Origin of the sequence: Pleomorphomonas oryzae DSM 16300, assembly GCF_000422965.1 — a bacterium.
Classification (GTDB): domain Bacteria; phylum Pseudomonadota; class Alphaproteobacteria; order Rhizobiales; family Pleomorphomonadaceae; genus Pleomorphomonas; species Pleomorphomonas oryzae.
Window position 1 is genome coordinate 55,768 of the sequence record NZ_AUHB01000018.1, and the last position, 48,674, is coordinate 104,441.

Consider the following 48,674-nt stretch of genomic DNA (forward strand, 5'->3'; position numbering starts at 1 on the left):
TTTGGAAGGATCGGTCAATGCATACATAGCGCCCGCATGGACCGCCACCAAGCCCGATCAGCGGCAAGCCCGGGCCGGATCGCAACGGAGTTGCCGGCTTACGGTATCTCGCGGTCGCGCAATCGCCCGGTTCTGCCGGCGACACTCGCCAGCCGATCGCCAAGCCGGCGGAGATGCTTCACCGATGCCACGGCGTCCGGATAGTTGGCGTCGCGCCAGATCTGGAAATCCTCATCAGGCATCGGCTTGGCGAAGTGATAGCCTTGCACCAGGTTGCAACCGAGGCGCCGCACCATATCGAGCTGATCGGCCGTCTCCACGCCCTCGGCCACGACCTCACAATTGATCGCCTCGCCGATGCCGATGATGGCCGACACCAGCGACTCCATCTGGCAGTTGTCCGACAGCGAGGCGATGAAGGTCTGGTCGATCTTCAGCCGGTCCGGCTTTAGCTGCGAGAGATAGGCGATGTTGGAGTAGCCTGTTCCGAAGTCGTCGAGGGCGATATGGACGCCCAGCGCCTCGAGCCCCTTAAGGTTGCGCGTCACCTCGGTGTTGTTGCCGAGAATGACGCCCTCGGTGATCTCGAGTTCCAGTCGGTCCGGGCTGAGGTTATGGCGGCGCAGGATGTCGCGCACCTGACCGACGAATTCGCGCCGCTGGAAATGCATGGCCGACACGTTGACGGCGGCAATCGGCGGATACTGCCAGATGGTCGCCCATTTGGCCGCGATACGCACGGCTTCCTCGATGACGAAATTGTCGATTTCGATGATGAGGTCGGAAGCCTCGGCCGCCGGAATGAACTCGCTGGGCGGCACGATCCGGCCCGTCTCGCGATCCGTCCAGCGGATCAACGCCTCTGCCGAGGGAACGTAGCCAAGCTCCACATCGACCTGCGGCTGCCAGTAAAGGCTGAGCTCGCCGTCGCGCAGTGCTGCCCGCAGTCGCTCGCGCAGCGCCAGAACCTTGTGTCGTTCGTTGAGAATGTCGGTATCGTAGAATTGCAGGCGCGATTTGCCGCGCGATTTCGCCTTGTAGAGCGCGAGGTCGGCAAGCTGCAGCACCTCGTGGAAATCCCGGCTGTCGGACGGCCAGACGGCGGCACCACCGGAGCAGCGAATATCGATGTCGGTATCGCCGAACCGCACGACCGATTGCAGACGGGCGAAAGAGGCGCGCAGCAGCGTCACGGCGCCGGCCTCGACGAAGCCTTCGGTGGACACGACAACAACGAACTCATCGCCGCCCCAGCGCACCACCAGGGCATCCTGACCGAAGGAGGCCACCAGATTGCCGACAAAGGCCTTCAGAACGTGATCGCCGGCCATATGGCCAAGCTCGTCGTTGACGTCTTTGAAATTGTCGAGATCGAACACCATCACCGCCTTGGAGGCCTGCGGATCGAAATGGATCCCCTCGATCCACCGCTCGAAGGCCCGGCGGTTCAGCACGCCGGTGGTGACGTCATGGTCGGCACGGTAGTTGGCCTGCCAAGTGGCGCGGCGGTTGAGGACCAACAGCGCCAGCATGGAGACGATGGCGCCGACCAGGGCGATGGAAAGCTTCAGCATCGCCGAATAGCTTGCCGCCAACGTTTCGCCCTGCATGCCGATATAGCGCGTGCCCTGCTCTGCCATGTTCTCCTGGAGCAGGCGGAACTTTTCCGAAAGCCGCCTCAGATCGCCATCCAGCGCGTTGAGCACGGCCGTATCATCGGGACCGACATTCTCGAAGGCAACCTTCAGCCCCGAGGCTTGTTCGGCAATGCTGTCGATCTGGGATATCAACGCCGCGTCGCCAGGCATGATGAAGGACGGGCGGGCGCGTTCGATGGTGCTGAGCAGCCGCTTGATCGAGTCGCGAATGTCGGTGGCGTCTTCGGCCGAAAAACCGAGGATCAACCGATTGCCAAGCTTCCGGCGCGACATCTCGACAAGCTTGGCCTGATCACCGATGTCGCGGCCGGCCCGGATGGCCTCGCTGGCGTTCGATGCCTCGATGCGCTGGAAGGTGCGATAGGCCTCGAGAGCCGAGTTTTCCGCAAAGATCAGCAGGATGGCGGTAAAGAAGATCGGCAGCAGATTTGCCGCCTTCCGAAGAATGTCCGCTTTGCGGAAACGGAGGAAGGCGAGAAGGTTCATACGGCGGCCTCGCGGCAGTGCACCGTCTTCCCTACTGCCTCTCTCCAGCCGAACCGCGACATCTCCGCACGCTCCGCCCCACAAGTACGAAGAGCAACTCTAGGTGCGAACCGTTTCAGAAGTCTTTCTTCGGCAACGTTACCGTCGGATATTGTCGGCCAAAGTCCAAATGGGATGGATCAACCGATCGATTGGGCGACCACAATGAAGAAGGGCAGCAACATCACGCCCGAGCAAAGGCTCCAGGCACCGGCGATCGCCGTCGAGGCTACCAGCCAGCCAAGATTGCGGTGTTCGATCCGTCGGCCGCGGATGGCGTTGCGCATCAAAATGGCCGGTCCCGCGAACATGATCAGGAAAATCTGCGCAATACCGACAATAATCGTCTCGGCCTGCATCTCAAAACGAGCCGGCTTCGACGTCACCAGCTGATAAAGCGACGACAGGAGGCCTGCCAGGACAAAGCCAAGAGCGATCGAAAAACATGTAATCAGAATCTCGATATTCATTGCTGTTAACCCCGCCTTAACCCTGATCCGAAATGAAACAATAAGGATAGTCCCGTCTCAGACGTGGCAAGGCGCGGGCCGCGACGGTGCGGACCGGCTTCAGCCGCTGAATAGGCGGGGTTCGGCGGAGTCTTGGGACGGCCGAGAAACGGCAGTCCGGATTCCTGTCCCAATTCGGGAGGCGGTCGTGACCCACTACGCGGCATATTCGGACGAAAGCCTGCTCCGCCCGGTCCGACGTCCGGCTCGCCGCCGCACCAGTGCGGCAGCATGGTTCCTGCGCGTCGTGCTCACCACCTTCCTTCTGGCCGGCGGCGTGATGCTGGTGAGTATCCTCATCAACCTCTCGGGCAATTTCGACAGCCGCGACGGCCGCTCGACCGACCCCGCTCCGATTGCCCTGTTCATTGGCCAGCAGCGGCTGGTGATCCCCGCCAACATGTTCCGCTTTGCCGACCAGCGGAACGTCGGCCCGCACGACCGTATCGATCTTGCCGTCCACTTTCCGGAGATGGCCGGTTACACCCGCGCCTTCCGCAAAGATTTCCTGGATATCGGCGCCGACGCGCCGGTCGTCTATCTGACGATCCGCACGCGCGACACGCCGACCGACAGCGTCGGCCGGCTGATCAACGTCTACCAGCACTTCTTCGAAGAGGGGACCATACCGGCGCCGGCTGGCCTTGTCGGCCACCGCATGTCCGAGGAGTCGGGCCTCAGCGGTGAGGAAGTGTTCTTCGAGGCAGGCTCGACCACCCCCTTCACCACCCACTGCACTGCGCCTGATGACAGCGAGTACCCTGCCTCCTGTCTGACCGAGATCCATGCCGGCAATGATCTCTCGGTGCAGATCCGCTTCCGCAAAGGCATGCTTGCCAACTGGGACGGCATCAAGAGCGGCGTGCGCGTGCTGCTCCTTTCCTTCGGCGTGACCGCCTGACGCAGTCCTGAGCGCAAGTTGCGGCCCACCGTGCCGGACCCAAAATCCGTCGCGCTGGCGGCGCTGAACGAGCTGCTGCGATATCGCCAGCGCTAAAGCATGTGCTGGAGTCGCGAAAAGGCCGGCTCGCCTCGAGGCGAACCGACCTTTTCAATTTGTCCAACGCGTGGCGCTTGGATCAATGACCTCAGCCAGCCAGATCCTCGCCGAGGATCGCCATCTGGAAATTGAACGACTTGTCGTCGTCCTCATCATCCTCGTAGACGACGCCGATGAACTCCTCGCCAACGTAGACCTCGGCCGAGTCCGTCTTGCGCGGCCGCACCCGCACGCTGATGGTCGGCGACTGCAGCGTCTTGCGCAGGAATTTCTCGATGCGGGCGATATCGTCTTTGGTCAAGTTAGCTCTCCAGTCTGAATGCCGGCTTTCGCTCGCGACGAGAGCGGCAAACCGGACGGCGACGAGTCGCCGACGTTAGCGTGTTCTGGGGCGTGTTCTGGCACGGACGGGCTATCAAGGAAACCCTTGAACGGCGGCCCGGTTGCATGGTGCCCCGGTCTTTCTCAGCCTTCCACACCATCCAGCAGGCGCTGGTCCATGGAATGGGAGGGATCGGCGCAGCCGGCCTCCCCGATCACCCGTGCCGGCACGCCGGCCACCGTCGTGCCACGCGGCACCGGCTTCAGCACCACCGAGCCGGCCGCGACGCGCGAGCAGCAGCCCACTTCGATGTTGCCGAGGATCTTCGATCCGGCGCCAATCATCACGCCGTGGCGGATCTTGGGATGGCGGTCTCCGGTCTCCTTGCCGGTACCGCCCAGCGTGACGTTCTGCAACAGCGATACGTCGTCTTCCACCACAGCGGTTTCGCCGATGACGATGCCCGTGGCATGGTCGAAGAACAGCCCTCGCCCAAGCCGCGCGCCGGGATTGATATCGACCTGGAACACCTCCGACGACCGGCTCTGCAGATAGAGCGCCAAGTCGCGCCGGCCATGGTTCCAGAGCCAGTGCGCGAGCCGATGCGCCTCGATGGCGTGATAGCCCTTGAAGTAGAGCAGCGGCTCGATGAACCGGTCGCAGGCGGGGTCGCGATCCTCGAAGGCGACGATATCCGAACGGAAGGCGGCGGCGATGTCGGCGTCGTCGGCCACCGCCTCACGGAACGCCTGAGCGATCATCGCCGAGAGGACAGTGGTGTTGCCGAGGCGATCGGCCACCCGCTGAATGACCGCGTCCTCGAGCCGGACATGGTCGAGCACGGTGAGGTGCATGAAGCCGCCCAGCGCCGGTTCGTTCTCGACGACGGCTGTGGCTTCTCGCCGCACGCGCGCCCACACCGGGTCGATGGCGTCGAGCGGACGGCTCACGGATTGGGTGCTAACGGACAACGAGGATATCCTTGCGCAAAAGAAACGGCCCACCTCATCGGAACCTGGCCGCACCTCCGTGAGGAAGCATGGCCCATGATAGTCGGACGGCGTTCCGGGGAAAAGTCCGAAGGCGATGCTTTTGTTGCGCGGCAGAGAGAAGAAAGGCAATCCATTTCTTCCCTCACTCCTGCGCGACGATCACGGCTCTGTCCGAGGCGCCGTGCCACCATCAGAAATGTCCCGTCGAGGGGCGTTGTGACAGCCCTTCCACCCTTGCGGCAAGCCGGAAGCGGCCATCAACAACTTGGCGTCGGAATCAGATTCACAAGCTCAAGCACACCTGACTCGAAGTTGGGCAAGCCCTCCACGCCAGCCGCTTGAAATGACTCCCATTTAGGCTTGATTGGCCGCCTCGGTTTTGATTCATTGGCTGAGGCGGCGGCGCATCCGACTCTCGGAAGTTGCGACCGTCCCTGGAAATCAGAGTTCAGCACCACCGGGTATCTTCTCGCAGAAGGAAGCCTCGGCCGTGCAGGGAGAGTTTGAAAAGAAAGCATTTCTGACCACTTTGGGCCCAATTGTCGGCCCGTTTTCTGCTGGATAAAGAACCACTCCGAACCGCACAGCACATCAAAGGATGACCGAACATCCTTTTGGATTTGCTGGCGTTTTCAGGCAGTCCGCAAGTGCGACGGCAATTGCGGAGCGGAAATTTGTGCAGAATCTGAGAATTTGGTTTAACAATGGCCATCAAGCCTTTGTTAACTATAAATATTCACGCACTCTTCAACCGAATTTCGAACAACTTCAACCAGTCTGGAATGGTGACCTTGGGTTGCATGTCCGGTCTGATGGCGCGTATGAAGAGTCTCATGGAAGCGTTACCGATCGGTGAATCGATCGCTTTCGACACAACCTGCCGCCGCCAAGAGCAGAGTCTTGCCAACCACTTCCGGCATTAAGTGGGGAAATAGAGTCAGGAACGGGCCATTTGTTCGATGGCTGCGAGGTCCATTTTGCCGGTACCGAGCACCGGCAGCGCGTAGGTTTTGACCACCTTGCGCGGGACCTGCAATTCCGGCACGCCGTGCTCGCGTGCATAGGCGCCGAGCGCCTCGACGGTGGCATCGCCTGCGTCGGTCACCAGCACCAGCGCCTCCCCCTTGCGCGGATCGGAAATAGCGACGACGGCGTGCGACGCGTGCGGCCAGATGGCGGCGGCAAAAGCCTCGACAGCGGCCAGCGAGATCATCTCTCCGCCGATCTTGGCAAAGCGTTTGGCGCGGCCGAGCAACGTGACGAAGCCATCGTCGTCGATGGAGACGATGTCGCCGGTATCATACCAGCCATTCGGATCGTTATGCTTCAGTTCACCCGGCTCGTCGGCGAGGTAGTAGCCGGCCATGATGTTGGGCGCCCGCACATGCAGACGGCCGCCGATCTCGAGACCCGGCACGGGATCGAGCCGCGCTTCGATGCCCGGCAGCAGGCGCCCTACCGTGCCGTCACGGAAGCTGCCGGGGTAATTGACCGACAGCACCGGCGCACACTCGGTCGCCCCATAGCCTTCGTTGAGCACGACGCCGAAGCGGTCCATCCACAGCGCCCGCGTCTGCTCCTTGACGCGCTCGGCACCGAGAATGGTGAGACGCACCTTGTTGAAGTCGCCATCCTCGGCCGCCCTCGCCCACCCGGCGGCGAAGGTGTCGGTGGACAGGAGCACCGTCGAGCCGCTGTCGCGCACAAGACCGGGGATGATCTTGTAGTGCAGTGGTGACGGATAGAGGAACGACTTGAAGCGGCCGTAGATGGGAAGGAACAAGCCGGCGGTGAGCCCGTAGGAATGGAACACCGGCAGCGCGTTGAACATCGTATCTTCGGGATGGAATTTGTAGAGCGACAGGATCTGCGCGACGTTGGACAGGAAGTTGGTCGCGGTCAGCCCAACCCCCTTGGGCGCCCCTTCGGTCCCCGAGGTGAACAGCACCGTTGCGATGTCGTGCGGCGCTCGGCGATAGGGCCGGTGCAGCATCCGAGCCCAACGTGCATAGGTGGCACCGACGGCCTTGTCGACGAGCGAAAGACCGGCCCGCACATCCTCCAGATAGATGATGCGAACCTTGTCCTTGAGATCGTCGATCACCGGTTCGAGCTTGGCCGTCTTCACGAAGGCACTGGACGTGATCACCGTCCGGATGGTGCCGACCTTGATGGCGCCGCCGAGGCCGTGGCTGCCGGCCGTGAAGTTGAGCAATGCCGGTGTCCGCCCGTAGGCGAGAAGCGCGAAGAAGGCGATGGCCGCGCCATTGACGTTGGGCAGCAGCAGCCCGACCCGATCGCCCTTCCGGGTAACGGAGGCGAGCCGGCGGCCGAGCACGCAGGCGGCGAGCAACAGGTTCCGACGAGTCACCGATTGCCGGGTCTGATCCTCGATGGCCGGAAGATCGGGATCGGTTTCGGCAATGTCGATCAGTGCATCGAACAGCGACCGTTCGATGAACGTCGTGTCGAGCCCCGACTCTGCCATAGGCTGCCCGTACAGGCGATCGTCCGCCACGCCTCCCATGGTTACCTCATTGTTACGCCTTCCTCCCTTCGCACTTGAACTCACAATTGCCATCGGTGCAAGCATCGGAGATCAGACGCTTAGGCAATTCACCGGACTCTTCACGCCAGAACCGGCCCGGAACCAGCGTTGAATCGGATTCTCAACATGAAGAAGCCGCCCCGGCCGGCGATTCCGGCAGCGAGGCGGCTTACATTGAATCAGAACCTCAACAGGCACCCGAAAAGCAATGCCCGTCAGTGGGTTGAGATATATTTCCCAACTTCGTCGATGGCGCAGATGATGTGATAGAAGGTCGATGCCGGCGCTGGTTCGATCACGAACGAACCGTCGGCGTTCATGCGGTCGCGCCAGAGGCCGGGCGTGTCGACCTCGAAATAACGCTGCAACGACCGCGCCGCCGTCACCACCTTGCGCAAATGATCGTCACGGCCCGCCTCGTCGGCAGCAACAGCGGCCAGCGCCAGGTTGCCTTTCATCCGCTCGGTCTGCGACCACATGCGTGCCGTGCCGTCATGGATCGAGAGGTCATCGAGGATGCCCATGATGGCCACTTGCTGCGGCACGTTGATGCCGTGCGTCTCGCCCAACTCACAGAGGCGGCGCGCCGCCGCAACGGCGTCGGGACGCTTGCGCGACGTCCCCCAGCGGGTGAGCAGCCAAGCCCATTCGAACTGATGGCCGGGCTCGCAGATGTGGCCCTCCTTGCCGCTGACCACCGACCAGTCGGCGTTGAAGAACTCCTTCAGCCAGCCTTCCTTGGGATCGATGATCTTGGCGAGACAGAGTTCGGCGATCTCATCGGCAAGCCGGCTCCAGGTCGCATCGCCGCCGACCTCTTCCCAGGCAAGGCAGGCCTCGAACATGTGCATATGCGGGTTGGCCTTGAGCGGCAATGTGCGGGGATTGGATTCCTCGAAGCCGGCAATCGGGTTCTTGTACTCCGTCATCAGCAGCGTCCGGAGCTTGACCGCCGCCGCCTCGACCGCCGAACGATCCTTCACCACCGATGCAGCGGCCGCCAGCGCGAACAGCGCGAAGGCCTGATCATAGAGTGAGAATGTATCGTCCTTGGGCGAACCGTCGGCATTGGTCACCATGCGCACGGCGCCGTTCGGCAGCACGCACTTCTCCAGGAAGTAATCGAGCCCCTCCTCCACGGTTCGCTCCCACGGGCCGGTCCAGCCGAGCCGGCCGGCCAGGGCGAAGGTGAAGATCTGTCGCGCCGTGACGCGCACCCGGCGCGGCGCCGGCGTGATCTCGCATCTGAGGCCCAGCACTTCGTGGAAGCCGCCGTTGACGTGATCGACGCCGAACGCCCACCAGATCGGCAAGGCTTCGGTCATCAGCCACGACTTGAGTTCTTCGGTAACGGCGGCAAGCTCGCGTTGGGCTTCGGAATGGCTCACGACAAATCTCCTCGAAACAATGAATCAGGCCAGATCACGGGTAAACGCGACAAGGCGCCGATCGGATGCGGCAATGAAAGACGGATTTGCAAAATCAGCAAGGCCAGGGCGGTCCCGCTTGCCATAAGGGAAGGGCGTGCCGTCCGACAGCATCACGATGCCGCCGGCAGCCCTCAGCACGGCATCGCCCGCCGCCGTATCCCATTCCATGGTGGGACCGAAGCGCGGATAGACATCCGCTTCGCCGGCAGCGATCAGGCAGAACTTCAACGACGAGCCGATCACCTGCCGGTTGGCCACGGCGACGGCTGGCAGAAAGGCGTCGGTAGCGGCCGTAGCGTGACTGCGCGACAGGAGCAGCGTTACGCCTTCCGACGGCAAGTCGCGCACGTGGATCGGTCGGCGCGTACCGATTGCGTCGCCCTCGACGACCATCTCGAAAGCGCCTTGCGGCCCACCGGCGAACAGCCGCCCTATCGCCGGCGCATAGACGACCCCCATCACCGGCACGCCGTGCTCGATCAGCGCGACATTGACGGTGAATTCGCCGTTGCGATGAATGAACTCCTTGGTGCCATCAAGCGGGTCGACCAGGAAGAAGCTGTCCGCCGCGGGCGGCACGCGCCCAGCCGCGACGCTTTCCTCGGCAACCACCGGCACGCCGGGGGCGAGATGCTCAAGCGCCGCAAGCAGCACCGCTTCGGCCAGCCCGTCGGCTTCGGTCACCGGCGAGGCGTCCGCCTTGAACGCAACGTCGATCGGCCGGGCATAGACGTCCAGAATGACACAACCGGCCTCGATCGAAGCGGCGACCAGACCGTCAAGCAAATCTTGGTTGGCGATGGTCATGGTCGGTTCCCGGTGGCAAGGATGCTGCGGCCTGTGGCAGCGCGGAGGAGCGGTGTCATTCGACAACTGCCTCACTCGGCATTGCGCTTGTCCCACATCGCCTTGAAGCCCGGCCGCGCCTGGCAACGTTCGAGCCAAGTCTTCACCTTGGGGAAGCCTTCGAAGAGCTGCGGATGCCCCTGCCCGTAGCGGACGATTTCGGCAAGCGCCAGATCGACGACAGTGAACCGATTGCCGACAGTATAGTCGGTACCGGCAAGATGCGTCTCGAAGGCGGCGAACGGTCTCTTCAGCCCCTCGCCAATGGAAGCGAGCTTCGCCTTGCCGGCGTCGGTCTGCCAATCGCCGCGCTCATCGCCCTGGGTAACGAGAATGGTGAGCGTCTCCACTGCGGTGGCACCCCAGAACAGCCATTGCAGCATTCGCCCTTCCTCGGCGAGATCCTTGGGCGCCAGCGGACCGCCATGCTTCTTGGCGAGATAGAGAAGAATGGCGAGCGACTCGGTCAGCACCAAGCCGTCGTCATCGATGGTGGGGATCTGCCCCATCGGGTTGACGGCAAGGAAAGACGGCGTCTTGGTGTTGACCGGCGCGTCGGCGGCCAGCGGGTTCGCCACTTTGCGCGCTTGGATCACCGGCTCCTTGCGAAAGGCGAAGCCAAGCTCCTCGGCGAGCCAGTAGAGGCGCGACGCGCGCGATTTGTAGACGCCGTAGATGGTCAGCATGACGAAGCCCTCGATTGCGCCGGCACTCTGGAATCTTCATCGCCATTTGGCAATCACCGGCGTTGTCCGTTCTGAAGGCAACGCCGCCTGGAAGGCTCTGAAAGGAACGCGCCATTATGAAAAGCCTCCTTCACCTCTGGCAGATATGGGCCCTCCTATCGGCCGTCTTCGCGGCGGCTACCGCCATCCTGGCCAAGATTGGTGTCGAGGCGATCGGTTCCGACCTCGCAACGCTCATTCGCACAGCTGTCGTGCTGGCGCTTGCAGCCCTTGTTGTTGCCGCCGGCGATGGCTTTGGACAAATCCCCGCGGTACCCGGCCGCACCTGGCTGTTTCTCGTGCTTTCGGGCTTTGCCACCGGCGCGTCCTGGCTCTGTTATTTCAGGGCGCTCAAGCTCGGCGACGCGGCGCGTGTCGCTCCGGTCGACAAGCTGTCGGTGGTATTCGTCGCAGTGTTTGCCGTACTGTTTCTTGGCGAGCGCCTGTCGCCGCAGGGAACCGCCGGCGTCGTCCTGATCGCCGCCGGCGCCATGCTGGTCGCCTGGCAATGAACCGTTCGCCGGCAACACCTGCCTTTTCGGAGCCAAGCCTTTACACCGACAGGCAATTGTGAGTAACAGGAGACCCGCTTCTCCGCCGGATTCCCCGGCGGTGACACGGCTGATGCCGACCGATCAGCATCCGCCTTTCGGGTGATTTAGTAAAACTTTACTACCCGGAATGGTCGTTTCGCCGTAGACTGGAGCGATCGACCAGTGTTTGGGCAAACCGGCAGAGAGTGCGCGGATGGTCACGATCAAGGAAATCGCCAAGGCGGTCGGAGTTTCCTCGGCTACCGTGTCGCGCGTCTTGAACTACGACACCACGCTGTCGATCACCGAGGCGAAGCGGCAGGCGATCATCGAGACCGCCGAGACCCTCAATTACCAGACGCCGCGTAACCGCCCGCGCCCGCCCCATCGCCTGCCGACACCGTCCGACCATGCTGGCGCCCGCATCGGTATTGTGCACTTCCTTCGCCCGGAAGAAGAGCTGGCCGACCCCTATTACATCGGCGTTCGCATGGGCATCGAGGCACGCGCCCGCGCCAACCGTGTCGAAGTGCAGATCATCTATCGCTCCACCGGACTGCCGGCCGCCGAGGATCTGCAAGGGGCCACTGGCATCATCGCGCTCGGCATGCACACCGATGCCGAGATCGACTGGGTGAGGCAGATCAACGCCAACCTGGTGCTGGCCGATTTCGCCCCCAACATCGACCAGTTCGACATCGTCGCTTGCGATCTTTCCTTCGCCATCACGCGCCTGCTCGATCGCCTCTATGCCGCTGGTTACCGCCGTTTCGGTTTTCTCGGCGACGACCGCCCTTCCGGTAATGTGCTCTATCCGGCCAATGAGGAACGCGCCAAGACCTTCAAGGAGTGGACCGAGAAAAAGGGCCTGTTCAACCCCGCCCACTACCTGCTCGCCGAGAACCTCCGCTTTGAGAGCGGCTACCGCCTCGCCTGCCAGCTGATGGCCGAAGTCGACCTACCCGAAATCGTCGTCGCCTCCAACGACAACGTAGCGATTGGCGCCTATCGCGCCATTCAGGAACGCGGTCTGCGCATCCCCGCCGACATTGCCGTGGCAAGTTTCAACGACATTCCGGCCGCCCAATTCCTGGCACCGCCGCTCACCACCGTACGCATTCCGGCCGAGCGCATCGGCGAGAACGCCTTCGATCTGCTGATGGAACAGCTCAATGGCCGCGACTACACCAAGCGTGTGACGATCGCCACCGAGCTCATCTGGCGCGACAGTTGCCGCCGGCCGGATGAAGTTCTCTAGTGGTTCGACCGAGACATTTGCATCCGCCTGATACAAGCCTCGGAGCAAATGTCCCGGTCACAAGAACCACTAGCAAGTTACTAGTTTTAGTGGAGCTTTTGAATTTGACATTTGATCTGGCGCTCTATGTCAGTCGGGACTCAAATGTCAAATTCGCTCCACTAGGCTCTCCCCACGCCGAAAAGGTTGGGTCAAGCGGGGTCCGCACATATCCTAATTGGTCATCGCGGCGCGATTGGCTTCCGCTTGGTGGACAGGTAAACTATTTACCTCCAGGCCCGAAAACGCAGCAACAAAAAGCTGGTAAAATTTACTAAATAATATATTGCGTCGGGCGGGTGAGTATCAGATAGTTCCTTTGAGAGGCTGAGGACGCCTCGGACACGTGAGTGGAGGAAAACTGCATGAACCGCAAAACCGTTGCGCTCGCCTTCGCGGGCGCCAGCCTCATCGCCATAACGGCCGCCCAGGCCGCCGAGGTCACCGTCTGGTGCTGGGATCCGAACTTCAACGTCGCGATCATGAAGCAAGCCGGCGAGATCTACGCCAAGACCCATCCGGACTTCAAACTCAACGTCGTCGACTTCGCCAAGGCCGACCTTGAGCAGAAGTTGCAGACCGGCCTCGCCTCCGGCGTTGCCGATGGCATGCCCGACATCGTCCTCATCGAGGATTACGGCGCGCAGAAGTATCTGCAGTCCTTCCCCGACGCCTTCACTCCCCTCAGCGACAAGGTCGATTACTCCGGCTTTGCTGACTACAAAGTCAAGCTCGCCACTCTTGACGGCAAGGTCTACTCCATGCCCTTCGACTCGGGCGTGGCCGGCCTGTTCTACCGCAAGGACATGATCACTGCCGCCGGCTACACGCCGGCCGACATGCAGGACCTCACCTGGGACAAGTACGTCGAGATCGGCAAGGCCGTCGAGGCCAAGACCGGCAAGAAGATGATGGGCTTCGACCCCAACGACGGTGGCCTCGTCCGCGTGCTGATGCAGTCCGCCGGTGGCTGGTATTTCGATAAGGACGGTAAGCTGTCTGTCGAAGGCAACGTCGCCCTGAAGGGGGCACTCGACGTCATCCAGAAGATCCAGGTGAACAACATTTTCCGTCCGGCGGCCGGTTGGGCCGATTGGGTCGGCAGCTTCACCTCGGGCGAAGTGGCGACCGTCGTCACCGGCGTCTGGATCACCGGCACCGTCAAGTCGCAGGCCGATCAGGCCGGCAAATGGGGCGTCGCCCCGCTTCCGAAGCTGAGTGTCGAAGGCGCCACCCACTTCTCGAACCTCGGCGGTTCGAGCTGGTACGTGCTGTCGGGTTCCAAGGCCAAGGATGAGTCCATCGACTTCCTCAACGAGATCTACGCCAAGAACATCGACTTCTACCAGAAGATCCTGGTCGACCGCGGCGCGGTCGGTTCGCTGCTCGCCGCCCGCAACGGCGAGGCCTACAAGTCGAACGACGCCTTCTTCGGTGGCGAGCCGATCTGGCAGAACTTCTCGGACTGGCTGGCCAAGGTGCCGTCGGTCAACTACGGCACCTTCACCAACGAAGTCGACTCGGTGGTTTCCGCCCACCAGCCCGACCTCGCCAAGGGCGCCTCGGTCGACGACGTGATCAAGGCGATCGACGACCAGGCCAAAACCCTCGTTCAGTAACAATTAGGGCGGCGGGCGGCCTCAGCCGCCCGCCCACCATCCGCGGGCGCGCGGCCATCGGCGCGGCCGCAGGTCGGCGAGACATGTTCGCCGGGCGCGGACAAACCGCACTATTACGCAAATATCTGAATCATCGGCGCTTCCTTCCAGAAGATGCCCGAGAGCCCCGCTCTGCCGGAACGGTGACCCATGTCAGCAATCTCCACCAGGCCGAAACGGCCGCGCTTCGACGTCAACGGCTGGCTGTTCGTCGGCCCCGCGCTGGCGCTGATCGCCATCTTCATGGTCTTTCCGATCCTGCATTCGCTTTGGATGTCGTTCCAGTCAGGCCTCGGGATGCGCCTGTCGTTTGCCGGGCTCAAGAACATCTACCGGCTGTTCAACGACCCGCTGTTCCTGATGGCGCTGACCAACACGTTCATCTTCTTCCTGGTACAGGTGCCGGTCATGCTGACGCTGGCGCTGATCACCGCCGCGCTGCTCAACAATCCGGATATCAAGTTCCGTGGCGTGTTGCGCACGGCGATCTTCCTGCCCTGCGTCACCTCGCTGGTCGCCTATACCGTTCTGTTCAAGTCGATGTTCGTCGCCAACGGTCTGGTCAACACGGTGCTGATCAACCTCGGCATCGTCAATGTCGGCATTCCCTGGATGACCGATCCCTTCTGGTGCCGCGTCATGATCATCATCGCCATCACCTGGCGCTGGACCGGCTACAACATGATCTTCTATCTGGCGGCCATGCAGAACATCGACCGCTCGGTCTATGAGGCCGCCCGCATCGACGGCGTGCCGACCTGGGCCCGCTTCGTGTCTCTCACCGTGCCCATGCTGAAGCCGGTGATCCTGTTCACCACCGTTACCTCGACGATCGGCACCCTCCAGCTGTTCGACGAAGTGTCGACCATCACCGGCGGCGGTTCGGCTGGCGGCGCGGCCGGCCCCGGCAACTCGGCGCTGACGCTGTCGCTCTACATCTACAATCTGACGTTCAAGTTCGCTCCGAACCTCGGCTACGCCGCCACCGTCTCCTACGTTATCGTCCTCCTGGTGGCGATCCTGTCCTTCCTGCAATTCTATGCCGCCCGGGAGCGCAAGGCATGATCAGCTACGGCTTCAAGCAGCGGATCGCATCCGTCGTCGTCTATATCTTCCTCGCCGTTATGGCCTTCCTCTCGATCTTCCCCTTCCTGTGGATGGTCATCGGCGCCACCAACACGACGTCCGACATCGTCAAGGGCAAGATGACTTTCGGTGAGGCGGTGGTCGCCAACGCCACGACTTTCTTCACGCAGGTCAACGCACCGCTGATCTTCTGGAATTCGGCCAAGATCACCATCATTGCTACCGTGCTGACGCTGCTCATCTCGTCGCTGGCCGGCTACGGCTTCGAGATCTTCTCTTCGCGCTTCCGCGAGAAGCTCTACACCCTCATGCTCCTGAGCCTGATGATCCCGTTCGCGGCGCTGATGATCCCGCTGTTCATGCTGATGGGCAAGTTCGGCCTCATCAACACGCACATCGCGGTGGTCCTGCCCACTGTCGCCTCGGCCTTCATCATCTTCTACTTCCGCCAGTCGACCAAAGCCTTCCCGCACGAGCTGCGCGATGCCGCCCGGGTCGACGGCCTGAAGGAATGGCAGATTTTCTTCCTGATCTACATGCCGGTGATGCGCTCGACCTACGCGGCGGCCTTCATCATCGTCTTCATGACGGCCTGGAACAGCTATCTGTGGCCACTGATCGTGCTGCAGTCCAACGAAACCAAAACCATCACGCTGGTCATTTCCTCGCTCGGCTCGGCTTACTATCCCGACTACGGCGTCGTGATGATCGGCACGGTCCTCGCCACCATTCCCACCCTCTTCGTCTTCTTCGCCATGCAACGTCAGTTCGTCGAAGGCATGCTCGGCTCCGTCAAGTAACAGGTTCAAAATGCGCAAGACCATCAACTGCAACACCGGCTGGACCTTCCATGAGGGTTTCTCCGCCGACCTCGCCGCTGACTTCCGGAAGGGCGAAACCGTCAATCTGCCGCACAACGCGGTCGACCTGCCCTACAATTACTTCGACGAGACCCGCTACCAGCGGCCGTTCACCTACCAGAAGGTGATCGCCTGGCGACCGGAGTTTGCCGGCCGCGAAGTAGCCCTGGTGTTCGATGGCGCCATGGCCGACAGCGTCGTCTACGTCAACGGCGAACAGGTGGTGGCCCATCCCGATGGCTACACACCCTTCACCGCCCGGCTGACCGAACGGCTCGTCGAAGGTGACAACCTCGTCACCGTCAAGATCGACGGCTCGGAAAACCCGGCCATTCCGCCATTCGGCGGCCAGATCGACTACCTCACCTACGCCGGCATCTATCGCGACGTCTGGCTGCGGGTCACCGCGCCGGTTTACATCGGCAACGTCAAGATCGAGACGCCGGACGTGCTCGCGCCCAAGAAGACGGCGAAGGTTCGCGTCGACATCGCCAACCCGCGCGGACTGAAGCTGGCGGGCCGAGTGTCGGTGACGCTGAAAGATGCCGCCGGCAAGACCGTCGGCAGCGCCGATGCGTCCTATGGTGGCGACAGCGTGACGCTCGAACTGAAGGACCTCGACGGCATCGCCCTCTGGGACATCGACAATCCGAACCTCTATGAGGCCGTCGTCGAGCTGGTCCACGAAAGCGGCGACGATACGCTGTGCGTCAACTTCGGCTTCCGTTCCGTCCAGTTCACGCCCGAAGGCTTCCGCCTCAACGGCAAGCCGTTGAAGCTGCGCGGGCTCAATCGCCACCAGTCCTTCCCCTATGTCGGCTACGCCATGGGCCGCCGGGCGCAGGAGCGCGACGCCGAAATCCTGAGGAAGGAACTCAAGGTCAACGTCGTCCGCACCTCGCACTACCCGCAGTCGCCCTGGTTCCTCGACGCTTGCGACCGCCTCGGCCTCTTGGTGTTCGAAGAGATCCCCGGCTGGCAATATGTGGGCGATGAAAGCTGGCGGCAGCTGTCGATCGACAATGTCCGCGCCATGATCGAGCGCGACTGGAACCATCCGTCGATCATCATCTGGGGCGTACGCATCAACGAGTCGCAGGACTTCCACGACTTCTACACGGCAACCAACAAGCTCGCCCATGAGCTCGATTCCACCCGCCAGACCGGCGGCGTGCGCTACATCACCGACAGCGAGTTCCTCGAAGACGTTTACACGATGAACGACTTCATCCAGGGCAACGAGGAACTGCCGGGTGCCAACCGTCCCCGTACCGCCCTGCGGCCGATCTCGGAGACCACCGGCCTCAAGAAACCGGTCCCCTATATGGTGACCGAGTTCAACGGCCACATGTATCCCACCAAGCGCTACGACCAGGAGCAGCGGCAGGCCGAGCACGTCACCCGCTATCTCTCCATCCTCAATGCCGTCTATGGCGACCCGAACATCGCCGGCTCCACCGGCTGGTGCATGTTCGACTATAACACCCACAAGGATTTCGGTTCCGGCGACCGCCTCTGCCATCACGGTGTAATGGACGCCTGGCGCGAGCCGAAGTTCGCCGCTTGGGCCTACACCAGCCAGTGCGATCCTTCGGACGAAGTGGTGCTCAAGCCGGTCACCTATTACGCCCGTGGCGAGCGCAATATCGGCGGCATCCTGCCGCTGATCGTGCTGACCAACTGCGATGAGGTCGAGCTGCAATACGGCCCCGACATCGTCAAGCGCGTCAAGCCGGACCGCGAAGCCTATCCGCACCTGCCGCATGCGCCTGTTGTCATCGACCATCGCGCCTTCTCGGCCGAGGAGCTCGGCCTCTGGGGTATGAAGTGGGAAGAGGCAACGGTCACCGGCTATGTCGGCGGCAAGCCGGTCAAGACCATCAAGTTCGCCTGCGATCCACTGCCGACCACGCTGGAGGTCAAGCCCGACTGGACGGACCTGTCGGCCGAACCCAAGGACTCGGCGCGCGTGATCGTCCGTGCCCTCGACCAGCTCGGCAATCTCCTGCCCTTCCTCGACGAGGCCGTGCACATCACAGTCAGCGGACCAGCAAAGCTGCTCGGCCCGTCGGAAGTGGTGCTGAAAGGCGGCGCCATCGGCTTCTGGGTTGAGACCACCGGCGGCGCCGGCAACGTGATCGTCAAGGTCGCCTGCCATCGCCTAGGCGAGACCACCCTCACCCTCAAGGCCGGCTGAACGGCGCAACCGATCGAAGCGGAAAGCACATCATGAGCGATGTTACCCTCAGGGACGTGAGGAAGTCCTTCGGTGCGGTCGAGATCATCAAGGGCGTCGATCTCGACATCAAGTCGGGCGAGTTCGTGGTCTTCGTCGGTCCGTCGGGCTGCGGCAAGTCGACGCTGCTGCGCATGATCGCCGGCCTGGAGACCATCACCGCCGGCGATCTGGCCATCGGTGGCGACCGGATGAACGAGGTGGATCCGTCGCAGCGCGGAATCGCCATGGTGTTCCAGTCCTATGCCCTCTATCCGCACATGACGGTGCGCGAAAATATGGGCTTTGCGCTTCGCTTCGCCGGTCTGCCCAAGGCGGAAATCCGCAAGCAGGTCGACGAAGCCGCGCGTATCCTGGAACTCGAACCCTTGATGGACCGCAAGCCGAAGGCACTCTCCGGTGGTCAGCGCCAGCGCGTCGCCATCGGTAGAGCCATCGTCCGCCATCCCAAGGTATTCCTGTTCGACGAGCCGCTTTCCAACCTCGATGCCGAGCTGCGCGTTCACATGCGCATCGAGATCGCCAAGCTGCACCGCGATCTCGGCGCCACCATCATCTACGTGACGCACGATCAGGTGGAAGCGATGACGCTGGCCGACAAGATCGTCGTCCTGCGGTCCGGCGTCGTCGAACAGGTCGGCGCGCCACTCGAACTCTACGACAATCCGGCCAACCTGTTCGTCGCCGGCTTCATCGGCTCGCCGAAGATGAACTTCCTGAAGGGCGTGGTCGAAGGCGGCAGCGCCGGCCGTGCCGACATTCGCCTGCCCGATTTCGGCGGCGCCGTGGTGCCCGTGGCGCTGAAGGGCGAGCTGCCGGCCGCCGGTTCGCCGGTCACGCTCGGCATCCGTCCCTCGCAGTTCACCGAAACAGGCGATGCCGCCCTGCCTGTCACCGTCGACATGCTGGAGCATCTCGGCTCGGAAACGCTGATCTACGCCCGCTCGACAGCCTCCGATCTCGTCACCATCGCCAGCCAGAGCCGGTCGAACATTGCCATGGGCGACACAATGATCGCCCGCTTCCCGTCGTCTGGCGCGCTGCTGTTCAGCGCAGATGGTAAACGCATCTACTGACGATTTCCTCCGTCGTCAGCATAGCAAGGCCGGGCATCCCCAAGGGGATCCCGGCCTTCGCTGTTATGAGTTGTCTTTACTTAAGTTCAACGACAAGGCCCCATCACCGCCGGCCGTTCCACCGAAAGAAGATCATCCACCTGCTCCTTAAAAAGCTTGCTTACGCCCATTTTCCTAAGCTGCAAGAAAGCCTCTCCGAAGCCTTGCGGTCCGGTACACTGTTGCTTGAGTTGCGCAAGATGACTATCGGCGGTAGCCGCCTCGAGGGCTTGCTCTCCGGCGCTTTCGGCCCGACTAACGATCTCCCGCCGAGTAATGGGTTCGATCGAGTTTCGCTCGGCAAACTCGCCAATTCGGCTTATGGCCGACATCAACGATGAGCGCGTTTCGTCGTCATTAATTTGACAGACTTCATTTGCGGCGAGAAGCATAACATAAGTTTCCAGCACACACATTACCGCACCACGACCACTCCTATCCTCCGTCATGGTGCTAACTTTCCCACCGATTCGTTCTTGTTGAACGATAACTTTCCCCTTAAGCGTAAACTCTCGCGTTTCTACACCATCGACTACTTGCCAAGGTGTACTGGCAGAAAGCTCGTTGAATTCATCGCGGGGCTGAGCCGAGGCAACGCCGCCTGTTGCCAAGCTCGCAAGAACGGCGACGATCACACCCATACGGAACATGCGACAACCCCGTCGGCGCCCTCCCGAAAGCCGAAAGGGCAACATTCCGAGTCTATTTAGCTCTGCGGATGGGTGCGCGCAATAATTGCAGGAATCGGGACCTAGATAACTTTAGGGAGCCTGCACTTTCATTCCGAAAAGACCGGAAGAGGATCTCGAGCTGCTTCTCAGAGTCGATCGGCCGCAGCCGTCACCGTCACCAGCGCGGGAACACCGCCACGATCGGCGGCGCGCACCCAGGCGGCGCCGGACTGGTCCAGCGCCGAGGCGACGCGCACGTAGGCGTCGGTCGGACAGGTGTCGTTTCCTGCATCGAAGCCCACCCAGCCGAGGCCGGGGATCAGCGCCTCCGCCCAGGCGGCGAGCGCGCCGGTGGCCGTCTCCTCTTCCTGCCAGAGATAGCCGGAGACGAAGCGGGCGGGCAGCGACAGGCCGCGCGCCGTGGCGATGAACAGGTGGGCGAGATCAACAGGCGTCCCGCGCGCCTCGGCGAGCACCTCCTCGGCGGCAACCTCGCGCACGCCGCTGAGTTCGGCCGGGGCGGCGGCAAGCGCCTCGACCTCCAGATGGATGAGGCTCATTAGCGTGTGACAGAGATCGAGCGGCGTACCGTCGGACTGCGCTTTCGCCTTCTCCGCGAACGACATGATGGCTGGCGTGCGCAGGGTGACGCGCGTCTCGCGCAGGAAGACGGCCGGCGGAATGCGGTCAAGCGGCGCGCCCTGCAATACGCCGGTGGTATCGTCCACCTCCACCTCGCCCTCGGCGGCGATGGCCACCTCGTCGAGCGGCCCCTCGATGGCACAGTCGTGGACGACATTGCCGAAGGCATCAGACGAGCGCCCCTGGCGGCAGTCGCCGGTGATGTCGAGATGCCAGGCCCGCACATACTGTCCATCGAAGGTGCGCGGACAAAGGTGCAGCGACCGGCTGGCCAGCGTGACCGGCTCGTCGTAGCGGACGACGATGTCATGACGGATGCGCAACCGCATCGGCTTACCCCAGGTATTGCTCGGCGATGGTGTCGCCGAGACTGGCGTTGTCGAGGATGAAGCGCTCAAGGAATTCCTTGAGGCCGATGGCGAACAGGCCGGACAGCGTTGTGTCCTGCAATTGGCTCAGCAGCATGCGCGCCTTGCGCTGGCTCGCCCCTTGCCGGCCATAGTCGCGCGACAGGCTGTCGAGATTGATCATGATGTTCTCGTAGCAGGACACCAACGAGCGCGGCATTTCGGCCTTGAGGATGAGGAATTCGGCGACCAGATTGGGCTTCAGGTTGTCGCGGTAGACCCAATGATAGGAGGTCAGCGCCGATACCGAGCGCAAGATCCACGACCATTGGAAATAGTCGGCACTGCCGCCGAGCGACGGTCTGGTGGGATCGAGCACGTCCGCCTTCAGTGCCAGCACGCGGGCGGTGAAATCGGCGCGCTCGATGAGGGTGCCAAGACGCAGAAAATAATAGGCGTCGTTCCTCAGCATCGTCCGGTAGGCCGAACCGTCGAAACGCAGCGATAGTTCCTTCACCCGCGACAGGAAGTCCGACAGTTCCTGCCGCGTCAGGTTGGGACTGTTGACGCCTCGCGTCTCCATCCAGCCAGAGTTGATGGTCTCCCACATGTCCATGGTCAGCGCCGTTCTGACCGAGCGGGCGTTGGCGCGGGCGATATCGAGACAGCTGCGGATCGACGAGGGATTGGCCGACGAGAAGGCGAGGTAATCAACGACAGTGCGCTGTGTCGCCTCATCATGCTGCTCGTGAAAGCGGTCGAGCGTACCGGTGCCGTCGACGGCCATCTCCCATTCGTTGCGGCCGCCGTCGGCAATGATAGGCGTGGCGGAAAGGCGGGTGGCGGCCTCGATCAGCCGGGCGGTGTTTTCGGCGCGCTCGACGTAGCGGGCGAGCCAGTAGAGGCTGTCGGCGTGGCGGCTCAGCATGATGTCAGCCCCCCGCCTGAGATTGCGACTGGGAGAGGCCGGCCGATGGAGGTGCGCTATCCGCCGGATCTTCGATGATCCAGGTGTCCTTGGTGCCGCCACCCTGGCTGGAGTTGACCACCAGCGATCCGTCCTTCAGTGCCACACGGGTGAGTCCTCCGGGCACGATGCGCACCTTGTCGGCGCCAGTCAGCACGAAGGGACGCAGGTCGATATGGCGCGGAGCAATGCCTTCGCCAACGAAGGTCGGCGAAGTGGAAAGCGCCAGCGTTGGCTGGGCGATGAAGCCGTCGGGATCGGCGACAAGCCGGGCGCGGAAAGTTTCGATCTGCTCCTTGGTCGACTTCGGGCCGACCAACATGCCATAGCCGCCCGAGCCCTGTACTTCCTTGACCACCAGTTCCGGCAGATGGTCGAGCACATAGCGGAGACTGTCTGGCTCGCGACAGCGCCAGGTCGGCACGTTCTTCAGGATCGGCTCCTCGCCTAGATAGAAGCGGACGATCTCCGGCATATAGGTGTAGATGGCCTTGTCGTCGGCGACACCCGTGCCAACGGCATTGGCGAGCGTCACATTGCCAGCACGGTAGGCCGAGATGAGGCCTGGGATGCCGAGCACCGAATCCGGCCGGAAAACCATGGGATCGAGGAAGTCGTCGTCGATCCGGCGATAGATGACGTCGACACGCTTCGGCCCGCGCGTCGTACGCATGTAGACCACCTGATCGAGCACATAGAGGTCACGTCCCTCCACCAACTCCACACCGAGCTTGTCGGCCAGGAAGGAATGCTCGTAATAGGCCGAATTGAGCGGCCCCGGCGTCATCAGTACGACGGTCGGCTCGGCCGGCGCGGAGATCGGCGCCAGCGAGCGCAGCGAGGCCAGGAGTTCGTCGGGATAGTTATCGACCGGCTGGATACGCGTTTCGGCGAACAGATCCGGGCAAAGACGCATCTGCACGTCGCGGTTCTCCAGCATGTAGGAGACGCCGGACGGCGTGCGGGCGTTGTCTTCGAGGACGTAGAAGTCCTTGTCGTCGGTGCGAATGATGTCGATGCCGGCGATCTGCACATAGACATCGTGCGGCAGTTTGAGGCCGACCATTTCCGGACGGAAAGCGGGGTTCTGATAGACGAGATCGGCCGGCACGATGCCAGCCCGAACGATGTCGCCGGCTCCATAGACGTCGGCGAGGAAGCGGTTGAGCGCCGTCACGCGCTGCGTCAGCCCTCTCGAAAGGGTCGCCCATTCGCTGCCGGTCAGCACGCGCGGCACGATATCGAAGGGGATTATGCGCTCCTCGGCTTCCGCATCGCCATAAACGGCAAAGGTGATTCCGATCCTCCGAAACAGAAACTCTGCTTCTTTTTGAAGGCGTTTGAGATTTTCTGGGTCGGAACTGTCGAGCCAGGCCTGGATGGTTCTATAGGCGGGGCGGACACCCTGCCCGAACCCGTGCATCTCGTCGAAAGCCGGCAATCCCGTTCCTCCGCCGTTTCCTCGGCATCGCTGCCATTGATGAATTAAGCGGCAAACCGACAGGAAGGGCAAGAAACATCATGGAGCAAACCGGGGAGGCATTTGCCCATAGAATGGGCAATGCGACCCAGATCGATAATGCCTGGAACCTTTATGAATCTTGAGGGTTACCAGTTCCCACAATCAATCTGGGAAGGAAGCCGATTATGAAAACACATATTCTTTCGGTACTGCTCCTCACCGCTGCGTTCCCTCTCGCCGCCGCTGCGCAGAATGCGACGACGAGCCCTGGCGGAGCGACCTCCGCACAGCAGGCCACGCCTAGCGTGACCCCGGCTCCTGCCGACGGCAGCAATTCCAAGATGGGCAGTGGCGCCTCGACGGATAGCGGCTCTGCGATGAATAACAACACCATGCCCTCCACGCAGACGGCATCCGCCTCCGGCGAGACCTTCGTCACGCTGCCTGAGACCGGCGCCTGGCGCGTCAGCGATCTGCAGGGGAAGACGGTCTACGCGTCTGATGGCGCCAACATTGGCGAAATCAACGACGTTCTCGTCAGCCAGGACGGCAGTATCAACGCCGTGATCATCGGCGTCGGCGGCTTCCTGGGCATTGGCGAAAAGGACGTGGCGGTCAATATGAGCGCCCTTGAGCTTGGACCGGGCGACACGCAGGCACAGGCAGACGCCGCGTCCAAGGCTCTGCCCAATACCACCGGAGCGACGGGCGCTACCGGAGCGACCGGCACCACCGGAATGGATGCGACCGGTACCGCCGGAATGGGCACCAGCGGTGCCACCGGCACGGGAGCAGCCGGCACTGCTGCAACGACACCCGACCAGTCCGCCACCAATATGGCTGCCAACAATAACGGCGCCAAGATCGGTAAAGACGGCCTTCCGGACCGCATCATCCTCAACGTGACGCGCGATCAGCTTGAAAAAGCGCCGGCCTTCAAAGGCGTACGCGGCGAACAGAACAAGTAAGGCATAATCGACCGGAAATCGGCCCCGCAAATTATCGCGGGGCCTTTTTCATTTCGACACCTCGGAATACGTTGGGGCGTTGTTTCGTCCCCATGTCCATGTCGCAAAAGTCGACCGAGTCCTTTGGGCATACGGGCAGCACATGATCTTCAGCTAAAGTCGGCTTCGTTGCGAATCCTGTGTTTTACAGGATGTTAGTCCGCTACACGCTCAGCCTATTTGGCAACCACTCGGGAAATTGTAGGAACGACAAAGCAAAAGTGGATCGCTCGATAGCGCACACGCGCCCAGGAAAAGGAAACGATATCGAGCCGAAACGGATCAAACTATGTAGATACTCGGGAACAATCCCGAACTACACGGGTTGATGGGGCCCTTAACAAACCTAGAAAGGGAACCAACATGAAAACTCGTCTTCTTCCCGTGCTGCTTCTCACCGCCACCTTCCCGTTCGCTGCGCTCGCCCAGACCAGCGGCTCGGGTACCGGTGGGTCTTCCTCCAGTGACCAGGGCACTACCAATCCGAGCGGTACTGGCGGAACCTCGTCGTCCAGCAACAACAATGATGGCACGACCAACAATGGCACCACCAGTCCGTCCGGCACCGGTGGCACCTCATCCTCCAGCAATAACAATAGTACCAACGGCTCAGGCCTGAGCACCAGTGCGCCAGGTACGGGGGGCACCTCAGCGCCGACGTCATCCTCCGGAGCGTCGTCTGACACCAGCGCGAACTCCAACGCGAACGGTAGCGGCACCGGTGCTCTGAGCACTAGCGGTTCCGCCGGTACGGCCAGCGCCGAAACGATGGTGACAATCCCCGGCGCCGCCGCTGTGACGGTCGCCGATCTTCGGGGCAAGACCGTCTATGGCGTCGACGGCTCCAGCCTCGGCCAGATCAATGAAGTGCTTGCAAGCGCCGACGGCGCCGCAAACGCTGTCGTCATCGGCGTCGGCGGAAAGAATGTGGTCGTAAGCCTCAGCTCGCTGCAGATGGCACCGAGCCAGGCGACCGGCGCGACCAGCACCGACATGTCGTCGAACAGCGCCGGTACCTCGTCCGCCCAGGCAAATACAGCTTCGGCAAGCGACGGCCGGATCGTGCTCAATATGACGCGCGAACAGCTCGACCAGGCTCCGGCGTACACGGGCTCGATGGCACCCTGACGTTACGCCCTACTTAGCTTCGGCCTCCGCAGATACTCTGCGGGGGCCAAAGCATATCTCGGCAGTCGGCTTATGAACGGTCACTGTCGATCGGCGCATCGAAGCTGAGACCCTACCAAAAGCGTTATATACACTATGGAATAACGCAACGATTTGTGCTTGGAAGATCGGACCGCAGTCCGCTCCAAGGAAAATCCAATGCATATCGCAGGCCGCTTCAAGCCACTGATGAGCGCCGCTCTCATCATGGGTAGCCTCTTCCTTTCATCATCGGCCTGGGCCGATAACGTGGTCACTGACCAAATCGGCCGTACCGTTCACGTCCCTGACACGGTCCACCGTGTGGTGATCTTGCAGCATCAGACCCTCAACATCGCCGTTCAGCTCGGCGAAATGGATAAGGTGGTCGGGGTTCTGGAGAGCTGGAAGAAGCAGCTCGGCGCCAATTTCGTTCGCCTGGCCCCTGCCCTGCCCAAGCTGCCGACGCCCGGCGATCTCACCAAGGTGAATATCGAGGACCTGCTGAGCCTCAAGCCCGACGTGGTGTTCGTCACCAGCTATGCGCCCGCCGACATGATCAAGCAGATCGAAAGTGCGGGTCTGCCCGTCATCGCCATCTCGATGATCGACGTCCCGCCCGAGGAAGCGGTGAAGCTGAACCCGACGGTCAAGGACGAACCGGCGGCAATCGATTCCGGCTTTGCCAAAAGCGTGCGGCTGATTGCCAACGTGCTCGACAATAAGGACCGGGGCGAAGCCCTGATCACCGCCGCCACCCAGAGCCGCAAGCTGGTGTCCGAGCGGCTTGCCGGCATTGAGCCGGCCCAACGCGTGCCTGTCTACATGGCCAACCCCGACCTCTATACCTACGGGCGCGGCAAATACACCGGCCTGATGATGGAGCGGGCCGGCGCGCACAACGTCGCCGACAGCGTTACGGGCTACACCCAGGTGACGATGGAAGACGTGCTGAAATGGAACCCGGCCGTCATCTTCGTGCAGGAGCGTTATCCCACGGTCATCACGGACATCAAGACCACGCCGGCCTGGTCGACCATTGACGCGGTCAAGAATGGTCGGGTCTACCTGATGCCGGAATATGCCAAGGCCTGGGGCCACCCGATGCCGGAGGCCATGGCGCTCGGCGAACTCTGGATGGCCAAGACCCTCTATCCCGAACGCTTCGCCGATATCGACATGCAGGCCAAAGCCGACGCCTACTATCGCCAGTTCTATGGCGTCGACTACATAGCCCCGGCGCAATGAGGCTCTCGACTGGCTCTGGCCGGCCATCGCATCTCACCACCACGGGACTCGTCCTGCTGGTGGTGCTGGCCGCGGTGGCCGCGCTCGGTGTCGGCCGATACGGCATTCCGCTCGCCCGCGTCGTCGACATCATGTTCGCGCCGATCATCTCGCCGGCCACGCCGGTGAGCGCCACCGAGGCGAATGTCATTTTCACCATTCGCCTGCCGCGCATTCTTCTGGCTCTCTTGTCGGGCGCCAGCCTGTCGCTGGCCGGTGCGACATTGCAGGGTGTGTTCCGCAATCCGCTGATCGGCCCCCAGGTCATCGGTGTGTCGTCTGGCGCCGCCTTTGGCGGCACGGTGGCCATCCTGTTCGGTGCCACGCACATCGGCCTGCTCGGCTCGGCTTTCGCCTGCGGCGTCGCGGCGATCGTTCTCGTCTACGCCCTCAACGACGTCATCGCCCGCCGCAACATTCTGGCCCTGGTGCTGGCCGGTGTGGTGATCAACGGCTTCTTCACGGCGCTGGTCAGCCTCGTGCAATATGTCGCCGACAGCGAGGACACTTTGCCGACCATTGTCTTCTGGCTGATGGGCAGCTTTGCCACGGCGGACTGGGACAAGCTCACCCTGGTCGCCGCCCCGATGCTGATCGCCTGCGGGCTGCTGCTGGCCTTGCGCTGGCGGATCAACATCCTGTCGCTCGGCGACGAGGAGGCGCGCGCGCTTGGTGTCAAGGTCGAGCACCTGCGCTGGTTCGTGCTCCTCCTGGTGACGGTGGTGGTGGCGGGCCAGGTGGCGGTCAGCGGCATCATCGGCTGGATCGGCTTGGTGGTGCCCCACATGGCGCGTATTCTGGTGGGACCCGACCATCGGAGCCTGTTGCCGGCCTCGTTCCTCATCGGCGCCTTGTTTCTGCTGATCATCGATACGGTGGCGCGCACCGTCACGGCGACGGAAATCCCCTTGGGCATCCTGACGGCGCTGATCGGCGCCCCGGTCTTCGCCATTCTCCTGCGCAAAACCGAAAGGGGTGGTCATGATGGATGACGGTGCCCTCCTCACCATCGAGGCGGCGAGCCAATCCTATGACGGCAAGCGCTGGCAGTTTCGCAACCTCGACCTGTCGCTGCGCGCCGGCGAAATCACCGCCGTGCTCGGCCCCAACGGCCGGGGAAAATCCACCCTGCTCCGCGTATTGGCCGGCCTGCTGACGCCGACCACCGCCCGCCGGCTCGACCTCAATCCCCGCACAGGCTTCGTGCCGCAGGCCTATTTCGGCTCGTTTCCCTACACCGTGCTCGACGTGGTGCTGATGGGCCGCGCCCGCCACATCGCGCTGTTCCGCATGCCCGGCAAGGACGACGTCGAAAAGGCGATGGCGGCGCTGGACGCCACCGGCATGGCCGATTTCGCCGGGCGCGGCATCGACGCCCTCTCCGGCGGCGAGCGCCAGCTGGTGCTGATCGCCCGCGCCCTGGCCGGCGACAACGCCGTTCTGCTGCTCGACGAGCCGGCCTCCGCGCTCGACCTCAAAAATCAGGATGCTGTGCTGACGCTACTCAGCGAGTTGGCCGACCGGCACCGCATCGCCATCGCCTTCACCACGCATCAGCCGAACCACGCCATAACCGTCGCCGACAACGCCCTCATCATGCTGGAGGGCGATACCCTGTTTGGGCCGATTGGCGATGTGCTGACGGAGGCCAATCTGAAGGCGCTCTATGGCCTGCCGGTCGTCGCCGTGCCGCTCGGTCGCGGCGGAGCGCGGCGCAGCGCCTTCGTGCCGCTTTATCGTTCTCGTGACGACGGAGGTGTCCATGACTGAGCCGTTTTCGCCCATTCGGGTTTTCGCCGCCGGCAGCCTGCGCCACGCCCTCCCGGCGATCATCGAAGCTTTTAACGACGAAACCGGCCTCGCCGCCTCGCTGTCACTAGGGCCGGCCGGGCTATTGCGGGAACGCATCGAAGCCGGTGAGCCGTTCGACCTGTTTGCTTCGGCCAACATGGCCCATCCCCACAGGCTTGCGGCGACAGGGGTTGCTGAGGCGCCAACCTGCTTTGCCCATAATCGGCTCTGCGTTATAGCGCGGGCCGAGCTGGGCCTGACCGAGGCAAACTTCCTATCGGTCCTTGCCAACCCTTCGCTCAGGATCGGCACCTCCACGCCGGGAGACGATCCGGCCGGCGATTACGCCTTCGAGATGCTCGACCGCGTCGAGGCAGAGCGGCCGGGTCTTGGCCTCAAGCAACGCGCCCGGCAACTGGTCGGCGGCCGTAACACGCCCCCGCTGCCGCCGAACCGGGGATCGGGATGGGCCGTCACGGAAGGATTGGTCGACCTGATGGTCAGCTACTGGTCGAACGCCCGTCTGTCCGCCGACGATCCGGCCTTCAGCATCGTCGCCGTCCCCCCGGCCCTGGCCCCGGCAATCGACTACGGAGTGGCGCTCGCTGCCGGCGCTGGCGAAGGCCCGCGGCGACTACTGGGTTTTCTGTTGTCGGATCGCGGCCGGTCTATCCTGATTGCCACCGGATTCCAGCCCGCGTCACGGGACCGCGGTCTCAGATGAGTTGAAGGCCCTTCAGGCTGGCATGGCCATCGCGACCGATGATGATGTGATCGTGCACGGCAATGCCGAGCGGCGTGGCCGCATCGATCACCTGCTTGGTCATGGTCACATCGGCCCGCGACGGTGTCGGGTCGCCCGACGGATGGTTATGGACCAAAATGACGGCCGTGGCCGCCAGCTCCAGCGCCCTCTTCACCACCTCGCGCGGATAGACCGGCGTATGGTCGACGGTGCCGGTCTGCTGAACCTCGTCGGCGATCATCTGGTTCTTCTTGTCGAGGAACAGCACGCGGAACTGCTCGCGATCCTCGTAGGCCATCGCCGTCCGGCAATAATCGATCACCGTCGACCAGGACGACAGGACCGTGCGCTTCACCACGCTCGACCGGGCAATCCGGCGCGACGCTGCGTGCACCACCTTGAAGTCGAGGATGGTCGCCTCGCCAATGCCCTTCACCGTCTTGAGGCGAGCCTCCGAAGCGCCGATCACCTCGGCGAACGAGCCGAACGTGGCCAGCAATTGCTTGGCAAGCGGCTTGACGTCCTGACGGGATATCGAGCGGAACAGGATGAGTTCCAACAGCTCGTAGTCGGCGATCGCCTCATCACCGGCCGTACGGAAGCGCTCGCGCAGTCGCTCGCGGTGGCCGGTGTAGTGCGGCGGGTTGATCTTGCCGTCCTGAAGCTCGCCCATGGTCGATTCCGTTCTAGCCTAAGCCAGCCTAGCAGATTTGGCCGTCATACTGACAGCGTCGAGGCAAACGGCATGCTCCTCTCTCCGGGACAATCCGAAGGGAGAATCTCAATGTCCATTTCGTCTCTTAACGCCCTCGCGAACCGTCTCGAAGCGATCTCGGCCGCCTACGCCGCCACCTACACCATCGACCGGAGCGGAGACTGGTTTCTTCTAAAGGTGCAGGAGGAAATGGGCGAGATGACACAGGCTTGGCTCACCCGAACCGGCCGTTCGCGCCGCGATGAAGACGACGGAGCGGCCCAGCTGGCCGCGGAAGTCGCCGACGTACTCTGCCAACTCATGCTGTTCGCCCGCGCCGCCGGCGTCGATCTTGACGCGGCGGTGCGGGAGAAGTGGCTTCGCTGGGAGCCCGTCTATGGTCTGGAACGCTAGAACGCAGCAATCGCCGCATCGAGCGCCGTCCGCTCCCGATCGGCCTTCGCCTGCGCCTCGGTCCGCGTAGCCTCGGCCTCCTCGATCGCCTTTTCGGTGCGCGCGAGCTTGGCGATGTAGGACTTGGCACTGTCAGAGGTTTCCGGCAACGCACCCAGGTTGGCACGGATGCGCTCCTGCTCGTCCGACTGCCGCTTGACGGTCTGTTCCGCCTTGTCGATGGCACGCTGAGCGTCGGCGACGCGCGTCTTGATGGCGGCGAGTTCCTTAAGCTTGCTGGCCATCGCCGGGTCGATGTCCTTCGTTGAGGCGTAGATTAGCAACGATTCCGCATCGGTGTCTGTGAGGCTAATCTCGAACGAGTCAGGCTGTGTTTCAGTCACCTTAATGTTCTTGCTTACCCCAGCTTGGACGCTGGTCTTGAGACGAAGCCGACCTGGTTCATCAGACACAACCTCAGCATCGGTGATCACTTCGGTCCCGGTAAACCGGGGATAATCAATCATCACTGTGCGCGCCTCATTCTTGGGCGCAGTCAGATGATAGAGGGTAGTAGTGACGATCGAACGCCGCACGGTCATAGTGCCGCCGCGACCGGAAAGGCCGATGATTGTGATCTTCTGCTGCCGATCGCTGGCAACTCGCGTCTTGGGATCGGCTGCAAAAGCGGCGAAACGCTTCTCGCCTGGCGGTATGCCAGCCACCTGGGCATCGCCGAGATAGCCGTCCTTTCCATAGACGGTGAAGATACCCGGCGGCACACTCTTGCCTGTGGTGTTGGACAGAAACACCGCCGCCTGCGGCGTCGGGCTGCTGTCCATCCGCCATAGCGAGACAAGGTCGGCATCGAGATCCGCGTCAATAATGGGCACGGTCAGCGTCGTTCCTGCCTTCAGCGTCACCGGTTGTGGCAGCGTGAAGGAGACCCCAACATCGCCTTCCACAGAAATAGCCTCCGGGCCGGGCGATGGCTCGGCAGGTGCCGGAGCGGCTTGCGCACGCAATTCCTTCGCATCTAGCTGCGCCTCGCCTGGAAGATCGGCCATATCCTCCATTGAGCCCTCTATAGCGCCGCCCATCGGCGCACCATCGATCATCGGATTGATCGCCCCGCCCGGCAGCAGCAGCGGTGCCTCGCGCCTTTCGCGCCAGTACATGTCGACGAGCCGCTGCTTGAGGGCCACCGGATTGGCCGACGACAGCGTCAGCTCAACACCGTTCCAGTCGTCGCCACTGCCGTTCTCTAGCACCGCCCAACCCTGCACGCGGTATTTGCCGCCGTCGGCCGGCACGATGCGATAGGCCGCCTTCCAAACTGGTGCCGCCACCACATAGGATAGCCGCACCGTCCGGGCGCCCTTGCCCGTCGTTTCGATGCTGAGGGTGCGGAAATTGGTGTCGGCCGCGGTGCGGACGGCGGTGATCGCCGCGTCGAGACGCGCTTGCAAATCCTTGTCGGCAAAGGTGATGCCGGCGCCGGGGCCGAGCAACACTTCAGCGAAACTGCCATCTTCCTGACGTAGCGTCACCGCCGGTAGCTCGATCGGCTGGCCTTCGGTGGCGCGCGGCACCTTGCCGACGCCAAGAATGACACCGCTCGCCTTGTGGCCGGCACCATCGTCGATGGTCGCGGCATAGCCGGTCAAGGCGGCGGCGATACTGGCGGTGGAGGCGAGATCCTCGCGCTTCAGCGGCAGGCGCTTGAACGCCTCGGCAACGGCATTGGCACCATCGAGCGTGACCGAAACAATCGACCCCTTGGGATCGCTGACCAGAAGGCTTTTGAGAACATCGTCGGCCTGGTCGGCGGGGATTTCCAGCGCCAGATGGCTTTCCCCTTCCGCAAGATCGACGTTGCGGACGATCTCGGCCAAGCCGCCCGACGACAACAGCACGGAGCCAACCTTGTCGGCGGCGGTAGCCGCCGCAACGAAGACAAAAGACGACGCGCCGACAAGAAGCGCGGCGGCAAGCGGCATAGATTTCACGTTGATCTCCCCCGAGACACGGTTGCATCCGATGGCGGCGATCCTGCTCCAAGAATGCGCTGGCGCGAAGACCGACCTGTGGCGGCTCTGCGGCTTCTCAGCGCCAATTAGGGGGAACTGCGCTTGACAGGATCAGCCGGTCGCGGCGACCTATCGCCAATCCAAATCGAGAGACCACGGCCCCGTCATGATCCACTACAATCTGCACTGCGCCGCCTGCGGCCATGACTTCGACGACTGGTTCGGTGGCAATGCCGACTGGGAAGCCAAGAAGACCGAGTATGCCTGTCCGTCCTGTGGTGTCGCGCGGATCGAGAAGGCGCTGATGGCGCCCAGCCTCGGCGCCGCCAAGGCTTCCTTCGCAGCCGAACCGGCCTGCAACCCTTCGACCTGCAGCAACCCTGGCTGCCCGATGGCCGCGGGATTCTAGATGGGGAAATTCGTTCGTCTGAAGCCGCTTGCCGGCAGTTATGCCATTTCGCAGCTGGCCTCGTCCGCCCAGATCCCCGCTTGGGCGGACGGCGACGGTTTCGTCAGCATAAGCCGCACCGAAGACGAACTATCAATTGTCTGCCTGGAAGATCGGGTGCCCCTGGGCATCCGAACGGATGGCGGCTGGTCGGCCTTCAAGCTGGAAGGCCCGTTTGCCTTCGATGAGACGGGCGTTCTTCTATCGGTCATCGAGCCGCTGTCAGCCAACGGCATCGGCATTTTCGCCGTATCGACATTCGATACCGACTATCTGCTCGTGAAAACCGCCGACGCGACAAAAGCCTGCGCGCTTCTCGGCGCAGCAGGACACAGCTTTGTCTGAGATGTCAGGCCACCTTGAGCGGTGGCTTGAACAGCCCCTTCGGCGACAGCGTGAAGATCTCGCAACCCGAGTCAGTGACGCCAACGGCATGTTCGAACTGCGCCGACAGCGAGCGGTCGCGGGTCACCGCCGTCCAACCGTCGGACAGCACCTTGACGTGCGGCCGGCCAAGATTGACCATCGGCTCGATGGTGAAAATCATGCCCGGCTTCAGCACGGGCCCCTCGCCCTTGCGGCCGTAGTGCAGGATGTTCGGCGTGTCGTGGAACAGCTTGCCGACGCCATGGCCGCAAAAATCGCGCACCACCGAACAGCGCTCACTCTCGACATATCTCTGGATGGCCTCACCGATATCGCCGGTGGTATTGCCCGGCCGGACGGCGGCGATGCCGCGCATCAGCGACTCATGGGTCACTTCGATCAGCCGCTCGGCCGCCCGCTTGATGGCCCCGACGCCATACATGCGCGAGGAATCGCCATGCCAGCCATCGACGATGAAGGTGACGTCGATGTTGACGATATCGCCTTCGCGCAGAGGCTTGTCGTCGGGAATGCCATGACAGACCACGTGGTTGATCGAGGTGCAGACCGACTTGGTATAGCCGCGATAATAGATGGTGGCAGGCAGCGCGTCGTGATCGCGGCCATAGCCATAGACGAAGTCGTCGATCGCCTGGGTGGTCACGCCCGGCTGCACGAACTCCACCAGCTCATCGAGGCAGGCGGCCGTCAACTGGCAGGCCTTGCGCATGCCGTCGAAGTCGGTAGCGTTGTAAAGGCGAATATCCCCGGTGTTGCGCAACGGAGCGACCGCCGCGTCGACGTAATTGATCATTGGATCAACCAACCTCAGTCTGGCATTGGAAGCCGCACGGCTTCGCGTTTTCGTCGTCATATACCCAAGCGCCGCGAGAAGTACATGCTTGCAGCTCATTCTGTCAGAAAACGCTCCGGATTTCGATTCCCGCCGTCGTGACCTCGGCGCGAACCACCAGCATTTCCACGCCAACGGCGCGGGCCGCCTGCGCCGCCGCGGCATAAGTTGGATCGATATCGGCGGCGAGCTCGAACCGGTCGCAGTCGCCGCGCTGCACCAGATAGAGAAGCACCGCCCGTGCGCCCATTTCGACCATGGCCGCGAGTTCTGCAAGGTGCTTTGCCCCCCGCGCGGTAACCGCATCGGGAAACTCGGCGACTCCTAGTCGACGCGACAGGGTGACGGACTTTACTTCGACATAGCAGTGGGGGCGTCCCTCCCCCTCCAGCAACATGTCGACGCGGCTACGTGCCCCGTAGGGCACCTCGCGGCGGAGCGTTTCGTAACCGACAAGCTCTGGAATGCGCCCCTCGGCGATCGCCTCGGCGACGATGCGATTGGAAAGGCCGGTGTCAATGCCAACCAGCGCGCCGCCCGCCTCGACCAGTTGCCAACTCCAGGCCAGCTTGCGCTTCGGATCGCTGGAGCGGGCGAGATAGACGCGAGAGCCAGGCGTCGCCAGACCGAGCATGGAGCCGGAATTGGCGACGTGGGCGATCACCGCCTCGCCGCTATCCAGAAGACAGTCGGCGAGGAAGCGTTTGTAGCGGCGAACGAGCCGGCCGGAGGTGAGCGGAACGGGAAAACGCATACCGCTTGCTCCCCGTTCTGGTCAGTGTCGTCAAGGCGTAGCCTGCGCCTCCACGGCAGTCGACGCGGTGTCCTGCGGAACAAGGCGGTCGAGAATGTCCTTGGCGACCGGCTTGTAATCGTCATTGAAATGATGGCCGCCTGGATGGACCAGCAGGCTGAAGCCCTTGTCCTTCGGAAGACGGGTACAGGCCGTCTCGTCGTCCTCACTGCCGTAGATGCACTGCACCTTGGTCGGCTCGATCTTCAGAAGGTCCGGCAACGTCGACGGTCCGTTCGGATCGGTCTTGGCGCCAAGAATGCCGGACACCTGGATCTCGAACTGCCGCGCCCCGGTAAAGGCGAGCAGCGACACGAGATTGACGCTGGCCTTGTGGTCGTCGGGCAGCGCCTGATAGATCGCCGGCAGCGCATCGGCGCCGAACGAATAGCCGACCAGCGCCACCTTGTGGACATTCCACTTCTTGGCATAGGCATCCATGACCTTGGCGAGGTCGTCGGCGGCGTCTGCCGGATCGATGTCGTTCCAGAAGTAGCGGAGCGAGTCGATACCGACCACCGGCACCCCCGCCTTGGCGAGATAGCCGCCGATCTCGGCGTCGATGTCGCGCCAGCCACCGTCGCCGGAGTAGATGATCACCATGGTGTCGTGCGTTGCCGTGGCGGGCACCAGGGTGATCGGGATACCGGCCAGCGGCGAGCCATTGTCATCGGTCTTGACCAGTTGGTCGTAGACGGCGCCGTCGAGCGTCCGCTCGGTGCTTTTGGCGCTCTTGGCGGTGGCTATGGCAAAGCCGGACCCCACCAGGTCACCGACATGGGCGGCGCCGGCCGCATCGGCGGTCCGGGTCAGATAGACGTCAATCGGATCCGGCAGATGCCCCTTCTGAAGATCGTAAACCCAGCCGTTGCCATCCGCAGCCTTGACGTGCTTGGCCTCGCTGCACAGCTCCTTGTGCAGCGGCAGCGCGGCCCGCGGATCGACGGCTATGGTGCGGCCGATCGTCGCATCGGGCGACTGGGCGGCCAGCGCCAGAGCAAAGGTGCCGCCCAAACCGTTGCCGACGATCAGCGGCGAATGATAGCTGTCGACGTCCAGCACGCGCTGGATGTTCTGGCTGACCTGCTCCATGTCGGAGACGAAGTAGACGCAGTCGTCGCTGAGCTTCTCCGCCTTGGCAAAGGTGGCAGGCGTATCGATGCCGACAACCACGGCCCCGCTCGCTGCATAGCGGCGAGCCGTGACGCGATCCCAGAAGCCGTAGCCGCCTTCACCGGACAGCAGATAGACGAGGCCGGTCGGTTCCTTGCGCGGTGTAATCACCTCCGCGATGCCAAGGGTATCCGTCTTGTCGGCTGGCAGATGGGGGAAGAGATAGAGGAAGGCACTCGTCGCGATACCGACCACCGTGAGGAGGCCGATCATGACGAACAGTATCAGTCGCTTCATTTGGAAACGGCTCCCTTGAGGCCGCCGGAGATGACGAAGGTCACATCGGCAAGGGCCAGTAGCGGATTGAGGCCGCCGGCCACCGCCATGTAGCGCTGCCGCCAGACCGGATCGAACTTGGTCTTGAAGGCGCGCAGACCGTGAAAATTGTAGAAGGCGTTGCCGTGCTCGAAGGCGGCACGGCCGAGCTTGTGCCAGAGCGGCGCCAGCGGACTGTCGGAAAGACCAGCGAGCGGCGCCATGCCGAGGCTGAACGTCGCGAAACCAGCCGCCTTGAAGTGCAGCAGGACACGGGTGAACAGCAGCTCCATGGTGCCGTTGGACGATTTGGGCGTGAAGCGCATCAGATCGATTGCCGCCTCCCGGCCGTCACCAGAAATCATCAGCGTCGCAAAGGCGAAGATACGCCCAGCCTTCTTCAACACCGCCACCGGCTGCGACACGACATAGCCAGATTCGAAGGCGCCCATCGAAAAGGCCTTTTCCTTGGCCTTGCGCGCCTTCAGCCAGCTTTCCGACACGGCGGTGAGCTCGTCAAGAATGGCCGGCACGCCTTCCGGCGGCACCACCTCGAAGACGACGCCGTCGCGCTCGGCCTTGTTGATGGCGTTGCGCAGGTTGCCGCGCCGCGTGCCCTTGATGTCAAAGGCGGCAAGATCGACGACCGCCTCCTCGCCGAGCTTGAAGGCGGAAAGACCGGCGTCGGCATAGAGCGAAAGGCTCTCGGCCGGCACCTGATAGAACACCGCGCGCCCGCCATGGGCGCGGGCGGTCTCGATGAACCGCCAGATCAGTTCGCGCCGGCCTGCCTCGGCACCGACGGGATCCCCGAGGGATATCCAGGAGCGGCCGCGCTTGGCATACATCAGGAAGGCAGCACCGTCGTCGGAGAAGATCAGGTTCTTGTCGCCCATCCTGACGAGGTTGGCCGACGCGTTGTCGGTGCCGGCAAGAATGGCGACGGCGCGGGCCGTGTCCTCGGCGTTCGGCGGCTCGATACGGCCGGACGGCGGCCGGATCAGCAACCAGGCGGCCACGGCGGCGGTCGCAAGTCCGATGCCGACGGCGGCGCGCAACGAACGAGGAGCGGCTTCCGACATCTCGAACTGCCACCAGAGATCGTGGCTATAGGGCACTTCCTTGTAGACGAAGAACAGAATGCCGGTCGCAAGTGCCAGAACGCAGGCGATGCAAAGCCACCAGGCCGGGCTCAGCCGGTCGTGCAGCAGCGAAGCCGGCCGCGTGTAGAGATGTCGGCTGGTGACCAGCCCGACGATCAGAATGACGAACAGCACCGCCTCGCCCACCGCGAGCGCCTTGAGCAGGGCGAACGGAATGGACATGGCGGTCAGCCCCATCGCCAGCCACCACGCACCATCGAGCCGGTGAACCAGACCTCGGCCAGCAACAATCATGAAGACGCCGAGTATCGAACCGATGAAATGCGCGCCCTCGACCAGCGGCAACGGAATGAAGGCGTCCATCAGGTCGAGGCGGGTATCGGCGGGTGGCGTCACGCCAGAGAATACCAGCATGGCGCCAAGCACGATGGCGAGGGTGCCGAGCATGATCGGCGCAATGCCGGACACCGCCGCCATCAGCGCCGGACTCGCCATGGTGGCTCGGCGCGCCTCGCTGATCGTCATCGCGAGAACCGCCACCACGAGCGGCGCCACGTAGTAGATGATGCGGTAGAGCAGTAGCGCCGAGATGACGCCGTCGATCGGCAGGCGCGTGCCGAGCGCGCCGACCACGATGGTTTCGAAAATACCGACGCCGCCCGGCAGATGGCTGAGCACACCAGCGCCGATCGCCACCGAAAACACGGCAAGCACCGTCGTGAAAGAGACATCGCCCTCCGGCAGCAGCACGTAGAGCACCGCGGCGGCGCAGGCGACATCCACCGAAGTGGCGATCAGCTGGGAAACGATGTCGCGCGCACTCGGCAGCGCAACGGCACGGCCGAACACCGTCACCGAACCGTGCCGCATGGACGAAAACAGCAATACCGCCGCAACGCCCGCCAGCATCAGAAGGCCAATGCCGCGCACCGTGGCACCGGGCATGCTGATCAGCGAGGCGAGGTCCGGCCCGGAAATGGTCAGCCCCAGGCCGGCCACGAAAGCGAGACCGAAACCGAAGGCGGCGGCCACATAGGCGACCACCTTGGCAATGGCCTCCGGCTCCAAACCGAAGGGCGAATAGAAGCGATAACGGACGGAACCGCCGGTCAGCGGGCCAAATCCGGCAATGTTGCCGACGGCGTAAGCACAGAAGCTGGCCAGCGCCACCAGCCGGTAAGGCAGCCGCGCGCCGGCGAAGCGAAGCGCGTGCACGTCGTAGATGGAAAGCGCCAGGAAGCTACCGCTGGTGAACAAGAGGGCAAGGCCCACGCGCGACCAAGGCGTATCCTCGATCGCAGCGATAAGGTCTTCGTAATCGACATCCGACAAGAGGCGCGACAGCGCCAGCACCGACAGGCCGACAATCAGCAGTGCCACCACAGCGACGATGACCGGCTTCAGCCGCGCGAAGCGGCCGGGCTGGATGGTGGAGGCCTCGGGAGGCTCCGTTGGAACTGCAGCGAGCATAATCAACCTAAAAGAATGAAAATCGGAGCGGCGCACCGCAACCGACGCCTTATGTTGTGCGATTGCGTCAATCCAACGGCGGGTTGGGCGAGCCTATCTTTAATTCCGCGTAATGTTGGCGATTGTTTCAAGATCGGGAATCCTCGACAACAGAGCGACGATTCCAAAGGCTTGCACATTCATGACAGCTCAGTCCCCCACCGCCGCCGTCCTGATCATCGGCGACGAGATTCTTTCCGGCCGCACGCGCGATAGCAACTCCGGCCATATCGCCGCCTTTCTGACTGAAATCGGTATCGATCTCAAGGAAATCCGCGTTGTTCCCGACGAGGAGGACCGCATTGTCGCAGCGCTCAATGCGCTGAGAGCGGCTTTCACCTATGTCTTCACCACCGGCGGCATTGGGCCGACCCATGACGATATCACCGCCGACGCGGTGGCCAAGGCGTTCGGCGTCGCCGTGGAACATCACCCCGACGCGATCAAGATCCTGCAGCAGCACTATGTGGCTCCGGAGGAACTCACCGAGGCGCGGCTCCGTATGGCGCGCATTCCGGTCGGCGCGACATTGGTCGACAACCCGGTCTCCAAGGCGCCCGGCTTTCACATCGGCAATGTGTTCGTGATGGCCGGCGTGCCGAAGATCATGCAGGCCATGCTGCTCAACATCGAGAAAGAGCTTGAGGGTGGCGTGCCGGTGCAGTCGGTCACCATCGACTGCCCATTCGGCGAAGGAGTGATCGGCACCGCGCTCGGCGAGGTAGCCAAGGCGCATCCGCTCGTTTCCATTGGCAGCTATCCCATCCTTGCCGCCCGCAATTTCTCGACCAAGCTGGTGATCCGCTCGCGCGAGCCGGCAGCGCTCGAAGCCGCCAAGACGGCGGTGGAAGCCATGCTGGCGGAAATCGCACGCGACAAAGCCGGGGATAGCACTCTCACCGACTATTGAAATCGACACGAAACAGGCATTTGAGAAAGCCCGACGCTTGATCTCGTGAGGATCGCCATCATGTCTCCGCAAGACGCCCAACCGCTCGCTCCCAAGGCCTTCCCTGTTTCCTGGGATCAATTTCACCGCGACGCCCGGGCGCTCGCCTGGCGGCTTGCCGGCCTTGGCGAATGGAAAGCCATCGTCTGCATCACCCGTGGCGGACTGGTTCCGGCAGCCATCGTGGCGCGCGAGCTCAACATCCGCATCATCGAGACGGTCGGCATTGCCTCCTATCACGACTACACATCGCAGGGCGAACTGCAGATCATCAAGAAGGTAAGCCCCGATGTCGTCGACCTTGAAGAGGGTCAAGGCGCCAGCGTGCTGATCATCGATGACCTCGTCGACACCGGCAAGACCGCCCGCATCGTTCGCGACATGCTGCCCAAGGCCCATTTCGCCACCGTTTATGCCAAGCCGAAAGGCCGCCCGCTGGTCGATACCTTCATCACCGAGGTTAGCCAGGATACGTGGATTTATTTCCCCTGGGACCTGGGTTTTGCCTTCCAGCCACCCATTTCCCGGCAGGGCAATGATTGATCTGCTAAAAATTTATTCACCATGTAAATAACTGATTCGCAGTCTTTTAAGGCGGCTAAACCGACTTCCGGTTGTCCGCCTTAGAAAGGCGCGGCCTGATTCTCGCCGCATTTTTCCCTGTTTTGAGCCTTCGTCGCTGATCGCCGATAACCGCCGGTGGTCCCTATGGAGGCTCGTCCGCGCTGCCAACGCGGGTTTAAACAGGATTGACTGCATGCAATTCAAAACAAGCGCCACCCGCGCTTTTTTCACGGCCGCTATGGCGGTCGCGTTTTTTCACCAGGCGGCGCCCGCGCAAGCTCAATGCGGCAAAGCGTCCTGGTATGCCGAGCGCGGACGCACCGCGAGCGGCGAACGCATGAATGTGGGCGCTCGCACCGCAGCCCATCGCACCCTGCCCTTTGGTACCCTCGTCGAGGTAGAAAACCTCAGAAACGGCCGCACCGTGGTGGTGCGCATCAATGATCGCGGCCCATTCGTCAAGGGCCGGGTGATCGACCTGTCACGCGGCGCCGCCAGCGAGATCGGCCTCGTCAGCTCCGGTACGGCCAGCGTCCGTGTGTCGGTGCTCGACGGAAAAGGTGTGGCCGCGCCAGCCGTGTGCGGCTGAATTTTCCCAACGGAAGACGGCGCTTCCAATCCAAGGAGCGCCGTCCGCCTCAGTCCGTGGCGATCAGGGCTTGACCCGCCGCCCGCCGCCAGCAATATCGCCGGCAATGCGGACGTGGCGAAACTGGTAGACGCAAGGGACTTAAAATCCCTCGGCTTCGGTCATGCGGGTTCGAGCCCCGCCGTCCGCACCAGCAAACTCCTAAGGCATTGACTTTGCTGTAAAGTCCTACAATACAAGGACATAGAGAGAGAAATCTTCCCAAAAATCTTCCCAAAATTGGGATGAGGAAACGGGTACCTATGTCCAAAACGCCGGGGCTGGTGATCAAGGGCGGAGCCTACTACTACCGCCGCGGGGTGCCGGAAGACATTCGGCCAGCCTTCAAGAACAAGCGCGAGGTGTGGATAACGCTACGCGCGTCTGACAGGCGGCAAGCCAGCGAAGCTGCGCGCGCCGCCGCTGCTGAAGTTGACCGGCAGTTCCGAGCGGTACGACAAAAGGTCGACTCTGCCTTACATGATGCACCATCCGAGGCAGCGATCGTCGCAGACACGACGATGCAAAGCATTGTGCAGGACTATTTCTACCGGTTGGAAAAGGCGACAGTCGGCTATCCGGAACAAACGGACCGCGACAACTTGGATGTTGAGCTTGGTCAGCTTCTTGAAGGCGACGCCGCCGTCCCACACGTCAGCTCCATTGCTGTGCGATTAGCGGAGGAAAACGAACTCCCCATTTCGCTACCGGTGCAAAGCCGGAGCCTGCCGTTGCAACGGGTTGCAACGGAACAGTCGTCGGATAGGTCACTTGTACGTCTCGTCGAATTGGTCCGCCGCGCCGAGATTGAACACGTCAAGCGCCGGCTCGATCGACTGGAAGGCGAAGACGGCGATAAGCCGCATGATCCTCTCTTCTCTTCTGTTTCGACCATTCTGCCGCCACCGCCGAAGGCGCGCATGCGCTCCACACTGGGCGAGGCAATTCATCGCTTCGAGACTGATCCGACGCGCGCCGATTTGTCGGAGGCCGCCGCCCAAAAGTACATCCTGCCATTCCGCGCTCTTCGAGAACTGCTGGGCGAGGACAAGATTTTGGCCGATATCGACCGGGCCGACTGTGTCGAGGCGTTCGAGCTTCTGTCCATGATCCCGGCGAATATCAAGAAAAAGCGAAAATACGACGGCCTATCGCTGCGAGAAACGGCAGCGCTTTCGCAAGAGACGAACGATCAGCGCATTTCCGCGACAACGCTGAGAAATCATGCGCACCACATATCCAGCTTTTTTAATTGGGCAATCCGCAAGGGCATCCTGACGGCTAACCCGGCAACACGCATGACGGTCGGCGCCAAGGGCGCACCATCGACGAGAAAGCCCTTCGCTCTATCGCAGCTCAACACCCTCTTCGCCGCGCTATCGAAGTGGTCCGAAGGCTTCGCCGGGAAAAAATGGTCGCCACTGATAGCTCTGTTCTCCGGCATGCGCCTCGGCGAGATTGCGACGTTGCGAGTCAATGACGTAAGGACGATCGACGACACGATTTGCTTTGTGCTTGTCGAAACCGAGGAACGGAGACTGAAAACGCCGGGGGCAACCCGCAACGTGCCCGTTCATCCTGAGTTGGTTCGGCTGGGCCTGTTGCGGCACGTCGAAGTACGACGCGATGAAAGCGGCGACAGCGCTCGGCTATTCCCTGATCTGGCCGGCGACACGCAGCGGCAAATTGTCGACGTTTTCCAGAAGCGCTTTTCATACTTTATATCGCGACTGCCTGGCTTCGACGGTAGGGGTGCGGGCGTTAGTTTTCACAGCTTTCGGCATAGCTTCCGGGATGCGCTTCGCGAGGCTGGGGTGCCGATCGACGCCACGCGCACCCTTGGTGGCTGGGCACGCTCTGGCGGCGTCGAAGAGCGGTACGGCCAAGGAACGCGGCCGGCCACCTTGGCAAAATGGATGGACAAAGTCAGCTATCCCGGCCTTGCCCTGCCCGCCGCGCTCTACGATCAGCGACGATCGTAAAGAAGACCACCAGAGCGCATCTGGTTGTTCGCCCACTCACATGCTGGTCGACGGCCACGCCAAGCTCACGGGCCAGGTGATACCCTTGTTTGACTTGTTGCAAACCTCTTCCTGTTTTGCAGGAGGCAAAAGCAAAGCCTGCTCGACACGTAGCAGCTATCACCAAAACAACAGCTCCAAAGCGGCGAGCCTGTCGATGGTCTGGCGACGTCTCGTGAGACCTACTTGCGACGGGCCTGTGCTATCGCTTCAGCGGCAATGACGAGCAATTCAAGGTCAGGTACGTCCATGCCTGAGGCCGCTGATGCTAGCCGATCGCGCAGCAACTCATGCGGCGATCTGTCAGCCCCTTCCGCTCGCACTCCCAGAAGCTGGTCCGGCGTGGTCCCCAATGCATCGGCTATGCGTATCAAGGAAGCTAAATCGGGCTCCCGCGTTCCGGCAACGTAGTTGCCGTATCTGCGTTCCGTGAGCCCAGCCCGACGGGCTACCTCTGCGTGCGCAAGACCGAAGAAAATAAAACACAGCCATGTCCAAAGGGGCAGTTGCGTGGCAAGGGTGTCCGGCCGGATCAAGGCAGTTGCGTATTTGCGGACGTCGTCGGCCTCTAATGTTGGGACCGACAAGGACAGCGATAAACGTCAGCGCGAGGCCATTCGCTCTTTCAGCGAGCGTTCCGGATATGACCTCGTTGAGGAATATTATGACGCAGCTGTCTCCGGTGCTGACCCAATTGAAACCCGACCAGGGTTCGCCGCGCTACTCGACCGCATCGAGACCAACGGAGTTAGAACGGTCATCGTCGAGGACGCTTCGCGTTTCGCACGCGATCTCGTCACCCAGGAACTTGGCATCCTGCTTTTGATTGGTCGAGGCGTGACCGTACTGACCGCAGCAGGCGACGACCTGACAAACACGTCCGATCCCTTCAAAGTGGCCATGCGTCAGATTGCTGGCGCATTCGCGCAGCTTGAAAAATCCAGGCTAGTCAGCAAGCTGAAGGTAGCACGCGAGAGAAGGCGCGCTGCCGGAGAGAAGTGCGAAGGTCGGAAATCCCACGCCGAGTTGACGCCCGACGTTGTGGCCCTAGCCAAGAATTTGCGCCGCAAACCGAGAAAAGGGGAGCGGATGTCGCTTCGGGATATCGCAGCCGAACTTGCCCGCCGTGGCCACGTCAGCGCAAACGGCACCCCTTTCTCGCCATCCGTCGTCCGATCCATGGTTCAGCCATGATCTTTGCAACGCGTTGCAACGCGGTTTTGCATCCCCGCAGGAACAGAGTGACACCTTTCGGTGAAATCGAGGCGACCCCGCACAAAGGTTCCATGATGGGAAATCGCGGCGACCTCCACGCTGGCGACGGAACAGTCGTGCGGTCATGGAGGCACCGAAGCTGGATTTCATGCGTTACCGTAGACACAGGCGCCCCAGTTGTTTTCGATACACCGGGCCGATACACGCCATTGTTCTTCCTCGACGAGGCAGTGGCGTTGGCGGCTGGACATCGTCCCTGTGGGCGGTGCCGTGCGGAAGCCCTGAAGCTGTTCCGCAGCTGCTGGAAGACTGTCCACGGCTTCGCTCAAGATGCAGTCGTGTCGACCAGGGCGATTGATTATGAACTACACGCGGGCAGGCTCAGGGTCGGTGGTAAGGCCACCTACAGGGCACGTTTCGGCGATCTGCCGAAGGGCGCCTTTGTCGTCCTTGCCTCAAGTATTGATGCCAATAGCTCGCGGACGCCTAGCCTCCTCTGGAATGGCAAAGCTTATCCTTGGACGCACGCTGGTTATTGCGAACCAGTGGAGGTTCATACCGGAACCATGGTGGACGTCCTCACACCACGACCGATCGTTGAAGTTCTGAAGGCCGGCTATAGCGAGTTGGTGTTGCCGAAGCTGAGCTGGGAGGGCACTTGAAGGAACCTATTCGCAGTTTCAGAAAGTGACCAAAAACCTGGCTCCTGGCCGCAGCACCTCCAACGCAGGGGCGTATTCTGAACGCCAAGCGAACCCAGTCGTCCTCTGGTGTAGTTGCCCTCACGAGAAGAGATCAAACGACTTCCAGCTTTATTCCTTGCAGGATAAGCAGCCGCAGGGATTTCCGATTTGGCGGGTGATTTTGCGCCAGCGATTACTAGCGTGCACGAACTCTGAGTGGCGGATACTATCTTGATGTCAGCGCGACGCCGGACCAATGAGGTCGTGAACCTACATTGCTCGGTAGTCCGCCCCGTCAACTTGCCAAGGCTTTGAAAGGCGGCAAAAGCTACCCTATAATTGTTTCCGCCAGGCACAAATCACCCACCAACGCGTGTACCCTCTCTACACCTCGATATTAGTCGAGGCGCGCTGGGCGAGCCAGGACATGTAGGTGTCCATCGAATAGGTGCCGGCGCTGCCGTTGCGGGCATGGATGACGGAAGTCGAGGTGTCCTGCGTCTTCACCATGTCGCCGACCTGCTTGTAGACAGCGGCGGCGGTTTCGCTGGTGAGCGAGGCAAAATTCGGAGAAATGATGTGATTTTTTGCGGACTTACCGACTGAATCGGTCCTGTTCGGATCTCCGCCGGCCACCGGCTCGGAGGGTGTCAGCGTCCCAGTCGGGGGAATGTCTGTGTCGGGCGTTATCGACGTCGTTTCTAAGGGTTTCGACGACAGCGTCAAAGGCGGTGGCGTAATAGAACCTGACTTGTCGGCAATGTAACTATTCAGGAGAGAAAGATACTCCGTGAGAGAGTTCACCTCCTTGTCTCCGTAGTGGCCATAGATATTCTCTCCCTTATCGAGACCCTGCTCGATGTCAACCTCAACAAAACTCTTCATTTTGTTGGCGGATTCGAGACTTAGATTTGTGATGTTGGGCAGATAAGTATCATTACAGTCAAGTTTGTTACTCGCATCAATCTCCTCTTGCCGCGTCCTGAATTCGGTTTCCATCTGCTCAATTTGTGCCTTATAGGCGTTCAGTTGAGCGAGCTCTTCCGCCCCCAATGTCTTGCCACCCGTAACTCGACCTTCGTCGGGAGACGCATGGATCTTCTGGCTGAGGGGAACACGAACCCCGTGAAGGCCAGAGGCACCCGAAATCGCGTTCATTGTGCTGGTACTTTCATGCAGGAATTCTATGTTTCGTTCATCCGAGCGTTTGTCAGATGACCTCGTATTCGCCTCGCATGTTTCGTGCCAAATGTGCTTCCAGAGTCCTATGAATATTGGCTATTGCTGAGCGAAGCGTACCGTCATGATTTCGATACACCAAGCCCAACTCGGCTAAGCGAAGAAACAGTGCCCCGATAAAGATCGGGGCACTCAATAGTATGACTGTTTAGCTAGACCAGTACACTACCTGAGAAAGAAACTCCGTCGGCAGTAACGAACTGCTCGATGGTGTTTCCTCCAGAATACCATCCCTCGAAATATGCCGCATAGCTTAAATTGCCGTTTCCATCCACCGCGTCCGCTGAAAATATGTACAGATTGTCTCCATCATGCCTATATCTAACGTCGCTGTAGTTTATTTCGTTCAAATTGACAGTATCTATACCTGACGCCCCTGTATCTGTTATGCCAACCCACATTTTTACATTGACGTTGTATGTATCTCCACCTTCGCCGCCATAACCGTCGCCGACATTGTTCAGATTGATCGTATCTGCTCCGTCCTCCCCGTAGAGCGAGTATAAATAACCGTTACCATTGAGTATATCCGTCCCGGCACCGCCATATGCTGTTCCATCGGGCTCACCATCTTTAACACCGCTGCTAAGTACTGTGATTTGATCGTTATCATCGCCGCCATACGCGGTACCTCTAGTGACAACAATGATATCAGCGCCAGCCTCGCCATACGCTACGCTGCCGGCATCGTCGGCGGCGGTATAGATAGAGTCGTTGCCGTTGCCGCCAAAGAGCGTGTCTTTCTGGTTAGTGTTGCTCGAAGACGCGAGGGACCCGACATCGCTGCCAATGTCGCCGTAGATCACATCATTCCCGTCGCCACCGTGAATGTTGTCGTTGCCGCCAGCCCCTTCGAGCTTGTTAGCGAGCGCATTGCCCGTCAGCGTATCGCCGAAGGCGGAGCCAATAAGGTTCTCGACGTTGGCGAGGGTATCTCCAGCCGCGTCGCCGCCCGTGGCCGTACCTGCGAGGAGATCGATCTGAACCGCGGCACTGCTGGTCAGGTACCAAGCTCCGTCAATGCCAGCTCCACCGTCGATTGCGTCAGCGCCGGCCCCGCCGATGAAGACGTTGGCAGCGCTGCTGCCTACCAGAATGTCGTCGAAGCTAGTGGCCTTGACGACCTCTATGTCGGCTATCTTGTCATCTGCAGCGATTCCGGTGTGGATGCCGGTTGCTAAGTTGATCGAGATCGCCGTTGTAGAATTTTCATAACTGACTACATCTGTGCCGGCACCGCCTAGGAGATCGTGGGCGTCGCCGTTCTCTATAAACGTGTCGCCGTAATTGGATCCAGCGAGCCGCTCGATACTGTCGAAGGTGTCACCAGCTCCGATGCCGGAGATCGTCCCCGCAGCGAAGTTGAAAATCACCGCAGCGAAGCTGTCGGCATAGCTGACGGTGTCGGTGCCCGCCCCGCCATGGAACTGATCAGCGCCGCCGCCGCCCATCAGCGTGTCATTGCCGGCTCCGCCGGTGATGATGTTGTCATCGTTGTTGCCGGCGCCGGTAAAATTGTATGTGCCGGTATAGGTTAACTTCTCGACGTTGGCGTAGCCAGCGATGGAGAGGCTGGTGAGGGCGGTGCGAACCTCGTCGGTGCCGCCATTGGCAAACTCGGTGACAATGGCACCTTGGTTGCCGATGGTGTAGACATCGTCGCCGTCGCCACCCTGAAGAGCGTAGCCAGAACCAGAGGTGGAGAGGATGTCGTTGTAGGCCGAGCCGACGACCCGAGTGATCTGGACGAGAGTGTCGCCCTGAGCGTCGCCGCCGGCACCGACAGTCGCGCCGGTACTGAGCGTGACGGTCACCGCCGCGCTGGACGTCGAGTAGTCGACGGTGTCGTTGCCGCCACCACCCTGGAAGTAGTCGGCGCCGGCCGACGCGACGAAGACGTCATGGTAGTTCGAGCCGAGGAAGTACTCGATGCCGTCATAGGTGTCGCCAGCCGCATCGCCGGTGTTGTTGGCGCCGTTCTTGAGGTCGACGGTAACGCCCGCCGTGGCGTCGCTATAGCTGGCCGTATCGGAGCCGGCACCGCCAATGAGCTGGTCAGCCCCCGCACCGCCGCGCAGCGTGTCGTTGCCGGCCCCGCCGACGAGGGTGTCGTTGCCCCATCCGCCAGAGAGATCGTCAATGCCGGCTCCGCCGGTGATGATGTTGTCGCCGGCGTTGCCCGTGCCGGTGAAGTTGGTTATGCCGGTGCTGGTGTAGGTGAGGTTCTCAACGTTGGTGTAGCCAGCGATGGAGAGGCTGGCCAGCGTGGTCTGCACCTCGTCGGTGCCGCCGTTGGCAAACTCGGTGACAATGGCTCCCTGGTTGCCGACGACGTAGATGTCGTCACCGTTGC

At 61.9% G+C, this 48,674-nt stretch carries 43 protein-coding genes, 1 tRNA gene and 1 pseudogene; 24 read left to right on the forward strand and 21 right to left on the reverse strand.

Annotated elements, in window-relative coordinates:
- Positions 1-98: 98 nt before the first annotated feature.
- The gene (locus G522_RS29255) at positions 99-2,144 is read right to left on the reverse strand and encodes a putative bifunctional diguanylate cyclase/phosphodiesterase (RefSeq protein WP_051229051.1); all 2,046 of its coding nucleotides are present in this window, start codon (positions 2,142-2,144) and stop codon (positions 99-101) included.
- A 179-nt stretch (positions 2,145-2,323) separates the two neighbouring features.
- Complete coding sequence (locus G522_RS0121905) at positions 2,324-2,653, reverse strand: DUF6949 family protein (RefSeq protein ID WP_026792864.1); 330 nt, start codon at positions 2,651-2,653, stop codon at positions 2,324-2,326.
- A gap of 187 nt (positions 2,654-2,840) precedes the next feature.
- Here G522_RS0121905 and G522_RS0121910 point away from each other — a divergent pair, with 187 nt between their 5' ends.
- Complete coding sequence (locus G522_RS0121910) at positions 2,841-3,593, forward strand: hypothetical protein (RefSeq protein WP_026792865.1); 753 nt, start codon at positions 2,841-2,843, stop codon at positions 3,591-3,593.
- A 187-nt stretch (positions 3,594-3,780) separates the two neighbouring features.
- Here G522_RS0121910 and G522_RS0121915 read toward each other — a convergent pair whose 3' ends face one another.
- The 6 genes from G522_RS0121915 to G522_RS0121945 form a co-directional block, all read right to left on the reverse strand.
- On the reverse strand, positions 3,781-3,993 hold the full coding sequence (locus G522_RS0121915; protein WP_026792866.1) for a DUF3126 family protein: 213 nt from the start codon (positions 3,991-3,993) through the stop codon (positions 3,781-3,783).
- Positions 3,994-4,157: 164 nt separating this feature from the next.
- On the reverse strand, positions 4,158-4,994 hold the full coding sequence (gene cysE, locus G522_RS0121920; protein ID WP_026792867.1) for a serine O-acetyltransferase: 837 nt from the start codon (positions 4,992-4,994) through the stop codon (positions 4,158-4,160).
- A gap of 949 nt (positions 4,995-5,943) precedes the next feature.
- A complete protein-coding gene (locus G522_RS28180) occupies positions 5,944-7,494 on the reverse strand; it encodes an AMP-binding protein (RefSeq protein ID WP_169453579.1) in 1,551 nt (516 codons plus the stop codon).
- Between the two features lie 275 nt (positions 7,495-7,769).
- Positions 7,770-8,942, reverse strand: a complete 1,173-nt coding sequence (locus G522_RS0121935) for an AGE family epimerase/isomerase (RefSeq protein ID WP_026792869.1) — start codon at positions 8,940-8,942, stop codon at positions 7,770-7,772.
- Positions 8,943-8,966: 24 nt separating this feature from the next.
- Positions 8,967-9,791 carry a 3'(2'),5'-bisphosphate nucleotidase CysQ gene (cysQ, locus tag G522_RS28185; protein WP_051229055.1) on the reverse strand — a complete coding sequence of 275 codons (825 nt, stop codon included), beginning with the start codon at positions 9,789-9,791 and terminating at the stop codon, positions 8,967-8,969.
- Between the two features lie 71 nt (positions 9,792-9,862).
- A complete protein-coding gene (locus tag G522_RS0121945) occupies positions 9,863-10,516 on the reverse strand; it encodes a glutathione S-transferase family protein (protein WP_026792870.1) in 654 nt (217 codons plus the stop codon).
- Between the two features lie 116 nt (positions 10,517-10,632).
- Here G522_RS0121945 and G522_RS0121950 point away from each other — a divergent pair, with 116 nt between their 5' ends.
- The 7 genes from G522_RS0121950 (at position 10,633) to G522_RS0121980 (ending at position 19,301) form a co-directional block, all read left to right on the forward strand.
- Positions 10,633-11,067, forward strand: a complete 435-nt coding sequence (locus G522_RS0121950; RefSeq protein WP_026792871.1) for an EamA family transporter — start codon at positions 10,633-10,635, stop codon at positions 11,065-11,067.
- Positions 11,068-11,302: 235 nt separating this feature from the next.
- Positions 11,303-12,346 carry a LacI family DNA-binding transcriptional regulator gene (locus tag G522_RS28190; protein ID WP_036840471.1) on the forward strand — a complete coding sequence of 348 codons (1,044 nt, stop codon included), beginning with the start codon at positions 11,303-11,305 and terminating at the stop codon, positions 12,344-12,346.
- 404 nt (positions 12,347-12,750) lie between these two features.
- Entirely contained in the window at positions 12,751-14,004 is a 1,254-nt protein-coding gene (locus tag G522_RS0121960; RefSeq protein WP_036840472.1) for an ABC transporter substrate-binding protein, read from the forward strand.
- Positions 14,005-14,193: 189 nt separating this feature from the next.
- Positions 14,194-15,108: a carbohydrate ABC transporter permease gene (locus G522_RS0121965; protein WP_051229057.1), complete on the forward strand. Its 915-nt coding sequence runs from the start codon at positions 14,194-14,196 to the stop codon at positions 15,106-15,108.
- The gene (locus G522_RS0121970; protein ID WP_026792874.1) at positions 15,105-15,929 is read left to right on the forward strand and encodes a carbohydrate ABC transporter permease; all 825 of its coding nucleotides are present in this window, start codon (positions 15,105-15,107) and stop codon (positions 15,927-15,929) included. The genes G522_RS0121965 and G522_RS0121970 overlap by 4 nt, the downstream gene beginning before the upstream one ends.
- A gap of 10 nt (positions 15,930-15,939) precedes the next feature.
- The gene (locus G522_RS0121975) at positions 15,940-18,186 is read left to right on the forward strand and encodes a glycoside hydrolase family 2 protein (protein ID WP_026792875.1); all 2,247 of its coding nucleotides are present in this window, start codon (positions 15,940-15,942) and stop codon (positions 18,184-18,186) included.
- 32 nt (positions 18,187-18,218) lie between these two features.
- Positions 18,219-19,301, forward strand: a complete 1,083-nt coding sequence (locus G522_RS0121980; RefSeq protein ID WP_026792876.1) for an ABC transporter ATP-binding protein — start codon at positions 18,219-18,221, stop codon at positions 19,299-19,301.
- 86 nt (positions 19,302-19,387) lie between these two features.
- Here the strand turns inward: G522_RS0121980 and G522_RS0121985 are convergent, their stop codons facing one another.
- From G522_RS0121985 to G522_RS28200, 4 genes are all read right to left on the reverse strand, one after another.
- Positions 19,388-19,990: a hypothetical protein gene (locus G522_RS0121985; protein WP_026792877.1), complete on the reverse strand. Its 603-nt coding sequence runs from the start codon at positions 19,988-19,990 to the stop codon at positions 19,388-19,390.
- Between the two features lie 167 nt (positions 19,991-20,157).
- Entirely contained in the window at positions 20,158-20,982 is an 825-nt protein-coding gene (locus G522_RS28195; protein WP_051229061.1) for a transglutaminase family protein, read from the reverse strand.
- 4 nt (positions 20,983-20,986) lie between these two features.
- The gene (locus tag G522_RS0121995; RefSeq protein WP_026792878.1) at positions 20,987-21,928 is read right to left on the reverse strand and encodes an alpha-E domain-containing protein; all 942 of its coding nucleotides are present in this window, start codon (positions 21,926-21,928) and stop codon (positions 20,987-20,989) included.
- Positions 21,929-21,932: 4 nt separating this feature from the next.
- Entirely contained in the window at positions 21,933-23,390 is a 1,458-nt protein-coding gene (locus G522_RS28200) for a circularly permuted type 2 ATP-grasp protein (protein ID WP_051229075.1), read from the reverse strand.
- Between the two features lie 224 nt (positions 23,391-23,614).
- Here G522_RS28200 and G522_RS29260 point away from each other — a divergent pair, with 224 nt between their 5' ends.
- The 6 genes from G522_RS29260 (at position 23,615) to G522_RS0122030 (ending at position 29,384) form a co-directional block, all read left to right on the forward strand.
- A complete protein-coding gene (locus G522_RS29260; protein ID WP_026792879.1) occupies positions 23,615-24,397 on the forward strand; it encodes a PRC-barrel domain-containing protein in 783 nt (260 codons plus the stop codon).
- A gap of 402 nt (positions 24,398-24,799) precedes the next feature.
- The gene (locus tag G522_RS0122010; protein ID WP_026792880.1) at positions 24,800-25,564 is read left to right on the forward strand and encodes a PRC-barrel domain-containing protein; all 765 of its coding nucleotides are present in this window, start codon (positions 24,800-24,802) and stop codon (positions 25,562-25,564) included.
- Positions 25,565-25,762: 198 nt separating this feature from the next.
- On the forward strand, positions 25,763-26,830 hold the full coding sequence (locus G522_RS0122015; protein ID WP_051229063.1) for an ABC transporter substrate-binding protein: 1,068 nt from the start codon (positions 25,763-25,765) through the stop codon (positions 26,828-26,830).
- The gene (locus G522_RS0122020) at positions 26,827-27,861 is read left to right on the forward strand and encodes a FecCD family ABC transporter permease (RefSeq protein WP_051229065.1); all 1,035 of its coding nucleotides are present in this window, start codon (positions 26,827-26,829) and stop codon (positions 27,859-27,861) included. The genes G522_RS0122015 and G522_RS0122020 overlap by 4 nt, the downstream gene beginning before the upstream one ends.
- The gene (locus G522_RS0122025; protein WP_026792883.1) at positions 27,851-28,639 is read left to right on the forward strand and encodes an ABC transporter ATP-binding protein; all 789 of its coding nucleotides are present in this window, start codon (positions 27,851-27,853) and stop codon (positions 28,637-28,639) included. The genes G522_RS0122020 and G522_RS0122025 overlap by 11 nt, the downstream gene beginning before the upstream one ends.
- The gene (locus tag G522_RS0122030; RefSeq protein WP_026792884.1) at positions 28,632-29,384 is read left to right on the forward strand and encodes a substrate-binding domain-containing protein; all 753 of its coding nucleotides are present in this window, start codon (positions 28,632-28,634) and stop codon (positions 29,382-29,384) included. The genes G522_RS0122025 and G522_RS0122030 overlap by 8 nt, the downstream gene beginning before the upstream one ends.
- Here the strand turns inward: G522_RS0122030 and radC are convergent.
- Entirely contained in the window at positions 29,377-30,078 is a 702-nt protein-coding gene (radC, locus tag G522_RS0122035; RefSeq protein WP_026792885.1) for a RadC family protein, read from the reverse strand. The genes G522_RS0122030 and radC overlap by 8 nt on opposite strands.
- 111 nt (positions 30,079-30,189) lie before the next feature.
- On the opposite strand from radC, the gene G522_RS0122040 reads away from it, so the two are divergent.
- Positions 30,190-30,513, forward strand: coding sequence for a nucleoside triphosphate pyrophosphohydrolase family protein (locus tag G522_RS0122040; RefSeq protein ID WP_026792886.1), 324 nt, complete (start codon positions 30,190-30,192; stop codon positions 30,511-30,513).
- On the opposite strand, the gene G522_RS0122045 is transcribed toward G522_RS0122040, so the two are convergent.
- Positions 30,510-32,492, reverse strand: coding sequence for a DUF4139 domain-containing protein (locus G522_RS0122045; protein WP_026792887.1), 1,983 nt, complete (start codon positions 32,490-32,492; stop codon positions 30,510-30,512). The two genes, G522_RS0122040 and G522_RS0122045, sit on opposite strands and share 4 nt — an antisense overlap.
- Positions 32,493-32,688: 196 nt before the next feature.
- Between G522_RS0122045 and G522_RS0122050 the strand changes: the two genes are divergently transcribed.
- On the forward strand, positions 32,689-32,931 hold the full coding sequence (locus G522_RS0122050) for a DUF1178 family protein (RefSeq protein ID WP_026792888.1): 243 nt from the start codon (positions 32,689-32,691) through the stop codon (positions 32,929-32,931).
- A complete protein-coding gene (locus tag G522_RS0122055) occupies positions 32,932-33,315 on the forward strand; it encodes an ACT domain-containing protein (RefSeq protein ID WP_026792889.1) in 384 nt (127 codons plus the stop codon).
- A gap of 4 nt (positions 33,316-33,319) precedes the next feature.
- Here G522_RS0122055 and map read toward each other — a convergent pair whose 3' ends face one another.
- The 4 genes from map to mprF all read right to left on the reverse strand — a co-directional run bounded on the left by map (position 33,320) and on the right by mprF (position 38,983).
- Positions 33,320-34,150, reverse strand: coding sequence for a type I methionyl aminopeptidase (gene map / locus G522_RS0122060; RefSeq protein WP_026792890.1), 831 nt, complete (start codon positions 34,148-34,150; stop codon positions 33,320-33,322).
- Between the two features lie 103 nt (positions 34,151-34,253).
- Entirely contained in the window at positions 34,254-34,943 is a 690-nt protein-coding gene (sfsA, locus tag G522_RS0122065) for a DNA/RNA nuclease SfsA (RefSeq protein ID WP_026792891.1), read from the reverse strand.
- Positions 34,944-34,973: 30 nt separating this feature from the next.
- Entirely contained in the window at positions 34,974-36,392 is a 1,419-nt protein-coding gene (locus G522_RS0122070; RefSeq protein WP_051229067.1) for an AcvB/VirJ family lysyl-phosphatidylglycerol hydrolase, read from the reverse strand.
- Positions 36,389-38,983, reverse strand: a complete 2,595-nt coding sequence (gene mprF, locus G522_RS28210) for a bifunctional lysylphosphatidylglycerol flippase/synthetase MprF (RefSeq protein ID WP_084633336.1) — start codon at positions 38,981-38,983, stop codon at positions 36,389-36,391. Before mprF ends, G522_RS0122070 begins: the two co-directional genes overlap by 4 nt.
- Positions 38,984-39,164: 181 nt before the next feature.
- Between mprF and G522_RS0122080 the strand changes: the two genes are divergently transcribed.
- From G522_RS0122080 to G522_RS0122100, 5 genes are all read left to right on the forward strand, one after another.
- Positions 39,165-39,932, forward strand: a complete 768-nt coding sequence (locus G522_RS0122080) for a competence/damage-inducible protein A (RefSeq protein WP_026792893.1) — start codon at positions 39,165-39,167, stop codon at positions 39,930-39,932.
- A gap of 60 nt (positions 39,933-39,992) precedes the next feature.
- Positions 39,993-40,514 carry a xanthine phosphoribosyltransferase gene (gpt, locus tag G522_RS0122085; protein WP_026792894.1) on the forward strand — a complete coding sequence of 174 codons (522 nt, stop codon included), beginning with the start codon at positions 39,993-39,995 and terminating at the stop codon, positions 40,512-40,514.
- 214 nt (positions 40,515-40,728) lie between these two features.
- Complete coding sequence (locus G522_RS0122090; protein WP_026792895.1) at positions 40,729-41,124, forward strand: septal ring lytic transglycosylase RlpA family protein; 396 nt, start codon at positions 40,729-40,731, stop codon at positions 41,122-41,124.
- Positions 41,125-41,232: 108 nt separating this feature from the next.
- A tRNA-Leu gene (locus G522_RS0122095) sits at positions 41,233-41,317 on the forward strand.
- 109 nt (positions 41,318-41,426) lie between these two features.
- Complete coding sequence (locus G522_RS0122100; protein ID WP_026792896.1) at positions 41,427-43,145, forward strand: site-specific integrase; 1,719 nt, start codon at positions 41,427-41,429, stop codon at positions 43,143-43,145.
- A 221-nt stretch (positions 43,146-43,366) separates the two neighbouring features.
- Here the strand turns inward: G522_RS0122100 and G522_RS29715 are convergent, their stop codons facing one another.
- On the reverse strand, positions 43,367-43,771 hold the full coding sequence (locus G522_RS29715; protein WP_342663915.1) for a helix-turn-helix domain-containing protein: 405 nt from the start codon (positions 43,769-43,771) through the stop codon (positions 43,367-43,369).
- Between G522_RS29715 and G522_RS0122110 the strand changes: the two genes are divergently transcribed.
- A complete protein-coding gene (locus G522_RS0122110) occupies positions 43,695-44,378 on the forward strand; it encodes a recombinase family protein (protein WP_026792897.1) in 684 nt (227 codons plus the stop codon). The genes G522_RS29715 and G522_RS0122110 overlap by 77 nt on opposite strands.
- A gap of 230 nt (positions 44,379-44,608) precedes the next feature.
- Positions 44,609-45,061 carry a hypothetical protein gene (locus G522_RS28215; RefSeq protein ID WP_051229069.1) on the forward strand — a complete coding sequence of 151 codons (453 nt, stop codon included), beginning with the start codon at positions 44,609-44,611 and terminating at the stop codon, positions 45,059-45,061.
- A gap of 405 nt (positions 45,062-45,466) precedes the next feature.
- Here the strand turns inward: G522_RS28215 and G522_RS0122120 are convergent, their stop codons facing one another.
- Positions 45,467-46,240: a hypothetical protein gene (locus G522_RS0122120; protein WP_026792898.1), complete on the reverse strand. Its 774-nt coding sequence runs from the start codon at positions 46,238-46,240 to the stop codon at positions 45,467-45,469.
- A 233-nt stretch (positions 46,241-46,473) separates the two neighbouring features.
- Positions 46,474-48,674: pseudogene (locus G522_RS0122125) on the reverse strand (calcium-binding protein); the annotation flags it as partial.

Bases quoted from the DNA above. Each gene is read 5' to 3' on its own strand.
- G522_RS0122100 (WP_026792896.1), top strand. From the start codon at position 41,427: ATGTCCAAAACGCCGGGGCTGGTGATCAAGGGCGGAGCCTACTACTAC.
- G522_RS0122020 (WP_051229065.1), top strand. From the start codon at position 26,827: ATGAGGCTCTCGACTGGCTCTGGCCGGCCATCGCATCTCACCACCACG.
- radC (WP_026792885.1), bottom strand. From the start codon at position 30,078: ATGGGCGAGCTTCAGGACGGCAAGATCAACCCGCCGCACTACACCGGC.
- gpt (WP_026792894.1), top strand. From the start codon at position 39,993: ATGTCTCCGCAAGACGCCCAACCGCTCGCTCCCAAGGCCTTCCCTGTT.
- sfsA (WP_026792891.1), bottom strand. From the start codon at position 34,943: ATGCGTTTTCCCGTTCCGCTCACCTCCGGCCGGCTCGTTCGCCGCTAC.
- G522_RS0122120 (WP_026792898.1), bottom strand. From the start codon at position 46,240: ATGAACGCGATTTCGGGTGCCTCTGGCCTTCACGGGGTTCGTGTTCCC.
- map (WP_026792890.1), bottom strand. From the start codon at position 34,150: ATGATCAATTACGTCGACGCGGCGGTCGCTCCGTTGCGCAACACCGGG.
- G522_RS0122030 (WP_026792884.1), top strand. From the start codon at position 28,632: ATGACTGAGCCGTTTTCGCCCATTCGGGTTTTCGCCGCCGGCAGCCTG.
- G522_RS0122080 (WP_026792893.1), top strand. From the start codon at position 39,165: ATGACAGCTCAGTCCCCCACCGCCGCCGTCCTGATCATCGGCGACGAG.
- G522_RS0121950 (WP_026792871.1), top strand. From the start codon at position 10,633: ATGAAAAGCCTCCTTCACCTCTGGCAGATATGGGCCCTCCTATCGGCC.
- G522_RS0121980 (WP_026792876.1), top strand. From the start codon at position 18,219: ATGAGCGATGTTACCCTCAGGGACGTGAGGAAGTCCTTCGGTGCGGTC.
- G522_RS0122040 (WP_026792886.1), top strand. From the start codon at position 30,190: ATGTCCATTTCGTCTCTTAACGCCCTCGCGAACCGTCTCGAAGCGATC.
- G522_RS0121970 (WP_026792874.1), top strand. From the start codon at position 15,105: ATGATCAGCTACGGCTTCAAGCAGCGGATCGCATCCGTCGTCGTCTAT.
- G522_RS28180 (WP_169453579.1), bottom strand. From the start codon at position 7,494: ATGGCAGAGTCGGGGCTCGACACGACGTTCATCGAACGGTCGCTGTTC.
- G522_RS0122015 (WP_051229063.1), top strand. From the start codon at position 25,763: ATGCATATCGCAGGCCGCTTCAAGCCACTGATGAGCGCCGCTCTCATC.
- G522_RS0121965 (WP_051229057.1), top strand. From the start codon at position 14,194: ATGTCAGCAATCTCCACCAGGCCGAAACGGCCGCGCTTCGACGTCAAC.
- cysQ (WP_051229055.1), bottom strand. From the start codon at position 9,791: ATGACCATCGCCAACCAAGATTTGCTTGACGGTCTGGTCGCCGCTTCG.
- G522_RS0122050 (WP_026792888.1), top strand. From the start codon at position 32,689: ATGATCCACTACAATCTGCACTGCGCCGCCTGCGGCCATGACTTCGAC.
- G522_RS0122025 (WP_026792883.1), top strand. From the start codon at position 27,851: ATGATGGATGACGGTGCCCTCCTCACCATCGAGGCGGCGAGCCAATCC.
- G522_RS0121985 (WP_026792877.1), bottom strand. From the start codon at position 19,990: ATGTTCCGTATGGGTGTGATCGTCGCCGTTCTTGCGAGCTTGGCAACA.
- G522_RS0121975 (WP_026792875.1), top strand. From the start codon at position 15,940: ATGCGCAAGACCATCAACTGCAACACCGGCTGGACCTTCCATGAGGGT.
- G522_RS29255 (WP_051229051.1), bottom strand. From the start codon at position 2,144: ATGAACCTTCTCGCCTTCCTCCGTTTCCGCAAAGCGGACATTCTTCGG.
- G522_RS0121995 (WP_026792878.1), bottom strand. From the start codon at position 21,928: ATGCTGAGCCGCCACGCCGACAGCCTCTACTGGCTCGCCCGCTACGTC.
- G522_RS28195 (WP_051229061.1), bottom strand. From the start codon at position 20,982: ATGCGGTTGCGCATCCGTCATGACATCGTCGTCCGCTACGACGAGCCG.
- G522_RS28200 (WP_051229075.1), bottom strand. From the start codon at position 23,390: ATGCACGGGTTCGGGCAGGGTGTCCGCCCCGCCTATAGAACCATCCAG.
- G522_RS0122010 (WP_026792880.1), top strand. From the start codon at position 24,800: ATGAAAACTCGTCTTCTTCCCGTGCTGCTTCTCACCGCCACCTTCCCG.
- G522_RS28190 (WP_036840471.1), top strand. From the start codon at position 11,303: ATGGTCACGATCAAGGAAATCGCCAAGGCGGTCGGAGTTTCCTCGGCT.
- G522_RS0122090 (WP_026792895.1), top strand. From the start codon at position 40,729: ATGCAATTCAAAACAAGCGCCACCCGCGCTTTTTTCACGGCCGCTATG.
- G522_RS0122045 (WP_026792887.1), bottom strand. From the start codon at position 32,492: ATGCCGCTTGCCGCCGCGCTTCTTGTCGGCGCGTCGTCTTTTGTCTTC.
- G522_RS0122055 (WP_026792889.1), top strand. From the start codon at position 32,932: ATGGGGAAATTCGTTCGTCTGAAGCCGCTTGCCGGCAGTTATGCCATT.
- mprF (WP_084633336.1), bottom strand. From the start codon at position 38,983: ATGCTCGCTGCAGTTCCAACGGAGCCTCCCGAGGCCTCCACCATCCAG.
- G522_RS0121960 (WP_036840472.1), top strand. From the start codon at position 12,751: ATGAACCGCAAAACCGTTGCGCTCGCCTTCGCGGGCGCCAGCCTCATC.
- G522_RS0122070 (WP_051229067.1), bottom strand. From the start codon at position 36,392: ATGAAGCGACTGATACTGTTCGTCATGATCGGCCTCCTCACGGTGGTC.
- G522_RS0121905 (WP_026792864.1), bottom strand. From the start codon at position 2,653: ATGAATATCGAGATTCTGATTACATGTTTTTCGATCGCTCTTGGCTTT.
- G522_RS29260 (WP_026792879.1), top strand. From the start codon at position 23,615: ATGAAAACACATATTCTTTCGGTACTGCTCCTCACCGCTGCGTTCCCT.
- G522_RS0121945 (WP_026792870.1), bottom strand. From the start codon at position 10,516: ATGCTGACCATCTACGGCGTCTACAAATCGCGCGCGTCGCGCCTCTAC.